General features: G+C 65.1%; 49 protein-coding genes and 2 tRNA genes (1 of these 51 running past the window's edge). 36 read left to right on the forward strand and 15 right to left on the reverse strand.

The genetic code is table 11. From position 1 onward, the window contains the following. The first annotated feature begins 161 nt into the window (after window positions 1–161). Entirely contained in the window at window positions 162–1,133 is a 972-nt protein-coding gene (locus BHE01S_RS05140; RefSeq protein WP_042261342.1) for a hypothetical protein, read from the forward strand. 91 nt (window positions 1,134–1,224) lie between these two features. Next, a complete protein-coding gene (locus tag BHE01S_RS05145; protein WP_042261344.1) occupies window positions 1,225–1,686 on the forward strand; it encodes a DUF2214 family protein in 462 nt (153 codons plus the stop codon). 247 nt (window positions 1,687–1,933) lie between these two features. On the opposite strand, the gene BHE01S_RS05150 is transcribed toward BHE01S_RS05145, so the two are convergent. The 4 genes from BHE01S_RS05150 to BHE01S_RS05165 all read right to left on the reverse strand — a co-directional run bounded on the left by BHE01S_RS05150 (window position 1,934) and on the right by BHE01S_RS05165 (window position 4,201). Further along, a tRNA-Val gene (locus BHE01S_RS05150) sits at window positions 1,934–2,008 on the reverse strand. Window positions 2,009–2,056: 48 nt separating this feature from the next. Beyond that, window positions 2,057–2,803, reverse strand: a complete 747-nt coding sequence (dnaQ, locus tag BHE01S_RS05155) for a DNA polymerase III subunit epsilon (RefSeq protein WP_042261346.1) — start codon at window positions 2,801–2,803, stop codon at window positions 2,057–2,059. 58 nt (window positions 2,804–2,861) lie between these two features. Continuing rightward, window positions 2,862–3,311 carry a ribonuclease HI gene (gene rnhA / locus BHE01S_RS05160; protein ID WP_042261347.1) on the reverse strand — a complete coding sequence of 150 codons (450 nt, stop codon included), beginning with the start codon at window positions 3,309–3,311 and terminating at the stop codon, window positions 2,862–2,864. Then, entirely contained in the window at window positions 3,308–4,201 is an 894-nt protein-coding gene (locus tag BHE01S_RS05165) for a class I SAM-dependent methyltransferase (protein ID WP_042261349.1), read from the reverse strand. Before BHE01S_RS05165 ends, rnhA begins: the two co-directional genes overlap by 4 nt. Window positions 4,202–4,221: 20 nt before the next feature. Here BHE01S_RS05165 and gloB point away from each other — a divergent pair, with 20 nt between their 5' ends. The 6 genes from gloB (at window position 4,222) to BHE01S_RS05195 (ending at window position 13,200) form a co-directional block, all read left to right on the forward strand. Further along, a complete protein-coding gene (gene gloB, locus BHE01S_RS05170; protein ID WP_042261351.1) occupies window positions 4,222–5,058 on the forward strand; it encodes a hydroxyacylglutathione hydrolase in 837 nt (278 codons plus the stop codon). A 154-nt stretch (window positions 5,059–5,212) separates the two neighbouring features. After that, window positions 5,213–6,856 carry a transglycosylase SLT domain-containing protein gene (locus tag BHE01S_RS05175; protein WP_042261353.1) on the forward strand — a complete coding sequence of 548 codons (1,644 nt, stop codon included), beginning with the start codon at window positions 5,213–5,215 and terminating at the stop codon, window positions 6,854–6,856. 573 nt (window positions 6,857–7,429) lie between these two features. Then, window positions 7,430–8,569 (forward strand): glutamine-hydrolyzing carbamoyl-phosphate synthase small subunit, encoded by a 1,140-nt coding sequence (gene carA, locus BHE01S_RS05180; RefSeq protein WP_042261355.1) that lies wholly within the window; start codon window positions 7,430–7,432, stop codon window positions 8,567–8,569. A 132-nt stretch (window positions 8,570–8,701) separates the two neighbouring features. Continuing rightward, window positions 8,702–11,956 carry a carbamoyl-phosphate synthase large subunit gene (carB, locus tag BHE01S_RS05185; protein WP_042261357.1) on the forward strand — a complete coding sequence of 1,085 codons (3,255 nt, stop codon included), beginning with the start codon at window positions 8,702–8,704 and terminating at the stop codon, window positions 11,954–11,956. A 218-nt stretch (window positions 11,957–12,174) separates the two neighbouring features. After that, entirely contained in the window at window positions 12,175–12,651 is a 477-nt protein-coding gene (gene greA, locus BHE01S_RS05190; RefSeq protein WP_042261359.1) for a transcription elongation factor GreA, read from the forward strand. Between the two features lie 87 nt (window positions 12,652–12,738). Next, window positions 12,739–13,200, forward strand: coding sequence for a DUF4149 domain-containing protein (locus BHE01S_RS05195; RefSeq protein ID WP_042261484.1), 462 nt, complete (start codon window positions 12,739–12,741; stop codon window positions 13,198–13,200). A gap of 56 nt (window positions 13,201–13,256) precedes the next feature. Here BHE01S_RS05195 and BHE01S_RS05200 read toward each other — a convergent pair whose 3' ends face one another. Continuing rightward, on the reverse strand, window positions 13,257–13,802 hold the full coding sequence (locus tag BHE01S_RS05200) for a YhbY family RNA-binding protein (RefSeq protein ID WP_042261361.1): 546 nt from the start codon (window positions 13,800–13,802) through the stop codon (window positions 13,257–13,259). Window positions 13,803–14,075: 273 nt separating this feature from the next. Between BHE01S_RS05200 and BHE01S_RS05205 the strand changes: the two genes are divergently transcribed. The 11 genes from BHE01S_RS05205 to phoR all read left to right on the forward strand — a co-directional run bounded on the left by BHE01S_RS05205 (window position 14,076) and on the right by phoR (window position 26,611). Further along, window positions 14,076–14,738 (forward strand): RlmE family RNA methyltransferase, encoded by a 663-nt coding sequence (locus BHE01S_RS05205; RefSeq protein ID WP_042261363.1) that lies wholly within the window; start codon window positions 14,076–14,078, stop codon window positions 14,736–14,738. Window positions 14,739–14,930: 192 nt separating this feature from the next. Next, complete coding sequence (gene ftsH, locus BHE01S_RS05210; RefSeq protein ID WP_042261365.1) at window positions 14,931–16,817, forward strand: ATP-dependent zinc metalloprotease FtsH; 1,887 nt, start codon at window positions 14,931–14,933, stop codon at window positions 16,815–16,817. Window positions 16,818–16,936: 119 nt separating this feature from the next. Then, window positions 16,937–17,842: a dihydropteroate synthase gene (gene folP / locus BHE01S_RS05215; RefSeq protein ID WP_157025151.1), complete on the forward strand. Its 906-nt coding sequence runs from the start codon at window positions 16,937–16,939 to the stop codon at window positions 17,840–17,842. A 101-nt stretch (window positions 17,843–17,943) separates the two neighbouring features. After that, complete coding sequence (gene glmM, locus BHE01S_RS05220; RefSeq protein ID WP_042261367.1) at window positions 17,944–19,296, forward strand: phosphoglucosamine mutase; 1,353 nt, start codon at window positions 17,944–17,946, stop codon at window positions 19,294–19,296. Between the two features lie 413 nt (window positions 19,297–19,709). Next, window positions 19,710–20,741, forward strand: coding sequence for a phosphate ABC transporter substrate-binding protein PstS (gene pstS, locus BHE01S_RS05225; protein ID WP_042261369.1), 1,032 nt, complete (start codon window positions 19,710–19,712; stop codon window positions 20,739–20,741). A 222-nt stretch (window positions 20,742–20,963) separates the two neighbouring features. After that, complete coding sequence (gene pstC / locus BHE01S_RS05230) at window positions 20,964–21,950, forward strand: phosphate ABC transporter permease PstC (protein ID WP_042261488.1); 987 nt, start codon at window positions 20,964–20,966, stop codon at window positions 21,948–21,950. Beyond that, window positions 21,947–22,843: a phosphate ABC transporter permease PstA gene (pstA, locus tag BHE01S_RS05235; RefSeq protein WP_042261371.1), complete on the forward strand. Its 897-nt coding sequence runs from the start codon at window positions 21,947–21,949 to the stop codon at window positions 22,841–22,843. The genes pstC and pstA overlap by 4 nt, the downstream gene beginning before the upstream one ends. Before the next feature lie 20 nt (window positions 22,844–22,863). After that, window positions 22,864–23,718: a phosphate ABC transporter ATP-binding protein PstB gene (pstB, locus tag BHE01S_RS05240; RefSeq protein ID WP_407669467.1), complete on the forward strand. Its 855-nt coding sequence runs from the start codon at window positions 22,864–22,866 to the stop codon at window positions 23,716–23,718. Between the two features lie 19 nt (window positions 23,719–23,737). After that, window positions 23,738–24,442: a phosphate signaling complex protein PhoU gene (phoU, locus tag BHE01S_RS05245; protein ID WP_042261374.1), complete on the forward strand. Its 705-nt coding sequence runs from the start codon at window positions 23,738–23,740 to the stop codon at window positions 24,440–24,442. Window positions 24,443–24,472: 30 nt separating this feature from the next. Beyond that, on the forward strand, window positions 24,473–25,174 hold the full coding sequence (gene phoB / locus BHE01S_RS05250) for a phosphate regulon transcriptional regulator PhoB (RefSeq protein ID WP_042261377.1): 702 nt from the start codon (window positions 24,473–24,475) through the stop codon (window positions 25,172–25,174). Between the two features lie 123 nt (window positions 25,175–25,297). After that, a complete protein-coding gene (phoR, locus tag BHE01S_RS05255; RefSeq protein WP_042261379.1) occupies window positions 25,298–26,611 on the forward strand; it encodes a phosphate regulon sensor histidine kinase PhoR in 1,314 nt (437 codons plus the stop codon). Between the two features lie 87 nt (window positions 26,612–26,698). Here phoR and ppk1 read toward each other — a convergent pair whose 3' ends face one another. Continuing rightward, window positions 26,699–28,762: a polyphosphate kinase 1 gene (gene ppk1 / locus BHE01S_RS05260; RefSeq protein WP_042261489.1), complete on the reverse strand. Its 2,064-nt coding sequence runs from the start codon at window positions 28,760–28,762 to the stop codon at window positions 26,699–26,701. A 214-nt stretch (window positions 28,763–28,976) separates the two neighbouring features. On the opposite strand from ppk1, the gene ppx reads away from it, so the two are divergent. Further along, a complete protein-coding gene (gene ppx, locus BHE01S_RS05265) occupies window positions 28,977–30,578 on the forward strand; it encodes an exopolyphosphatase (RefSeq protein WP_042261381.1) in 1,602 nt (533 codons plus the stop codon). Between the two features lie 104 nt (window positions 30,579–30,682). Here ppx and BHE01S_RS05270 read toward each other — a convergent pair whose 3' ends face one another. Both BHE01S_RS05270 and sixA read right to left on the reverse strand, forming a co-directional pair. Further along, window positions 30,683–31,501, reverse strand: coding sequence for a GNAT family N-acetyltransferase (locus BHE01S_RS05270; protein ID WP_042261382.1), 819 nt, complete (start codon window positions 31,499–31,501; stop codon window positions 30,683–30,685). A 252-nt stretch (window positions 31,502–31,753) separates the two neighbouring features. After that, window positions 31,754–32,218 (reverse strand): phosphohistidine phosphatase SixA, encoded by a 465-nt coding sequence (gene sixA / locus BHE01S_RS05275; RefSeq protein WP_042261492.1) that lies wholly within the window; start codon window positions 32,216–32,218, stop codon window positions 31,754–31,756. Window positions 32,219–32,381: 163 nt separating this feature from the next. Here sixA and BHE01S_RS05280 point away from each other — a divergent pair. The 5 genes from BHE01S_RS05280 (at window position 32,382) to BHE01S_RS05300 (ending at window position 40,447) form a co-directional block, all read left to right on the forward strand. Next, window positions 32,382–32,458 (forward strand) — tRNA-Pro (locus BHE01S_RS05280). A 160-nt stretch (window positions 32,459–32,618) separates the two neighbouring features. After that, complete coding sequence (locus tag BHE01S_RS05285; RefSeq protein ID WP_042261385.1) at window positions 32,619–34,268, forward strand: NAD(P)/FAD-dependent oxidoreductase; 1,650 nt, start codon at window positions 32,619–32,621, stop codon at window positions 34,266–34,268. A 291-nt stretch (window positions 34,269–34,559) separates the two neighbouring features. After that, on the forward strand, window positions 34,560–35,417 hold the full coding sequence (gene imuA / locus BHE01S_RS05290) for a translesion DNA synthesis-associated protein ImuA (protein ID WP_052405718.1): 858 nt from the start codon (window positions 34,560–34,562) through the stop codon (window positions 35,415–35,417). Then, window positions 35,326–36,930, forward strand: coding sequence for a Y-family DNA polymerase (locus BHE01S_RS05295; RefSeq protein ID WP_042261387.1), 1,605 nt, complete (start codon window positions 35,326–35,328; stop codon window positions 36,928–36,930). The genes imuA and BHE01S_RS05295 overlap by 92 nt, the downstream gene beginning before the upstream one ends. 34 nt (window positions 36,931–36,964) lie before the next feature. After that, window positions 36,965–40,447 carry an error-prone DNA polymerase gene (locus tag BHE01S_RS05300; RefSeq protein WP_042261389.1) on the forward strand — a complete coding sequence of 1,161 codons (3,483 nt, stop codon included), beginning with the start codon at window positions 36,965–36,967 and terminating at the stop codon, window positions 40,445–40,447. Window positions 40,448–40,476: 29 nt separating this feature from the next. On the opposite strand, the gene BHE01S_RS05305 is transcribed toward BHE01S_RS05300, so the two are convergent. Further along, complete coding sequence (locus tag BHE01S_RS05305; protein WP_042261391.1) at window positions 40,477–41,400, reverse strand: dTDP-4-dehydrorhamnose reductase family protein; 924 nt, start codon at window positions 41,398–41,400, stop codon at window positions 40,477–40,479. 11 nt (window positions 41,401–41,411) lie between these two features. Beyond that, complete coding sequence (locus BHE01S_RS05310) at window positions 41,412–41,618, reverse strand: heavy-metal-associated domain-containing protein (protein WP_042261392.1); 207 nt, start codon at window positions 41,616–41,618, stop codon at window positions 41,412–41,414. Between the two features lie 163 nt (window positions 41,619–41,781). On the opposite strand from BHE01S_RS05310, the gene cueR reads away from it, so the two are divergent. The 3 genes from cueR to BHE01S_RS37605 all read left to right on the forward strand — a co-directional run bounded on the left by cueR (window position 41,782) and on the right by BHE01S_RS37605 (window position 43,220). Beyond that, window positions 41,782–42,207, forward strand: coding sequence for a Cu(I)-responsive transcriptional regulator (cueR, locus tag BHE01S_RS05315; RefSeq protein WP_042261393.1), 426 nt, complete (start codon window positions 41,782–41,784; stop codon window positions 42,205–42,207). Window positions 42,208–42,504: 297 nt separating this feature from the next. Next, window positions 42,505–42,654, forward strand: coding sequence for a DUF3563 family protein (locus BHE01S_RS36490; RefSeq protein WP_083245111.1), 150 nt, complete (start codon window positions 42,505–42,507; stop codon window positions 42,652–42,654). 182 nt (window positions 42,655–42,836) lie between these two features. Then, on the forward strand, window positions 42,837–43,220 hold the full coding sequence (locus tag BHE01S_RS37605; protein WP_042261496.1) for a hypothetical protein: 384 nt from the start codon (window positions 42,837–42,839) through the stop codon (window positions 43,218–43,220). Between the two features lie 29 nt (window positions 43,221–43,249). On the opposite strand, the gene BHE01S_RS05325 is transcribed toward BHE01S_RS37605, so the two are convergent. Together BHE01S_RS05325 and BHE01S_RS05330 are read right to left on the reverse strand one after the other, a co-directional pair. Next, complete coding sequence (locus BHE01S_RS05325; RefSeq protein ID WP_042261394.1) at window positions 43,250–44,095, reverse strand: 23S rRNA (adenine(2030)-N(6))-methyltransferase RlmJ; 846 nt, start codon at window positions 44,093–44,095, stop codon at window positions 43,250–43,252. 223 nt (window positions 44,096–44,318) lie between these two features. Continuing rightward, a complete protein-coding gene (locus tag BHE01S_RS05330; protein WP_042261498.1) occupies window positions 44,319–45,290 on the reverse strand; it encodes a potassium channel beta subunit family protein in 972 nt (323 codons plus the stop codon). A gap of 271 nt (window positions 45,291–45,561) precedes the next feature. Between BHE01S_RS05330 and BHE01S_RS05335 the strand changes: the two genes are divergently transcribed. Both BHE01S_RS05335 and BHE01S_RS05340 read left to right on the forward strand, forming a co-directional pair. After that, a complete protein-coding gene (locus BHE01S_RS05335) occupies window positions 45,562–46,365 on the forward strand; it encodes a 3-hydroxybutyrate dehydrogenase (RefSeq protein WP_042261395.1) in 804 nt (267 codons plus the stop codon). Window positions 46,366–46,394: 29 nt separating this feature from the next. After that, on the forward strand, window positions 46,395–47,648 hold the full coding sequence (locus tag BHE01S_RS05340) for a DUF3734 domain-containing protein (RefSeq protein ID WP_042261396.1): 1,254 nt from the start codon (window positions 46,395–46,397) through the stop codon (window positions 47,646–47,648). A 128-nt stretch (window positions 47,649–47,776) separates the two neighbouring features. Here BHE01S_RS05340 and BHE01S_RS05345 read toward each other — a convergent pair whose 3' ends face one another. Then, window positions 47,777–48,976, reverse strand: coding sequence for an amino acid aminotransferase (locus BHE01S_RS05345; protein WP_042261398.1), 1,200 nt, complete (start codon window positions 48,974–48,976; stop codon window positions 47,777–47,779). Window positions 48,977–49,320: 344 nt separating this feature from the next. Here BHE01S_RS05345 and uvrB point away from each other — a divergent pair, with 344 nt between their 5' ends. The 6 genes from uvrB to BHE01S_RS05375 all read left to right on the forward strand — a co-directional run bounded on the left by uvrB (window position 49,321) and on the right by BHE01S_RS05375 (window position 55,598). Further along, window positions 49,321–51,402 carry an excinuclease ABC subunit UvrB gene (gene uvrB, locus BHE01S_RS05350; RefSeq protein ID WP_042261400.1) on the forward strand — a complete coding sequence of 694 codons (2,082 nt, stop codon included), beginning with the start codon at window positions 49,321–49,323 and terminating at the stop codon, window positions 51,400–51,402. A 319-nt stretch (window positions 51,403–51,721) separates the two neighbouring features. Next, window positions 51,722–52,270: an iron transporter gene (locus BHE01S_RS05355; protein ID WP_042261401.1), complete on the forward strand. Its 549-nt coding sequence runs from the start codon at window positions 51,722–51,724 to the stop codon at window positions 52,268–52,270. A gap of 93 nt (window positions 52,271–52,363) precedes the next feature. Continuing rightward, window positions 52,364–52,717 carry a cupredoxin domain-containing protein gene (locus BHE01S_RS05360; protein ID WP_042261500.1) on the forward strand — a complete coding sequence of 118 codons (354 nt, stop codon included), beginning with the start codon at window positions 52,364–52,366 and terminating at the stop codon, window positions 52,715–52,717. Window positions 52,718–52,778: 61 nt separating this feature from the next. Then, a complete protein-coding gene (locus BHE01S_RS05365; protein ID WP_042261403.1) occupies window positions 52,779–53,624 on the forward strand; it encodes an FTR1 family iron permease in 846 nt (281 codons plus the stop codon). Beyond that, window positions 53,621–55,048 (forward strand): 4Fe-4S binding protein, encoded by a 1,428-nt coding sequence (locus BHE01S_RS05370; protein ID WP_042261404.1) that lies wholly within the window; start codon window positions 53,621–53,623, stop codon window positions 55,046–55,048. The genes BHE01S_RS05365 and BHE01S_RS05370 overlap by 4 nt, the downstream gene beginning before the upstream one ends. Before the next feature lie 142 nt (window positions 55,049–55,190). Further along, window positions 55,191–55,598, forward strand: a complete 408-nt coding sequence (locus BHE01S_RS05375; RefSeq protein ID WP_042261406.1) for a GlcG/HbpS family heme-binding protein — start codon at window positions 55,191–55,193, stop codon at window positions 55,596–55,598. A gap of 277 nt (window positions 55,599–55,875) precedes the next feature. On the opposite strand, the gene hemP is transcribed toward BHE01S_RS05375, so the two are convergent. Together hemP and BHE01S_RS05385 are read right to left on the reverse strand one after the other, a co-directional pair. Continuing rightward, window positions 55,876–56,142: a hemin uptake protein HemP gene (gene hemP / locus BHE01S_RS05380; RefSeq protein WP_042261407.1), complete on the reverse strand. Its 267-nt coding sequence runs from the start codon at window positions 56,140–56,142 to the stop codon at window positions 55,876–55,878. Between the two features lie 169 nt (window positions 56,143–56,311). After that, window positions 56,312–56,393 carry the 3' portion of an SRPBCC family protein gene (locus BHE01S_RS05385; protein WP_042261409.1) on the reverse strand. Its footprint extends 404 nt past the window's final position, so the window shows 82 of its 486 coding nt (coding positions 405–486); its start codon lies off the right edge, out of view; its stop codon occupies window positions 56,312–56,314.

Consider the following 56,393-nt stretch of genomic DNA (forward strand, 5'->3'; position numbering starts at 1 on the left):
TTTGCATGGGACCCGAGTAAGACGCTAAAGCGTCAACTCTGGTCGACAGCTTTGCATGGGACCCGAGTAAGACGCTAAAGCGTCAACTCTGGTCGACAGCTTTGCATGGGACCCGAGTAAGACGCTAAAGCGTCAACTCTGGTCGACAGAGGAGAATAGCCTTGGCCAGAACCCGACCGACGCCCACGGCCACCGTACCCGGTGCCGGGACGCTTTTCGCGCTGCGCGCGATCGGGCTCGTGATCCTCGCGCGCTGGCTGCACTCGATGGCGCAAATGAACTTCGTCGCCGCGCTCGAAGGCATGGCGTCGTCGCCGGCGGCGAGCCTGAATCTCGTCTTCCTGTTTCTGCTGATCGTGCTGCCCGGCGCAAGGGCCCGCGTCGAGCGGCCGTTTCACCCGCTGCCGCAGTGGCTGCGCCAGGCACTGCGCTTTTTCGGCGTGCTCGGTTTCTTGTTCGCGATCGGCTCGATCGGCGTGTTCGTGTGGACCGCCGGCTGGCGGCGCACCTTCCACGCCGTGGCCGACACCAACGGTTGGCTCGTCGCCGCGCCCGCGCTCTATGCGGCCGTGGTCTGGATTTGCCGGCCACGCGCGCTCTGGCGCAGCAACTTCGCGGCGCGGCGCTTCGCGATCGGGCGCTTCGCCGTTTCGATCGATGCCACGACGCGCACAACGGTCGTCTGGCAGGAAAGCCGCAAGGTCGGCCAGTACGATGCCCGCGAGTTGTCAGTGCGCTGGCTCACCGGTGCGCTGCAGGGCGAGGCCGTCGCCTCCGGACCCGCGCTCTTGCCCGCGCCGGCGCAGCCCGGCCACCCTGCGCCGGCGGCTGGCGTTGCCGAACCGGTAGCCGCTATGGATTGCGAGCGTTCTGCGGATTCCAGTGCAGCGTCGGGGGCAGAGCAGTCTGCGGCCACGCCCGAGCCGGACGCGCCCGCCACGCAGCGGCCGGCATCTGCGCCCTTTACCGCGGCGCCTGCGGGCAAACCCGCGCGCCGCGCCAAGATCGAATTGCTGTGGGATTCGCCGGCTGCGGCGGGCCACAACCGTCAAGCTGTGTTTCGCGTGGGTCTCGCTTCCGAAGGCGACCGCACGGCTGCACGCGCTCTCGACGCCGCGCTCAAGCAGGTCTGACGACCTGCGGTCTGGCCGCATTGCGCCACGTCCGCGCTCGAGCCGCTTTACCATTGCTTGCCGTTCCTGTCGTCCACTGGAAGGAGTCGCAATGCTGATACGCTGGTTGCTCGCCGCCGTTCATCTGCTCGCCTTCGGCTTCGCGCTCGCTTCTATCCTGCGGCGCACGCGCGGCCTGCGCCGCTGCACGTCCACCGAAGACCTGCCGATGATCTTTAGCGCCGACAACGGCTGGGGCGGCTCCGCGGTCGTCCTGATCGTCACGGGTGCAATGCGTGCATTCGGCGGCTTCGAGAAGGGCGCTCAGTATTACCTCCATGAACCGCTCTTTCTCGTGAAGATGGGCGCGCTCGTGCTGATCCTTCTGCTCGAAATCGCACCCATGATGGCGCTGCTGCGCTGGCGCCTCGCCGTGCGGCGCGGCGACGTGCCGGATCTCACCGGTGCGCCGAAATACGCACGCATCGGCAGATGGCAGACGCTCTTGCTCGTCGTGATGGTGTTCGCGGCCACGGGCATGGCGCGTGGCATCGGCCTTGATGCCGGCGAGTAGGGCGTGCGGGGGGCGAGTCAGGTCGTAAGACAGGAGGCCCGCGCAACAGCGAGTTTTTCCGGTATGGCCAACGCATTGATTCGCTTTACTGAAGATTCTCCGTTTGTGCCGCGCATGCGTTTTGAGCGCAACGCAGGACGCGACCGGGTATTTAGCGCAAAGGCGAAGCCCAAAGCAAAAGGCCTCGTTGCTTTCGCAACGAGGCCTTTTATTCTTCGGTGTTTGTCGTTACCAACACCAGGAATTCTGGTGGGTAGTACTGGGATCGAACCAGTGACCCCTGCCGTGTGAAGGCAGTGCTCTACCGCTGAGCTAACCACCCGAAGAGATTGAGATTATGCAGGGTGTTTCCGATCCTGTAAAGTCCTTTTTAAGCATTTTGCGCATCGGCCGAACGGGTTTCCACGGGAGCTGGCTCGGTGCGCCAAACAGACGTCCCTTTGATCGCCTTGTCGAGACCGTCGAGCACCGCGTTGTGTTCCGCTATTTCTTCCTCGTTCGCCATGATCACCGGGAGATCGATCGACTCGAGCTGGATGCGCGGTGCGGCGGCCGCGCCGGGCGCGGCGTGCTCGCCCAGCATGTCGATGACGAGGCTTTCCTGGCCGCGCGTCATCGCCAGGTAGACCTCCGCGAGCAGTTCCGAGTCGAGCAGCGCGCCGTGCAGCGTACGGTGCGCGTTGCTGATGCCGAAACGATCGCACAGGGCGTCGAGCGAGTTGCGCTTGCCTGGGAAGATCTGCTTGGCCTGCACGAGCGTGTCGATCACCTCGCCGCAGTGCTCCTTGAACGCCGGCTTGCCGAGCAGCGCGAGTTCGGCGTCGAGAAAGCCGATGTCGAACGGCGCGTTGTGGATGATGATGTCCGCGTCCCGAATGAAGTCGAGGATCTCGTCGGCGACTTCGGCGAACTTCGGCTTGTCGGAGAGGAACTCGGTCGTGAGGCCGTGCACGGCGAGTGCGCCCGGGTCGCTGTCACGCTCCGGATTCACGTAGAAGTGCAGGTTGTTGCCCGTGAGCCGGCGGTTCACCAGCTCGACGCAGCCGATTTCGATGATGCGGTCGCCCGTGCGGGCGTTCAGGCCGGTGGTTTCGGTATCGAGAATGATCTGGCGCATGTCTTGTAAAGCGTGAAAGCGTGAGGCGGCCGCGCGCGGCGGTCTCAGAACGCGGGTCTCAGAGTTCGGCGAGCGTGGCGACGCCGCGGTTCGCGAGCGCGTCGGCGCGCTCGTTCTCCGGATGGCCGGCGTGACCCTTCACCCAGCGCCACTCGATCTCGTGCTGGGCGACGAGCGCGTCCAGTCGCTTCCAGAGGTCGTCGTTCTTGACCGGTGTTTTGGCGGCCGTCATCCAGTTCTTCTTCTTCCAGCCGTGAATCCACTCGCTGATGCCTTTTTGCACGTATTGCGAGTCGGTGTGCACGATCACCTTGCACGGGCGCTTGAGCGCGTCGAGTGCGGCGATCACCGCCATCAGTTCCATGCGGTTGTTGGTCGTGCCGGCCTCGCCGCCGAACAGTTCCTTTTCCTGCGCGCCAAAGCGCAGCAGCGCGCCCCAGCCGCCGGGGCCCGGGTTGCCCTTGCAGGCGCCGTCCGTGAAGATTTCGACGAAATCGGGTGTGCTCATGAGTCCTTGTTGCGTGTTGGGGAAGGGGTGGTAGCCGCGGGCTTCAGGCTTGCGGCCAGCACCGGCTTCTTGACCTTCAGTGGGCCGACGAGGCGCATGCCGCGCACGCGCTTGATCGCCGTCACCATATAGATAGCGCCGAAAATCGGCCACCAGCGGTCGCCGGCGGCTTCCATGAAGCCGTAGCGGCCGAGCCACTGGTCCGTCGCGAGCGGCGGACGATAACAGCCGAAGCGCCCGCGTTCAAGCTCGAAGCCAAGCAGCTTGATCCAGTCTTTCAGACGCGTGAAGGCGATCAGGTCCTGGCGCGCGGGCAGGAACGGATGGCCGGTCAGCTTGCCGACCGACTGGCGCGCGCCCCACAGCGAAAGCGAGTTGAACCCGACGATCAGCAGTTGTCCTTCGGGCATCAGCACGCGTTCGGCTTCGCGCAGCAGACGGTGCGGATCGCTCGTGAATTCGAGCGTGTGCGGCATCACGATGAGGTCGACGCTCTGCGCCTCGAACGGCAGATCGAGATAGTCGCACCAGACGGTGCTGCGGCCCGCGGGCGCGTGAAGCAACGAACTGCCGCCCTCTGCCGGGGGGCGGCCTGGTGTTGCGCCGCCCGTGCCGGGCGATGCTTGCCCGCCGTTCGGCTGCGCATGGGCCGACGCACCGGGTACGGAGTAGGGGGCGCTTGCCGCACTGGCGGCGTCGAGCACGAGCCCGCGGCACGACATGCGGTTCTCGCGCAGGGCGTCGAGCTGAGGCAGGCCGAGCTGCAGCGCATGGTAGCCGAATATGTTCGATACCACGCGGTCGAGCTGCTCCTGCTCCCAGCCGAGCACATACCTGCCAGCGGGCGAGGCGGTCCAGGCGGGCCAGTCTATAATCAATCGGTCAGACATGTCGAAGAATACGTCGCCCCATGAAGAGTCCGCTTGAGTACGCGCGTTCGAACGATGCGTGCGCCTACGAGTACGTACCGGTTCCGGCTTTTGAAGACAATTACATCTGGGTCGTTTCGGACGGCCAGAATGCCGTTGCCGTCGATCCGGGCGACGCCGCTCCGGTTCGCGCGTACCTCGCGAAGCGCGGCTGGCGGCTCGTCGCTATTTTACTCACCCATCACCACAACGACCACGTCGGCGGCGTGGCGGACCTGCTCGCCGACGCTCGCGTGCCTGTCTACGGCCCGGCCGGCGAGGCGCTCGGCCCGCTCGATGCGTTCGTCACGCGCGTGAAGGGCGGCGATGCCGTCCATCTGGATGCGCCGGCGCTCGACTTGACGGTGATCGACGTGCCGGGCCACACGCGTGGCCACATTGCCTATTTCCAGGCAGCGGACGCAGCCGGCACGCCGCACGTGTTCTGCGGCGACACGCTGTTCGCCTGCGGCTGCGGACGCCTCTTCGAGGGCACGCCCGCACAGATGCTCGATTCGCTTGACGCGCTCGCGGCGCTGCCCGGCAATACCCATGTGCACTGCGCACACGAATACACGCTGTCGAACATTCGCTTCGCGCTCGCCTGCGATCCCGCGAACGCCGATCTGCGCGACTGGAGCCGGGCAGCGGCGGCGCTGCGCGAGCGCGGCGTGCCGACGCTGCCCACGACGATCGCGCACGAGCGCGCCGTCAATCCTTTCCTGCGCGCGGGCGATGCGGCGGTGCAGGCCGCGCTCACCGAGGCGCTGCACGAACCGGTGCCGGACCGGCTGGCGGCTTTCGCAATGATGCGTGAATGGAAGAATCGGTTCCGCTGACCCAGCAAAGTCAGGGGGCATGCTCAACCCAATCGTATGGAATCACGCCCAAGCTGCGGATTTCATGGCTTTTTTTCCATTAATTCCGATTGACGGAAACCGCCACGTTCCGTACTATCGGCTGCAAATTCCAGCCATGCGGATGTAGATTTTCATGCGATTCATAATCAGTGCGCTGCTGGTCCTCATGCTCGCCGCCTGTGCGAGCGGGGGGCCGTCTGCGACTTCTCAGGCAACAACCAACGCCCAGGCCAACGCCGACCTCATTCGTAAGACCTCCGCAGCAAAGGAAACCATTAACGTCGATCAAGGCTCGGTCGATCAGCTCACGAGCCCCGACGCCGACCTCTGGGCGCGCATTCGCCGCGGCTTCCAGATGCCCGACCTGCAGAGCGACCTCGTCGACATGAACGCCAACTGGTACGCGCAGCGGCCGGACTACGTCGCGCGCATGACCGAGCGTTCGCAGAAGTATCTCTATCACATCGTCGAAGAGCTCGAGGCGCGTCACATGCCTACCGAACTCGCGCTGCTGCCGTTCATCGAGTCCGCCTATAACCCGCAGGCGCTGTCGGTCGCGAAGGCCGCCGGCATGTGGCAGTTCGTGCCGGGCACGGGCCGCACTTACAACCTCAAGCAGAACATGTGGCAGGACGAGCGCCGCGACGTGCTGGCCTCGACGAGCGCCGCGCTCGACTATCTCTCGCGTCTGCACGACATGTTCGGCGACTGGTATCTCGCGCTGGCCGCTTACAACTGGGGCGAGGGCAACGTGCAGCGCGCGATCGCGCGCAACGAGGCGGCGGGACTGCCGACCGACTACCAGAGCCTGCGCATGCCCAGCGAAACACGTAATTACGTGCCGAAGCTGCAGGCAGTCAAGAATATCGTGATGAACCCGCAGCAGTACGGGCTCACGCTGCCGTCCATTCCGAACCACCCGTATTTCGTGACGGTGACGACCTCGCACGACATCGACGTGGACGTCGCCGCCAAGCTTGCGAACATGACGACCGACGAGTTCCGCTCGCTCAACCCGTCGTTCAAGAAGCCCGTGATTCTCGGCGCGACCGACCCGCAAATCCTGCTGCCGTTCGACAACGCGAGCGCGTTCGAGCGCAACCTGAAGGCCTATTCCGGCCAGCTTTCGTCCTGGACCGTCTACACGACCGACTCGCGCGCCACGCCGGCGGCGATCGCGCAGAAGATCGGCGTGGACGCCGACACGCTGATGTCGGTGAACAAGATTCCGGCGGGCATGCGCCTGAAGGCGGGCTCGACGCTCGTGGTGCCGCGCACCGACGACGGCGACGACGAGGACATCAGTGCCGACGTGGCGGAAAGCGCGGTGCTGGCCATGGAACCGGACGTGCCCGACACGCGCAAGATGCTGATCCGCATCCGCCGCAAGCAGTCGATGGAAGCGGTGGCGAGCCGCTATGGCGTGTCGCTCGGCCAGCTGAAGGGATGGAACAAGACCCGTCGCGATTACGTTGCGCCGGGCCAGGTGCTGGTGTTGCACGTGCCGGTCAACAAGGCGATGCCGAGCGAGCCGGGACCGGAGCGTCTGGCAACGAACGTTTCTGGCGGTGGCGTGCAGCGAATCGGCACCCGCGTTGCAGACACCGGGGCGAAGTCGCGATACGATAAGAAGCACGGTCGCGCGCGCACCGAGGTTGTCAAGGTTTCCGAGCCTGTCAAGGCCAGGACGGTCAGCGCTGCGCCCAGCAAGGCGTCGAAGGGTGCGGCGAGCCGCCCGAAGGCCGAAACCCACACGCAGAAGCACCATACAAAATAGCGGCTGGCGAAGGGTGCTCAAACATGCGTTGCGGGGGCAGCGCATGGTATTTCGCTCCGATCACTTTTCCGTTTTTGTTGTGTTTGACGCCGTCACCCGGCCAGGTGGCGGCGTTTTCATTGGCGGAGCCAAAAAAATAAAGGGCATGATTGTGGGCGGCGCTTGCCGCCGGGCCCTCGCCCGCTATAGTGGAAAGGGCCGCGCACCGGGCTGCGAGCACGCGCTCCGTGGCCAGCGTCCTCCTGAAATTTGAAGGAAAGGTGACTTTCGCGCTATAATTTCAAGGTTTGAGCTTATCAACCCGCACCCTAGCGCCTACCTCCTCCCATCCGTTCATCCGCCGCCCGCGCTTCATCGTCAACTGGCCGGCTGCCGCCCGATCCTGCGTCACCAACGCGCGCTCGTGGCCCGGCGCCCCAACGGTTGACCGCTGATGAGGTTGCTTAGCGAGCGAGCCGCGCGCGCATCCTGATCCTCACGGAAAAGGCTGCCGACGCCGCAGCCGCTCCCAGGTCGCAAGATCGCAACGTCGGATAACAGGTCGGCACAGGGTGCTCCCCCAAGGAGTCTCCCGTGTTGCCGTCATTCTCTCCCGCTCTGCTCGCGCTCGCCGACGGCACGGTCTTTCGTGGTTACTCGATCGGCGCGCCGGGTCATACGATCGGTGAAGTCGTGTTCAACACGGCCATCACCGGTTATCAGGAAATCCTGACCGACCCGAGCTACGCTCGCCAGATCGTCACCCTCACGTATCCGCATATCGGCAACGTCGGCGTCAACGCCGAAGACGTCGAAGCCACGAAAGTCCATGCCGCCGGTCTGATCATCCGCGACCTGCCCGTGCTCGCCTCGAACTTCCGCATGGAGCGCACGCTCGGCCAGTATCTGAAGGACGAGGGCGTGGTCGCCATCGCCGGCATCGACACGCGCAAGCTCACGCGTATCCTGCGCGACAAGGGCGCGCAGAACGGCGCGATCCTCGCAGGCTCCGACGACGCAGCGTCGGCCGTCGAACTCGCGCGCTCGTTCCCGGGCCTCGCGGGCATGGACCTCGCCAAGGTCGTCTCGACCGGCAAGCCGTACACGTGGAACACCACGGAATGGCGTCTGGGCGAAGGCTACCGCACGCAGTCGGCGCCGAAGTACAAGGTCGTGGCGTTCGACTACGGCGTGAAGCAGAACATCCTGCGCATGCTGGCCGAGCGCGGCTGCGACGTCACGGTCCTGCCCGCGCAGTCGACGGCTGAAGACGCGCTCGCGCTGAACCCCGACGGCGTGTTCCTCTCGAACGGCCCCGGCGATCCGGAGCCCTGCGATTACGCGATCAAGGCGACGCAAACTTTCATCGAGCGCGGCATTCCGACGTTCGGCATCTGCCTCGGTCACCAGATCATGGGCCTCGCCGTGGGCGCGAAGACGCTGAAGATGAAGACGGGCCACCACGGCGCGAACCATCCGGTCAAGGATCTGGCCGACGGCCGCGTCGTCATCACGTCGCAGAACCACGGCTTCGCGGTGGACGCCGCCACGCTGCCCGCGAACGCGCGCGTCACGCACGTTTCGCTCTTCGACGGCACGCTACAAGGCTTCGAGTTGACCGACAAGCCCGCGTTCTGCTTTCAGGGGCACCCGGAAGCGTCGCCGGGTCCGCACGACATCGGCTATCTGTTCGACCGCTTCACGGCGCTGATGGACAAGACGAAGGCGGCGTAAGCGCCGCGACGCGCGCAAGAGCAGAGCAGGGTGCGCAGCGAGCCGGATTGAAGCACGGCCCACGCGCGCACCCGGGCGGCAGGCAGTCAGCCGCCAGACGTAAAAGACACAGGAATATTTAGCGAGAGCGTTATGCCCAAGCGGACAGACATCAAGAGCATTCTCATTATCGGCGCCGGTCCGATCATCATCGGCCAGGCCTGCGAGTTCGACTATTCGGGCGCGCAGGCATGCAAGGCGCTGCGTGAAGAAGGCTACAAGGTCATCCTCGTCAACAGCAATCCGGCGACGATCATGACCGACCCGAACACGGCCGACGTCACCTACATCGAGCCGATCACGTGGGAAGTGGTGGAGCGCATCATCGAGAAGGAGCGCCCCGACGCGATCCTGCCGACGATGGGCGGCCAGACCGCGCTGAACTGCGCGCTCGACCTGCACCATCACGGCGTGCTGAAGAAGTACAACGTCGAACTGATCGGCGCTTCGCCGGAAGCCATCGACAAGGCCGAAGACCGCCAGAAGTTCAAGGACGCGATGACGAGGATCGGACTCGGTTCGGCGAAGTCCGGCGTCGCGCACTCGATGGAAGAGGCGCTCAAGGTGCAAGGCGAGATCGCCGAAGCCACCGGCACCGGCGGCTACCCGGTCGTGATCCGTCCGTCGTTCACGCTGGGCGGCTCGGGCGGCGGCATCGCCTATAACCGCGAAGAGTTCGAAGAGATCTGCAAGCGCGGCCTCGACCTCTCGCCCACGCGCGAGCTGCTGATCGAAGAATCGCTGCTCGGCTGGAAGGAATACGAGATGGAAGTGGTCCGCGACAAGGCGGACAACTGCATCATCGTTTGCTCGATCGAAAACCTCGACCCGATGGGCATTCACACCGGCGACTCGATCACGGTCGCGCCGGCGCAAACGCTCACCGACAAGGAATACCAGATCCTGCGCGACGCATCGCTCGCGGTGCTGCGCGAGATCGGCGTGGATACGGGCGGCTCGAACGTCCAGTTCTCGATCGACCCGCGCACGGGCCGCATGATCGTGATCGAAATGAACCCGCGCGTGTCGCGTTCGTCGGCGCTGGCCTCGAAGGCCACGGGCTTCCCGATCGCCAAGGTCGCCGCGAAGCTGGCCGTGGGCTACACGCTCGACGAACTCAGGAACGAAATCACCGGCGGCCAGACGCCGGCTTCGTTCGAGCCGACCATCGACTACGTCGTCACGAAGATTCCGCGTTTTGCGTTCGAGAAGTTCCGCGAAGCCGACCCGCGCCTCACCACGCAGATGAAGTCGGTGGGCGAAGTCATGGCGATCGGCCGCACGTTCCAGGAGTCGTTCCAGAAGGCGCTGCGCGGCCTCGAAGTCGGCGTGGACGGTCTGGACGAAAAGACCACGAGCCGCGACGAGGTCATCCGCGAGATCGGCGAAGCCGGTCCGGACCGCATCTGGTACGTGGGCGACGCGTTCCGCGTGGGCATGACGCGCGAAGAGATCTTCGAAGAAACCGCCATCGACCCGTGGTTCCTCGCGCAGATCGAAGAGATCATCGCGAAGGAAGCTGCCGTCAGGGGCCGCACGCTCGCAAGCCTCTCGAAGGACGAGCTGCGCTACCTCAAGCAGAGCGGTTTCTCGGATCGCCGTCTCGCGAAGCTGCTCGGCAGCAACGCGACCGACGTGCGCAAGCGCCGTATCGAGCTGAACGTGCGCCCGGTCTACAAGCGCGTGGACACCTGCGCGGCCGAATTCGCCACGAAAACCGCCTACATGTACTCGACCTATGAGGAAGAGTGCGAGGCCAACCCGACGACCAACAAGAAGATCATGGTGCTGGGCGGCGGCCCGAACCGGATCGGCCAGGGCATCGAGTTCGACTACTGCTGCGTGCATGCCGCGCTCGCCATGCGCGAGGACGGCTACGAAACGATCATGGTCAACTGCAACCCCGAGACCGTTTCGACCGACTACGACACGTCCGACCGCCTGTACTTCGAGCCGCTCACGCTCGAAGACGTGCTCGAAGTCGTGGATCTGGAAAAGCCGGTCGGCGTGATCGTGCAGTACGGCGGCCAGACGCCGCTGAAGCTCGCGCTCGACCTCGAGGCGAACGGCGTGCCCATCGTCGGCACGTCGCCGGACATGATCGACGCCGCCGAAGACCGCGAGCGCTTCCAGAAGCTGCTGCAGGACCTGAACCTGCGCCAGCCGCCGAACCGCACGGCGCGCGCCGAAGACGAAGCGCTCAAGCTCGCCGACGAAATCGGCTATCCGCTCGTCGTGCGTCCGTCGTACGTGCTGGGCGGCCGCGCCATGGAAATCGTCCACGAGCCGCGCGACCTCGAGCGCTACATGCGCGAGGCCGTGAAGGTCTCGAACGACTCGCCGGTACTGCTCGACCGCTTCCTGAACGACGCGATCGAGTGCGACGTGGACTGCATCTCCGACGGCACGGAAGTGTTCATCGGCGGCGTGATGGAACACATCGAGCAAGCGGGCGTGCACTCGGGCGACTCCGCCTGCTCGCTGCCGCCGTACTCGCTGTCGCAGGAAACGGTCGCCGAACTCAAGCGTCAAACGGCCGCGATGGCCAAGGCGCTGAACGTGGTCGGCCTGATGAACGTGCAGTTCGCGATCCAGCAGGTGCCGCAGGACGATGGCTCGAAGAAGGACATCATCTACGTGCTGGAAGTGAACCCGCGCGCTTCGCGTACCGTGCCGTATGTCTCGAAGGCGACCAGCCTGCCGCTCGCGAAGATCGCGGCGCGCGCGATGGTCGGCCAGAAGCTGGCGCAGCAGGGCGTGACGAAGGAAGTCGTGCCGCCTTACTTCAGCGTGAAGGAAGCGGTGTTCCCGTTCATCAAGTTCCCGACCGTCGACCCGGTGCTCGGGCCCGAGATGCGCTCCACCGGCGAAGTGATGGGCGTGGGCAAGACCTTCGGCGAAGCGCTCTTCAAGTCGCAGCTCGCAGCGGGTTCGCGCCTGCCGGAGTCGGGCACCGTCTTCATCACGGTGATGGACGCCGACAAGCCCAAGGCCGTGGAAGTCGCGCGCATGCTGCACGAACTCGGCTACGGACTCGTCGCCACGCGCGGCACGGCTGCCGCGATCGAGGCGGCCGGCGTGCCGGTGAAGGTCGTGAACAAGGTGAAGGATGGTCGTCCGCACATCGTCGACATGATCAAGAATGGCGAGATTTCGCTCGTCTTCACGACTGTCGACGAAACCCGCTCGGCGATCGCCGATTCGCGTTCGATCCGCATGAGCGCGCAGGCCAACAAGGTCACGTACTACACGACGATGTCGGGAGCCCGCGCGGCCGTCGAGGGGCTGCGCTACCTGAAGAACCTGGAAGTCTATGATTTACAAGGCCTCCATGCTCGCCTAAACTAAGGCTTCGATTGTCTGTCCAACGTTCGACGAGGCAGGCTAAAAAAGCTGAATGTGCCGCGGTTAAGCGGCGTCCCAACAGGGTTTTCAGGCTGCGCCAGACCGCGCGGCCGCCCTCGCGGGATGCACTTAACCGCGGAATTTTTTTATGGCCGCAACGTGCGCGACGAGCGTGCGTGGCGCGGTTTTCTTTAGGCCCTCGTGGGCCGTACGAGTTGTTTATGAGCACGATTCCCTTGACCAAGCGCGGTGCAGACCAACTCCGCGGCGAGTTGCAGCGCCTGAAATCCGTCGAGCGCCCGGCGGTCATCAATTCGATCGCGGAAGCGCGTGCGCAGGGCGATCTGTCGGAAAACGCGGAATACGACGCCGCCAAGGAAAAGCAGGGCTTCATCGAAGGCCGCATCGCCGAGATCGAGTCGAAGCTGGCGGCCGCGCAGATCATCGACCCGGCCACGCTCGAAGCGGACGGCCGCGTGGTGTTCGGCTCGACCGTGGATCTCGAAGACCTCGATTCGGGCAAGACCGTGACCTACCAGATCGTCGGCGACGACGAGGCCGACCTCGAGCACGGCCTGATCTCGGTCAGTTCGCCCATCGCGCGCGCACTGATCGGCAAGTCCGAAGGCGATGTCGCCGAAGTGCAGGCCCCCGGCGGCGTGCGCGAGTACGAGGTCATCGAGGTTCGCTACGTCTGAGGGCGCATCGACGTGAGTACCGCAAGCCACGTGGGTTCCGCCACGCCCGTTTCACTCGTTCCGCACCGGCTCTTCGGGCTGCTGGCCATGCTGTGGGTCGGCAGCCAGCTGACCATCGGCTATGCGGTCGCGCCCATGCTGTTCTCGTCGCTCGAAAGGGTGGTGGCCGGCGAGCTCGCCGCGCAGCTCTTTCGCCTCGAAGGCCTGATCGGCGTGGTGTGCGGCGTGCTGCTGCTCGGGCTCTCGAGCGTGCTCGCGCGCCGCGGCGCGCTCGGCTATCGCCGGCTGCGCTGGATTCTGGCCGCCATGCTGCTGTGCGTGCTGATCGGCTATTTCGCGCTGCAGCCGTTCATGAATGCGTTGCGCGTTCAAGCGATGAGCGCGGGCATGGATGTGGCCAGTTCGCCGTATGCGAGCCGCTTCGGCTTGCTGCACGGCGTGTCGAGCCTGTTCTATCTCGTGCAGAGCCTGCTGGGCGCGTGGCTCGTCTGGCTGTTGCCTTCGGCACGCGGCACGCTGGCGCAGCGCGTGGAAACCGCTGCGCGCTGAACATGGCCTGAAGCCGGTTCAGGCGAAAAAAAGCGCGGCTCGAAGGCCGCGCTTTTTCACTTCGAACCCTGGTGGGCCCGCTTGGAACTGGTCTGGCGCTTCTTGGCGCGCTTGATGTTGCCGCCTTGCGTGACGCGCTCGTTGCCCTTGACCGTCACCTTTTGCGCCTTCGGCTTGCGCATGGGGTTGTCGCTGGCCTTGACGACCTTGACGATGCGCGGCGCCGCGCCACGCTTGCCCGCCTCACGCGCGCTCGGTACGTCGGCGGCCGGGCGCGACACGGTGCCGCGGGCGCCGGCGCGCGCGGTCGTGGCCTTCGCGCGGGCTTCCTCGGGCTTGTAGATGACGAGCAGCTTGCCGATATGCTGGATCGGGGCGGCGCCGAGGCGATCGCAGATATCTTCGTAGATCGCGAGGCGCTCCTCGCGCTCGTCGCCGAACACGCGCACCTTGATGAGCTGGTGCGCGGCAAGGTGAACCTTGATTTCCTTGAGGACGGCGTCGGTCAGTCCCTCGGCGCCGATGAGCACGACCGGTTTGAGCGCGTGAGCCTGGGAGCGCAGCTCGGAGCGCTGTTCGGCGGAAAGAGTGAGGGCGGGCATGGGATGTGGCAGACTCGACTAAAATGACGGCGCCGCGCGGGTCGGCAGGCATGCATTGACAACCTGGGCAGACGTAAATGCGCTCCGCGAAGAGCGGAGCGCCAGCGGGCAAAGCGCGTCGGAACAACGGAAAACCGTGGGGAACGGCAGGGCGCGGGCAAAAAACGCCGGCGGAGCAACGAACATCCGGCCAGGCGGGCCGCGACGGCCGCACGAATAAAACGCGTATTATCCGCTAAAAGCGCGGAATCACGCAGCAAGAGTTCATCTTTAATGGCAAAAAATCGCTTCAACCAGTCGTGGCTGCACGACCATATCAACGATCCGTACGTGAAAATGGCGCAGCGGGAGGGCTATCGTGCCCGCGCTGCCTACAAGCTCAAGGAAATCGACGAGCAGGACAAGCTGATCCGTCCCGGCATGGTGATCGTGGACCTGGGCGCCGCGCCCGGCAGCTGGAGCCAGTACGCCCGCAACAAGCTCGCGCAGGGCACGAAGCGCGACGACCAGCGGCCTGGCGGTATCGACGGCACGATCATCGCGCTCGACATCCTGCCGATGGAACCCATCTCCGACGTGCAGTTCCTGCAGGGCGACTTCCGCGAGGACGACGTGCTCGCGCAACTGGAAGAATGTGTGGGCGGCCGCCCGGTCGACCTTGTAATTTCGGACATGGCACCCAATCTCTCGGGGGTCGCGTCGGCCGACGCGGCGCGCATCGAGCACGTGTGCGACCTCGCGCTCGAGTTTTCGCAGAATCACCTGAAACCCGATGGGGCCCTTTTAGTTAAATGCTTCCACGGCAGCGGCTACAGTCAGATCGTCGAGAAGTTCAAGCAGCAGTTCAAGGTCGTGGCGGCGCGCAAACCGAAGGCTTCGCGCGATAAATCGTCCGAAACGTTTATTTTGGGTAGACATCTGAAGCGTCCCCGTTAAACGGGGCATGATTGCCGTGCAAAAGGCGCAATCTGGTCGCAAAATGACCCCGAGAGGCGGTCAGGACAAGGCGCTCGGGCTATTCCTGCGGTAGCGAAACGTTATGGCAGGGGTCCGTGTACTGGATTAGAATGCTTTGGTGGTGTCGCAAGGCAAATGTAGGCGCCCATCTATGAGTGAAGGAGTGGTGCTTTGAACAACAACATGTTTTCGAAGGCAGCGGTGTGGCTGGTAATCGCACTGGTGCTGTTTACGGTGTTCAAGCAGTTCGACAAGCCCCGTGTCCAGGAAGGCGTTTCGTACTCGCAGTTCATGGACGACGCGAAGGCCGGCAAGGTCAAGAGTGTCGTGGTGCAGGGGCGGAATCTCACGGTCACTCCGGCTGACGGCCAGAAATACCAGATCGTCTCTCCAGGCGACATCTGGATGGTTGGCGACCTGATGAAATACGGCGTGCAGGTGAGCGGCAAGGCCGATGAAGAACCAAATGCGCTCGTTTCGGCGTTGTATTACCTTGGGCCGACGATACTGATCATCGTGTTCTGGTTCTACATGATGAGACAGATGCAGGGGGGCGGCAAAGGCGGGGCGTTCTCCTTCGGTAAATCGCGCGCCCGCCTGATCGACGAGAACAACAACGCGGTCAACTTCTCCGACGTCGCCGGCTGCGACGAAGCGAAGGAAGAAGTGTCCGAACTCGTCGACTTCCTGCGCGATCCGCAAAAATTCCAGAAGCTGGGTGGACGCATTCCGCGCGGCGTGCTGCTCGTCGGCCCTCCGGGTACGGGTAAGACGCTGCTTGCGCGCGCCATCGCCGGAGAAGCGAAGGTGCCGTTCTTCAGCATCTCGGGTTCGGATTTCGTCGAAATGTTCGTCGGCGTGGGCGCGGCCCGTGTGCGCGACATGTTCGAGCAGGCCAAGAAGCATGCGCCGTGTATCGTGTTCATCGACGAAATCGACGCGGTCGGCCGCCATCGTGGCGCCGGCATGGGCGGTGGCAACGACGAGCGCGAGCAGACGCTGAACCAGATGCTGGTCGAGATGGACGGCTTCGAGGCGAACTCGGGCGTCATCGTGATCGCGGCAACCAACCGTTCGGACGTGCTCGACAAGGCGCTGCTGCGTCCGGGCCGTTTCGACCGCCAGGTCTACGTGGGCCTGCCGGACATCCGCGGCCGCGAACAGATCATGAAGGTGCACCTGCGCAAGGTGCCGATCGCGAACGACGTGGATGCAGCGGTGATCGCACGCGGCACGCCGGGCTTCTCGGGCGCCGACCTCGCGAATCTCGTGAACGAGGCCGCGCTCTTCGCGGCGCGCCGCGGCAAGCGCATTGTCGAGATGCAGGACTTCGAAGACGCGAAGGACAAGATCTTCATGGGTCCGGAGCGCAAGTCGGCGGTGATCCGCGAAGAAGCGAAGCGCGCCACGGCGTACCACGAGTCGGGTCACGCGGTGATCGCGAAGCTGCTGCCGAAGGCGGACCCGGTGCACAAGGTCACGATCATTCCGCGCGGTCGCGCGCTGGGCGTCACGTGGCAGCTGCCCGAGCACGACAACGAAACGTACTCGAAGGACTATCTGCTGGATCGTCTGGCCATCCTGTTCGGCGGCCGTGTGGCGGAAGAACTGTTCATGAACCTGATCAGCACCGGCGCCTCGGACGACTTCAACAAGGCCACACAAACGGCCCGCGCCATGGTGACGCGCTTTGGCATGACGGACGCGCTCGGACCGATGGTCTACGCCGACGACGACAGCGACGGCGGCCCGTTCGGCAAGGGCTTCACCCGCGCGATCTCGGAAGCGACGCAGCAGAAGGTCGACGCGGAAATCCGCCACGTGCTCGACGAGCAGTACAACCTCGCCAAGCGCCTGCTCGACGAGAACCGCGACAAGGTCGAAGCCATGACCGCGGCACTCATGGAGTGGGAAACGATCGACGCCGACCAGATCAACGACATCATGGCCGGCCGTCCGCCGCGCTCGCCGAAGAGCACGCCGTCGCCGGGCGACGCGTCGTCGGGCGGCAGCACGGGCACGGAGGTCAAGCCCGGTAGCGCCACCGCACCGGCGTGATCCTTATCGAGTAAAGTTGCGGGCCGGTGTGATGTTCACATCGGCCCGTTTTGCATTTCTCGCGTGCCGCTGTGCCGCCGCATCTCGTTACACATCTGACGTTTTCTGACGTGCCCAACATCTCTTCGCAAGGTAGTCTCCCACCTGAGCCGCTCGCGTGCGGCCGTTTCACGCTGACGTTCGAGCGTCCGCTCGTCATGGGAATCCTCAACGCCACGCCCGACTCGTTTTCCGACGGCGGCCGCTATCTCGCTTTCGGCGACGCTTTGCGCCGCGCCGAGCAGATGATGCTCGACGGCGCCGATATCATCGACATTGGCGGTGAATCGACGCGCCCGGGCGCGCCGCCCGTGCCGCTCGACGAGGAACTCGAACGCGTGATTCCGCTCGTGGAAAAGCTCAAGGGCGCGAACGTGCCGCTGTCGATCGACACGTACAAGCCCGAAGTCATGCGCGCGGCGCTTGCAGCAGGCGCCGATATGATCAACGACATCTGGGGTTTGCGCATGCCCGGCGCGATCGAGGCCGTGCGCGAGAGCGACTGCGGGCTGTGCGTGATGCACATGCTCGGCGAGCCGCAGACGATGCAAGTGGGCGAGCCGGACTACGTGGACGTCGTGCGCGAAGTGCGGGAGTTTCTCGCCCGGCGTTGCGCCGAACTCGAAGCGGCGAGCGTGGCGAAGGCGCGCATCAGTGTGGATCCGGGCTTCGGCTTCGGCAAGTCGATGGTCGAGCACAATTACGCGCTGCTCGCGCACCTGCGCGAGACGGCGCCTAAGGTTGCCGCAGGTGTCGCGCCGTATCCGATCCTGGCCGGCATGTCGCGCAAGTCGATGCTCGGCGCGATCGTGAACCGGCCCGCGCCCGAGCGCGTGGCGGCGAGCGTGGCGGCGGCCGTGTGCGCGGCGGAGCGCGGCGCGGCGATCATTCGCGTGCACGATGTTGCGCCCACCGTGGACGCGCTCAGGATCTGGGCGGCGATGCGCGACGCGATGTCCGCCGGGACGTCGGATACACAAGGCTGAGCGATTGCCCGGCAGGCCGCGCACGGGCGCGAAGTTGCGCCGCAGCGGATGCGGGTGGCCACAATACAGGACAAAGCAGCACCAAACCGAGGGGTAGGAAGATGGGACGTCGTTATTTCGGAACTGATGGGGTGCGTGGCAAGGTCGGCGAGGCGCCGATCACGCCCGATTTCGTGCTTCGGCTAGGCTACGCCGCGGGCAAGGTGCTCGCGGGCTCGGCGGCGGCATCCGGGCCGCGCCCGTCCGTGCTGATCGGCAAGGACACGCGTATTTCGGGCTATATGCTTGAAGCTTCGCTGGAAGCGGGGCTGTCCGCTGCGGGCATCGACGTGATGCTGGCGGGTCCGATGACGACGCCTGGCATCGCCTATCTCACACGCGCGCTGCGGCTTGCCGCGGGCGTCGTGATCAGCGCGTCGCACAATCCCTACTACGACAACGGCATCAAGTTCTTCTCCGCCGACGGTAACAAGCTCCCCGACGAGGTGGAGACGCAGATCGAGGAGCAGCTCGAGCAGCCGCTCGCCTGCGCGCCCTCCGAGCAGCTTGGCCGTGCCCGCCGCCTGCACGACGCGGGTGGGCGCTACATCGAGTTCTGCAAGAGCACGTTCCCGCAGGCGTTCAACCTGCGCGGCCTGAAGCTCGTGATCGATTGCGCCAACGGTGCGGCTTATGACATCGCGCCGCACGTGTTCCACGAACTGGGCGCGGACGTGATTCCGATCGGGGTGTCGCCGAACGGCTTCAATATCAACGACGGCGTCGGCGCGACCGCGCCCGACGCGCTCGTGCGCGCCGTGCGCGCGAATCACGCGGACCTTGGCATCGCGCTCGACGGCGACGCCGACCGTCTCCAGATCGTCGATGCGCAGGGCCGCCTCTACAACGGCGACGAACTGCTCTACGTACTCGTGAAGGACCGCATCGCGACCGACGGCAAAGTGGAAGGCGCGGTGGGCACGCTCATGACCAATCTCGCGGTGGAGCAGGCGCTCGAAGGCCTCGGCGTGCAACTGGTGCGCGCGAACGTGGGCGACCGCTACGTACTGGAGCAACTGCGCGAGCGCGGCTGGCAGCTCGGCGCGGAAGGCTCGGGCCACATTCTGTCGCTCGACCGTCACACAACCGGCGACGGCATCGTCTCGGCGCTCCTCGTGCTCGCCGCGATGAAGCGCAGCGGCAAGACGATCGCGCAGCTGCTCGACGGCGTGAAACTGTTTCCGCAGAAGCTCATCAACGTGCGCATCGCGCAGGGCGCCGACTGGAAGGGCGACGCCGGGATCCAGCAGTCGATCGCTGCCGCCGAAGCGGAATTGAAGGGCAAGGGCCGCGTGCTGATCCGCGCTTCGGGTACGGAGCCGGTGCTGCGCGTGATGGTCGAGGCCCGCGAGGAGCGCGACACGATGCACTACGCCGAGGCGATCGCCAGCGTGGTCAAGCGTTCGATCGCGTGATCGCCGGCTATTGAGTTGCGCGACCGAGTGACGCCGGCGCCGAACCGATGAGCACGACTCGCAACCTGCCGCCGTGCCCATCTTTTTTTGCGATCTTTTCGGCGTCACGACGGAAGCAGGCAAACGTTTAAAACAATTGCATAGCGGTTTGCAAACCATTTTTGAGGGATACCTCGAATTTTTTCATCGGACCCCCTGTGGCCTCCAAACGCCCGCCGTGCCGGCTTTTCAGCCGCCACAACGCGTGCAGGCCATGCCGCAGCCTTGCCTCGCAGATCGCCCAAAACGCATAGCCACGCGCCTTTCAGCCAGTAATCGAACTGTCACGTTCGCTTCATGAATCGTCACGGTACTGTCACAGAGACCCCCTAAGCTTCGCGGTGTCGTTCATCCGCTCACACACTGGAGGTCTCATGAAATTGATGCAAACCGCGCTCGCTGGCGTTGCTGGCGCGCTCTTCGCGATCGCAGCGCAGGCTGCTGACATCACCGGCGCGGGCAGCACCTTCGCAGCACCGATCTATACGAAATGGGCGGACGCCTACCAGAAGTCGGGCGGCGGCAAGGTCAACTACCAGGGCATCGGCTCGTCGGGCGGCATCAAGCAGATCCAGGCCAAGACTGTCGACTTCGCGGGCTCCGACGCTCCGCTGAAGGACGAAGAGCTGGCCAAGGACGGCCTGTTCCAGTTCCCGACGGTGGTCGGCGGCGTCGTGCCGGCGATCAACGTGCCGGGTATCAAGGCCGGCGAAATCACGCTGTCGGGCCCGGTGCTCGGCGACATCTACCTGGGCAAGATCAAGAAGTGGAACGATCCGGCCATCGCCGCGCTGAACCCGAAGGTCAAGCTGCCTGACCTCGACATCGCCGTGGTCCGCCGCGCCGACGGTTCGGGCACCAGCTTCATCTGGACGAACTACCTCTCGAAGGTCAGCCCCGAGTGGAAGAGCAAGGTCGGCGAAGGCACGACCGTGAACTGGCCGACGGGTACGGGCGGCAAGGGCAACGACGGCGTCGCCGCCTTCGTGCAGCGTCTGCCGGGCGCGATCGGCTACGTCGAGTGGGCGTACGCCAAGCAAAATCACATGGTCTACACTGCCATGAAGAACGAGTCGGGCGCGGTGGTTCAGCCGGACACCGAAACGTTCAAGGCCGCCGCCGCCGGCGCGGACTGGAAGAAGTCGTTCTACCAGATCCTCACGAACGAGCCGGGCAAGGACGCATGGCCGGTCGTCGGCGCGACCTTCGTGCTGCTGCACACGGCACAGGACAAGCCGGACCAGGGCAAGGAAACGCTCAAGTTCTTCGACTGGGCCTTCAAGAACGGTACGCCGGCTGCTGACAGCCTCGATTACATCTCGCTGCCGCAATCGGTCGTGAGCGAAATCAAGTCGCAGTGGAAGGAGAAGGTCAAGGACGCGAGCGGCAAGCCGATCGCCGAGTAAGCAACGCACGCCAGGAAAGCCCGGCAAGCGTAAAAAAGGCCGCCGCGTGACGCGCGCGGCCTGTTCGCTTGTGGCTTGCCTGAGTTCGCGCTGCCCATGATGTGCCGCCCGCCCTCCGGCTCAGCCGTCAGTATTAACGGCCGGAAGTCGGGCGATCTGCAGCCCCGCGGCTGCATCAACGTCGTGAGCCCCGTGCTCGCGGCAACTGGAACCCAGGTCACCATGTCCGACGTCCCGCTCGTGTCGAACCCGCCCGGCAACGCCGTGCAGCAAAAAGCGCCCAGCCCGGCAGGGGACATCATTTTCGGCGGCCTCGCGCGCCTCGCCGCCATCGTCACGCTATTGCTGCTCGGCGGCATCATCGTGTCGCTGATCATCGCCTCGCTGCCGACGATCCAGAAATTCGGTCTCGCATTCCTCTGGACTGCCGAGTGGGATCCTCCCAGCGAACAGTTCGGCGCGCTCGTGCCCATCTACGGCACGATCGCCACCTCGATCATCGCGCTCGTCATTGCCGTGCCCGTGAGCTTCGGCATCGCGCTCTTCCTCACCGAGCTTTCGCCCGCGTGGCTGCGCCGGCCGCTCGGCATCGCCATCGAACTGCTCGCCGCGATCCCGTCGATCGTCTACGGCATGTGGGGGCTGCTCGTGTTCGCGCCGATCTTCGCACAGTGGTTCGAAAAACCGCTCGGCTCGCTCCTGGGGGGCATGCCGATCGTCGGCGCGCTGTTCCAGGGCGCGCCTATCGGCATCGGCATTTTGTGCGCCGGGGTGATTCTCGCGATCATGATCATTCCGTATATCGCCTCGGTCATGCGCGACGTGTTCGAAGTCACGCCCGTGCTGCTCAAGGAGTCGGCCTACGGCATCGGCTGCACGACCTGGGAAGTGATGTGGAAGATCGTGCTGCCGTTCACCAAGACCGGCGTGATCGGCGGCGTCATGCTGGGTCTCGGCCGCGCGCTCGGCGAGACGATGGCCGTCACGTTCGTGATCGGCAATACGAATCTGCTCGACAACGTGTCGCTCTTTTCGCCGGGCAACAGCATCACCTCGGCGCTCGCCAACGAGTTTGCGGAAGCGGGCCCGGGCCTGCACACGGCCGCGCTGATGGAACTCGGCCTGATCCTCTTCGTGATTACGTTCATCGTGCTTTCGATCTCGAAGCTCATGCTGCTGCGCCTTGAAAAATCGGAGGGTGCGCGATGAGCGAACCGATGATGAAAATTCCGGGTGCGATTTACGGCCCCGAACTGGATCGCATGCGCGACAAGCTGCAGCGCCGCCGCCGCGTGACCAACGCGATCGCGCTCACGCTCTCGCTCGCCGCCATGGCGTTCGGCATTCTGTGGCTCGTGTGGATTCTCTACACGACGATTTCGCTCGGCATCGGCGGTCTTTCGGTGGATCTGTTCACGCAATCCACGCCGCCGCCGAACACCGATGGCGGCGGTCTTGCGAACGCCATCGTCGGCAGCTTGCTGCTCGTGGCGATCGCAACGTTCGTCGGCACGCCGATCGGCATCCTCGCGGGCATCTACCTCGCGGAATACGGCCAGAAGGGGTGGCTCGCGGGCGTCACGCGCTTCATCAACGACATTCTGCTGTCGGCGCCTTCGATCGTCGTGGGTCTGTTCGTCTACGCGCTCGTGGTCGCGAAGATGGGGCACTTCAGCGGCTGGGCCGGCGCGATTGCGCTCGCCTTGCTGCAGATCCCGATCGTGATCCGCACGACCGAGAACATGCTCAAGCTCGTGCCGAACGCGCTGCGCGAAGCGGCTTTCGCACTCGGCACGCCGAAGTGGAAGATGGTGCTCTCCATCACGCTCAAGGCGTCGATCGCGGGCATCGTGACGGGCGTGCTGCTCGCCATCGCCCGTATTGCCGGTGAAACCGCGCCGCTGCTGTTCACCGCGCTGTCGAACCAGTTCTTCAGCGCCGACATGAATCAACCGATCGCGAACCTGCCGGTCACGATCTTCAAGTTTGCGATGAGCCCGTTTGCGCAGTGGCAGTCGCTTGCGTGGGCGGGCGTTTTCCTGATCACGCTGGGCGTGCTGGGTCTGAATATCCTCGCGCGCACGGTCTTTTCGAAGAAATAAGGGCGGAGTTCCCGATGAACATGGCTGAGAGTCACCTCAACACCGCTGCGCACGGCAATGCGCCCTCCGCTGGGTTTGAACCTGCGGAACCCGCCCAGAATGCGCGCCTGCCGGCGCTGGGCAAACCGAAGATCGACGTGAAGGACCTGAACTTCTTCTACGGCAAGTATCACGCGCTGAAGAACATCAACCTGCAGATTCCCGAAGGCAAGGTGACGGCGTTCATCGGCCCGTCGGGCTGCGGCAAGTCCACGCTCCTGCGCACCTTCAACAAGATGTTCGCGCTCTATCCGGAGCAGCGCGCCGAAGGCGAGATCGTGATGGACGGCGAGAACCTGCTCACGACCAAGCGTGACATCTCGCTCCTGCGCGCGCGCATCGGCATGGTGTTCCAGAAGCCGACCCCGTTCCCGATGTCGATTTACGACAACATCGCGTTCGGCGTGAAGATGTTCGAGAAGCTCTCGCGCCCGGAAATGGATGACCGCGTGGAATGGGCGCTCACCAAGGCCGCGCTCTGGAACGAAGTGAAGGACAAGCTCGGCCAGAGCGGCTACGGCCTCTCGGGCGGCCAGCAGCAGCGCCTGTGCATCGCGCGCGGCATTGCGATCCGCCCCGAAGTGCTGCTGCTCGACGAGCCGTGCTCGGCGCTCGACCCGATTTCGACGGGCCGCATCGAAGAGCTGATCGCGGAACTCAAGAGCGACTACACGGTGGTGATCGTCACCCATAACATGCAGCAGGCCGCGCGTTGCTCGGACTACACTGCGTATATGTACCTTGGTGAGCTGATCGAATTCGGCGATACCGAAAAGATCTTCATCAAGCCGGTCCGCAAGGAAACGGAAGACTACATCACCGGCCGCTTCGGCTAATCGGAGCAGGGAGCAAATCATGTCCGACAAACACTTGTCCAGCCAGTTCGACGCCGATTTGAACCTCATTTCGTCGAAGGTGCTCGAAATGGGCGGCCTCGTCGAATCGCAGATCATCACGGCAATGCAGGCGCTCAACGACTTCGACGGCGAAGCCGCCGAGCGCGTGATCGTCGCCGAAGACCGCCTCAACACGATGGAAGTCGAGATCGACGAGGAGTGCAGCAACATCATCGCGCGCCGCCAGCCGGCCGCGCGCGACCTGCGCCTCGTGCTCGCCATTTCGAAGACCATCACGAACCTCGAGCGCGCCGGCGACGAAGCCGAGAAGATCGCCAAGCGCACCAAGCGCCTGATGGAAGACGGCGCTTCGCGCGCGGTCAACATCGCCGAGATCAAGGTCTCGGGCGAAATGGCCGTGTCGATCCTGCGCCGCGCGCTCGACGCGTTTGCGCGCCTCGACACCGTGGCCGCCGCGCAAATCGTGCGCGACGACAAGGCGATCGACGAGGAATTCCGCGCGTTCGTGCGCAAGCTCGTGACCTACATGATGGAAGATCCGCGCACGATCTCCGTGGGCCTCGACTATCTGTTCATCGCCAAGGCGATCGAGCGGATCGGCGACCACGCGAAGAACATCGCGGAATTCATCATCTACATCGTGAAGGGCACCGACGTGCGCCACAAGTCGCGCGACGCCCTCGAACGCGAAGCACTCAGCTAATTCAACAGGTAACAAGGTCAAGAGGTGCCGATGCCTAGCAGCATTCTCGTCATCGAAGATGAGCCCGCCATTTCCGAGCTGATTTCGGTGAACCTGCAACACGCAGGCCACTGCCCGATCCGCGCCTACAACGCGGAACAGGCGCAGAACCTGATCAGCGACGTGCTGCCCGATCTCATCCTGCTCGACTGGATGTTGCCGGGCAAGTCGGGTGTGAACTTCGCGCGCGATCTGCGCAACAACGAACGCACGAAGCACATTCCGATCATCATGCTGACCGCGCGCGGCGACGAGCAGGACAAGGTGCTCGGCCTCGAAATCGGCGCTGACGACTATGTGACGAAGCCGTTTTCGCCCAAGGAGCTGATGGCGCGCATCAAGGCGGTGCTGCGCCGCCGCGCGCCGCAGCTCACGGAAGACGTGGTGGCGATCAACGGCCTGAAGCTCGATCCCGCCACGCACCGCGTGGCGGCCGCCGCCGAAGGTTCGGAAATCAAGCTCGACCTCGGCCCGACCGAGTTCCGCCTGCTGCACTTCTTCATGACGCATCCGGAGCGCGTGCACAGCCGCACGCAACTGCTCGACCAGGTGTGGGGCGATCACGTGTTCGTGGAAGAGCGCACGGTGGACGTGCATATCAAGCGTCTGCGCGCCGCGCTCAAGCCGGCAGGGTGCGATGCTATGATCGAAACGGTGCGCGGCAGCGGCTACCGTCTCGCCAAGAGCGCCTGAGCTGGAACCATGGCCGCGCCGCAGGGTGAGTCACCGGGCGGCGCGACTGCTTTGCCGCCGCCCGGTATTCAACCAGATGTCGCGTGCCCGCATCCGACCGTATTTATCTTCGATCGCAGGAACATGAACATCATCTGGGCGCGCTCCCTCGTATCGATCGTGTTGCTCGCGCTCATTTGCGCGGGCGTTGGCGCGATTTTCGGCGTCAAGGTCGCGCTGGGCGTCGCCGTGCTGGCGCTGCTCGCGCAAATGCTCTTTAGCACGTTTCACAAGCAGCGTCTGTGGCGCCTGCTCGACGCGCCGGTCTACGGCGAAGTGCCGAGCGCTCCCGGCATCTGGGGCGAAATCTACTACCGTCTGCACAAGCTCGCGAAGCGCTGGCATGCTCAGGTGCGCCAGGTGGAGCAGCAGCACTCGCGCTTCATCCAGGCGATCCAGGCCTCGCCCAACGGCGTCGCCATGCTCGACGACCACGACCAGATCGAGTGGTGCAACGCGATTTCGGAAGTGCATTTCGGCCTCGACGCCAGGCGCGACCTGCGCCAGCACATCACGCATCTCGTGCGTCAGCCCGACTTCGTGCGCTACCTCAATTCGCACGATTACAAGGACATGCTGATCATGCGCGGCATGGGCGCGAAGCGTCAGAACGTGATCTCGGTGCAGGTGTTTCCGTACGGCGAGAATCGCAAGCTCATCCTTTCGCAGGACATCACGGAACTCGAGCGCACCGACGCCATGCGGCGCGATTTCGTGGCCAACGTCTCGCACGAGCTGAAAACGCCGATCACGGTGCTCTCGGGTTTCCTCGAGACGATGCGCGAACTGCCGCTTGGCGAGGCCGAGCGCAACCGCTACCTCGAGCTCATGGAGCAACAGGCCTCGCGCATGCGCCACATCGTCACCGACCTGCTCGTGCTCGCCAAGCTCGAAGGCGAGGGGCGCCAGCCCGGCGACCATATGGTCGATATGCGCGCCGTGCTCGGGCACGTGCGCGAGGACGCCGAGAGCCTCTCGGGCGGGCATCACCGCATCACGGCCGATTTCGACGATGGACTGAGCGTCACCGGTTCCGAAACCGAGATCATGAGCGCGCTCGGCAATCTCGCGACCAACGCCGTGCGTTACACGCCGGACGGCGGCACCGTGCATCTGTCCTGGCGCGCGGAACAGGGCAGCGCGGTGTTTTCCGTTACCGACAGCGGCCTTGGCATTCCTGCCGCCGATATTCCGCGCCTGACTGAGCGCTTCTATCGCGTGGATCGCAGCCGCTCGCGCGACACGGGCGGCACGGGACTGGGTCTCGCGATCGTCAAGCACGTGCTGCAGCGTCACGACGCGGCGCTCGAAGTGAAGAGCGAGGAAGGGCGGGGCAGCACGTTCACGGTGCGCTTTCCGGCCGCGCGCACGACGAGACGGCAGCCGGCGCCGGTGTAACGAGGCGCCGCCCGCCGCAATCGAAAAAGAAAAGCCGCTTCGTCGAAGCGGCTTTTTTGCGCCCAGCGTGACCGCTGCGTCAAGGCGTTACGGACAGAACTTCGCCAGCAAGCTCAACTGCGCATTACGCATGGCCTTGCCCGCGCGGCGGCGGCGATAGTGGCCGTCGCTTTGCATGAGCCACGCCGATTGATTGTCGCCGAGGAAGGCGGAAAGCCCTTCGGCGATCACGCGGCGTTTGAGCCTGCGGTCGTGAATCGGGAACGCCACTTCGACGCGGCGGAACAGGTTGCGATCCATCCAGTCCGCGCTCGACAGGTAGACGTCTTCCTTGCCGCCCGCGTAGAAGTAATAGATGCGGTGGTGCTCGAGGAAGCGCCCGACGATCGAGCGCACCGTGATGTTCTCGGACAGCCCGGGCACGCCCGGCTGCAACGAGCACACGCCGCGGATGATCAGATCGATCTTCACGCCGGCCTGCGATGCTTCGTACAACTCGTCGATCACAGTCGGCTCGAGCAGCGCGTTCATCTTCGCAACGATGCGCGCCTTCTTGCCCGCGCGCGCGGCGTCGGCTTCGTTGCGGATCGCCTCGATCATCTTCGGATGCAGCGTGAACGGCGACTGCCACAGGTCGTGCAGCTGCAGCTCGCCGCCGATGCCCGTGAGCTGCTGGAAGACGTGGTGCACGTCCTCGCACATCTTCGGCTCCGAGGTCATGAGGCCGAAGTCGGTATAGAGGCGCGCGGTGCGCGGATGGTAGTTGCCCGTGCCCAGGTGCACGTAGCGGCGCAGCACCATGCGCCCGTTCACGGGCACGCGGCGCACGATCAGCATCATCTTGGCGTGGCACTTGTGGCCCACCACGCCGTACACCACGTGGGCGCCCACGGCTTCGAGCTGCGCGGCCCAGTTGATGTTGGTCTCTTCGTCGAAGCGCGCGAGCAGCTCCACCACCACCGTCACTTCCTTACCGTTGCGCGCGGCCTGCATGAGCGCGTCCATGAGCGGCGAGTCGGTGCCGGTGCGGTAGATCGTCTGCTTGATCGCGACCACGTTCGGATCGTTCGCGGCCTGCAACAGCAGTTCGAGCACGGGCTGGAAGCTCTCGTACGGATGATGCAGGAGCACGTCGCCCTGATCGATCACGTCGAACATGTTGCTGTTCGCGGCGATGCGCCGCGGAATGGCGGGCACGTGCGGCACGAACTTGAGGTCGGGGCGATCGACCATCTCGGGCAGCTGCATGAGCCGCACGAGATTCACGGGGCCGTCGACGAAATAGCAGTCCTTTTCGTTGAGGCCGCTTTCGTCGAGCAGGCGCCTCACGAGATGCGGGGGCGTTTCCGCCGACACTTCGAGCCGCACCGCATTGCCCAGGTGCCGCGCGGGCAGTTCGCCCTGCAGCGCGACGCGCAGGTTGGTGATTTCGTCTTCGTCGACGAAGAGTTCACTGTTGCGCGTAATACGGAACTGGTTGCAGCTGCGCACGACGAGGCTCGGGAACAGCTCGCCCACGAAACGCTGCAGCAGCGAGCCGAGCAGCACTAAGCCGTGCTGGAAGCCGGAAAGCTCCTGCGGCATGCGCACGAGGCGCGGCAGCGCGCGCGGCGCCTGCACGATCCCCATGACGGCCTGGCGTCCGAAGGCGTCCTTGCCTTCGAGTTCGACCACGAAGTTCAGGCTCTTGTTGAGCACGCGCGGGAACGGGTGCGCGGGATCGAGCCCGATGGGCGTGAGAACGGGCAGGAGTTCGTCGAAGAAGTATTTGCGCGCCCATGCGGTTTGCGCTTCGTTCCAGGCGTCGGTGCCGTGGAAATAGATGCCTTCCTGTTCGAGCGCGGGCAGCACGGTGTCGTGCAGCATGCGGTACTGGCGATGCACGAGACGCTGCGCGCGCTCGACCACGAGGTCGTACACGTGCTGCAGCGACATGCCGTCGGGCGAGAGCGCGCCCGGGTTGTCGCGCATCTGCTCCTGAAGCCCGGCCATGCGCACTTCGAAGAATTCGTCGAGGTTGCTGCTGGTGATGCAGATGAAGCGCAGGCGCTCCAGCAAGGGAACAACGGGATCGGACGCCTGTGCGAGCACGCGCTCATTGAATCCCAGAATGCCCAGTTCGCGATTAAGTAGGGGATAGCGGATGGACATCGGCAATGAAAACGGAATGTCGGGAATGGATTCGAACGGACGCTCGGAAATTCTCACAGTAATATGACTTTATTGTGACATTCGAAGTGTCATAAATTTTACGCCGCATTTTCACGAAATCGACAAGTCGCATTGCCACCATGCATGCTGGGTAGAAGTACCCATAGTCATGACCAATGCGAGGAGCGACATGGTGAAGTCGGCTACGCTTAAAATGACGCATTTGGACAGCGCGGCGGCGGCGCAACAAGCCCGCATGGCCGCGCGTTCGTCTCTGTATGCACGCATGGAGCCTGCCCCCTCGATGGTCACCAACCCCCAACTGCTTGCTTCCGTCGATCTCGGTTCGAACAGCTTTCGTCTGATTGTAGGCCGTGTCGAGGAAACCGGTGCCGGCAGCCAGATCTACCCGGTCGACGCGCTGCGCGAACCGGTACGCCTCGCGGCCGGCCTCTCGAAGGACAAACTGCTCGACCGCGCCTCGCAGGTGCGTGGGTGGGACGCGCTCAGGCGCTTCGGCGAACGGCTGCGCGACTTCCATCCCGACCAGGTGCGTGCGGTGGCGACCAATACGCTGCGGGTCGCCAAGAACGCACGAGAGTTCCTCACCGAAGCGGAAGCTGCGCTCGGCTTCCCGATCGAAGTGATTGCAGGGCGCGAAGAAGCGCGCCTCATCTATGCGGGCGCCGCACACTCGGTGCCGGCGAGCGCGGGCAAGCGCTTCGTGGTGGACATCGGCGGCGGCTCGACCGAGTTCATCATCGGCGCGCACTATACGCCGATCCGCATGGAAAGCCTCTATATTGGCTGCGTGAGCCATAGCCGCCAGTTCTTCCCCTCGGGCAATGTCGACGAGTACACCATGCGCCAGGCCGAACTGGCGGCCACGCGCGAAATCCAGATCATTTCCGCCGACTATCGCGAGACCGGCTGGGACCAGGCGATCGGCTCGTCGGGCACGGCGCGCGCGCTCGCGGAACTCGTCGAGGCGAACGGCTTCAACGATCCAGGCATCACGCACGGCATTTCGCGCGGTGGCCTCGAGCGCCTGAAGCGTGCGCTCATCAAGGCCGAGAACGTCAACCGGCTCAAGCTCGTCGCGCTCAAGCCCGACCGCATCCCGGTGCTGGCGGGCGGTCTCTCGATCATGATCGCGGTGTTCGATGAACTCGGCATCGACTATGTCGATACCACGGACGGCGCGCTGCGTCTGGGCGTCCTCTACGACTTGCTGGGCCGTTCGCAGCACGAGGACATGCGCACGGTCACCGTGGAGGGCTTCATGCGCCGCTACGGCGTGGATCGCGCACAGGCGGGACGCATTGGCGAGCTGGCCGTGAAGTTCTACGATCAGTTCGAGGAGCCCGACGAGGAGCGCCGCGACGAGAACCGCATGTTTCTCACGTGGGCGGCGTCGCTGCACGAAATCGGGCTTTCCATCTCGCACAGCGCGTACCACAAGCATTCGGCCTACATCGCCAGCAACGCGGACATGCCCGGCTTCTCGCGCACGGACCAGGCGCGCCTCGCCGCGCTCGTGCTCGGCCACGTGGGCAAGCTCGGCAAGCTCTCGCAAACGCGCGATGTGGAATGGCCGCTGCTGTTCTGTCTGCGCCTTGCCGCGCTGCTGACGCGCCGCCGCGCCGATGTCGGCCTGCCGCACATCAGGGTCGAGGAAGAGGGCAACGGCTACGAAGTGCTGCTGCCCAATGCCTGGGTCCAGAACAATCCGCTCACCGATTACAACCTCGTTCAGGAAGCGGCGGAATGGGGCAAGATCGGCATTCCCTATCGCGTGGTTTATACGGACGAGTGAGCGCGGCGCGTCTTGCCAATGAAAAAGCCCGGCTCGTTGAGCCGGGCTTTTTGGGGTCTGCTGACCTCGCCCGCGGAATGTGCCCACCGAAGGGGGATGAGACCTTAACGCGCGATGGCTTCGCCGAGGAAGTGGCGTGCGTAACGTTCGTTGATTTCCGAGAGGCGGAAGAGGGTGAGGAAGTCGGCAGTGTTGAAGTCCGGGTCCCAAGCGGGCGCGCCGCAGATCTTCGCGCCAAGGCGCAGGTAGCCCTTGACGAGCGGCGGCGGCACGGCGGGCGTGCCGGTGCGCAGTTCCTCGACGGGCAGCGGCGTGTGCGGGAACGCGCGGTATTCGGGCGCGGTCAGCGCGTTCGCGTCGAGCGCGCAGTACAGGTTCGCCGCGTAGTGGCCGCCGTCAGCCATGGCGACGCTCGCGCAGCCGAGCATCGTCTCGTAGCCGTTGTGCTGCATGTAACCGCCCAGACCGCCCCACAGCGACATGATGACGGAGCCGCTGCGGTAGTCGGGATGCACGCACGAGCGGCCCACCTCGACCATTTTCGGACGCAGATGCGCGAGACGCGAGACATCGAATTCGCTTTCGGCATAGAGGCGCCCGATGCGTGCCGCCTGGTGCGGCGGCAGCACGCGGTAGGTACCGACGACCTTGAGCGTGTCGAGGTCGCGCACGAGCAGGTGGTCGCAGTAGGCGTCGAAGGCGTCGACGTCGAGGCCGGCGGGGCCGCTCAGGCGTGCGCCCATCTCTTCGGCGAAAACGCGGTAGCGCAGGCGCTGGGCCTCGCGCAGTTCCTCCTCGGTGCGAGCCCAGGCCACCTGCAGGCGATGCTGCGCGGTGACCGTTTCTTCGGCACGCGGCAAGCGTCGGTTCGACTCGAACAACGTCGAGGCGAACGGCAGGGTGGGCGTCGGCAGATCTCGCATGGGGCGTCCTGGTCGGAAGTAAGAGAACTTTTCCGGCAATGTAGTAATACGCGGTTACGTTTCCATGAAAACGCGATGACGATTCGATGACGTGGTGTAAGGCAGACGGACGAGATGGCCGAAAGAGCCGGGGCGGCGGGCGCGTTTGAAGCGCGCTTGAACCGCGTTTGAACCGTTGTTGCAGGGGGCCGCGTACAGGCGGCCCGGTGAGGCAGGCTCAGGCGGTCTGGACGACTACGAGATCAGACGAGATCAGACGAGATCGGGCGTGATGGCCGCGTGCAAAACGGCCTGGTCGCTGCCGTTGCGCTCGCGGCTCGCGAGCCAGAGCACGCCGGCCTTCTTCACGGCCCAGCTACGCGAATCGGCGTCGCCCGAGAGCAGCCGCGCCGCGACTTCGCCGAGCGTGGGCTGATGGCCGACCACGACGACCGTGGACGCGAGGCCCTCGGGCCAGCCTACGGCAGTGAGCACCTGCTCGACGCTCGCAGCGGGCGCGAGTTCCCGGACGACGCGATATTGATCGGTAAGCGCCTCGGCGGTCTGGATGGTGCGTGCGGCGGGGCTGGCGAGGATCATGGCGTCGTCGGGCAGGCGCGCGCGCAGCCACCGCGCGACGTTCTGCGCCTGCTTGCGCCCGCGCGTGGTGAGCGGGCGGGCGAGGTCGGTGGCGGCAATGTCTTCGGCTTCGGCGTGGCGCCAGAGGATGAGGTGCATGGCGTCTCCTTTTTTGGCGGTATCGGGTGCGCGGGCGGCGTGTCCTGCCATGGTGCACGCCTGGCTGGTGTGCGGCAAGCACGTGATGCGGATCTCTATTCGTCGCTCGGGTCCGCTCCGATTTGACGGCGCAGCATCAGTGCCGATACAATCTCGGATTCGTCGGAGCGTAGCGCAGCCTGGTAGCGCATCTGATTTGGGATCAGAGGGTCGTAGGTTCGAATCCTATCGCTCCGACCAGCCATACCGAGGGGTTACACGCCATTGGCCTGTAGCCCCTTTTCTTTTTCTTCCGCATCGCTTGCGTTTCATCGTACGGCTTGCGTTCCATTTGAAAAGCCGCCGAGCTTATAAAATACGGATCGGCCACCATTCCCGTGGCGATCGCACCCTGGCAGCCATGTTACGTTTATCCGAAGTCAAACTCCCCCTCGACCACGCCGAAAGCGATCTCGAAGACGCGATTCGGGGACGCCTCGCGGATCTCGGCGTAGGGGCGCACGCGCTTGTGCGTTACACCGTATTCCGCCGTGCGCACGACGCACGCAAGCGCTCGGATATCAAGCTGACCTATATCGTCGACGTCGAGGTCAAGGACGAAGCGGCCGCGCTCAAGCGGATCGCCGGCAAGCCGCATTGCGGGGTGACGCCGGACATGACCTACCGCTTTGTCGCGAAGGCGCCCGAGCACTCGACGCGTCTGCGTCCGGTGGTGATCGGCATGGGGCCGTGCGGCCTGTTCGCGGGACTGATTCTCGCGCAGATGGGTTTTCGTCCGATCATCCTCGAACGCGGCAAGGCCGTGCGCGAGCGCACCAAGGACACCTTCGGGCTGTGGCGCAAGTCCGTGCTCAACCCCGAATCCAACGTGCAGTTCGGCGAAGGCGGGGCTGGGACGTTTTCCGACGGCAAGCTATACAGCCAGATCAAGGATCCGCACCACTACGGCCGCAAGGTGCTCGAGGAGTTCGTCAAGGCAGGCGCGCCGGAAGACATCCTGTATCTGAGCCGCCCGCACATCGGCACGTTCCGGCTCGTCAGCATGGTGGAAAAGATGCGCGCCACCATCCACGAGCTGGGCGGTGAAGTGCGCTTCGAAACCCGTGTCGAAGACATTGAAATCGAACAGGGCAAGGTGCGCGCGCTCAAGCTTTCGAACGGCGAGACGCTGCCGTGCGACCACGTCGTGCTGGCTGTCGGCCATAGCGCCCGCGACACGTTCCAGATGCTGCACGACCGCGGCGTGTTCATGGAAGCCAAGCCGTTTTCGCTGGGTTTTCGCATCGAGCATCCGCAGGGAGTGATCGATCGCAGCCGCTTCGGCAAGTTTGCGGGCCACAAGCAACTCGGCGCGGCCGACTACAAGGTGGTGCATCATGCCAGCAATGGACGCGCGGTCTATAGCTTCTGCATGTGCCCGGGCGGTACGGTGGTCGCGGCGACCTCCGAGCCCGGCCGCGTGGTCACCAACGGGATGAGCCAGTATTCGCGGGCCGAGCGCAACGCGAATGCGGGCATCGTCGTCGGCATCACGCCGGAGGACTATCCGGGCGGACCGCTCGCGGGCATCGCGTTCCAGCGCAAGTGGGAAGAGCGGGCGTTCGAACTCGGCGGCGGCAATTATCAGGCGCCCGGTCAACTGGTCGGCGACTTTATCGCCGGCCGACCGTCGACGTCGCTCGGCTCCGTGGTGCCGTCTTACAAGCCGGGTGTGCACCCGACCGATCTCGGCACCGCGCTGCCCGACTACGTGATCGAAGCGATCCGTGAAGCCCTTCCCCAGATCGACAGGAAGATCGCAGGCTTCGCGATGCACGATGCCGTGCTCACTGGCGTGGAGACGCGTACGTCGTCACCGCTGCGGATTCGTCGCAAGGACGATTACCAGAGCGTGAACGTCGAAGGTCTGTATCCCGCCGGCGAAGGCGCCGGGTATGCCGGCGGCATCTATTCGGCGGCCATCGACGGCATCGAAGTGGCGCAAGCCGTGGCGCTCAGTCTGACGTCGGCGCATGTGTCCTCGCGTGCATCCTCGCGTGCATCCCGATAGTAGCCCGCTGCGCGCCGTTTTTATCGCATGACACCCGCAGCAGGCCGGCGGTGAGCTTCAAGCGGCGTTTGCCCCGGACGTCAGCATGACGTCTGGCGGCCGATCCATTGCGCAAGAGCATGGATCCGCATTTTGCAGTGGATCGCAAAGTGCCCTTCCCCAATTTCCGCCTCCTCCAATCTCTCAAAATACTGTATAAATATACAGGTGGAGGCGCGCCGCCTCCTTCCTGCCGATGCCCCATTTCTTGCCGGGCAGGGTGAAGCGTTCCCATCAACCAGGCCACGAACCATGGCAGCAGCAGCCCAGATCACTGCGCAGACCACCGCGCAACTTGCCGCGCATTTGCCCCCCCGGCTGCAAAGCCGTGTGTGGCAAGGCGATCAGCTCGCGCGCGCCAGCGAGCGCACGGTGCCGAGCGGCCACGCTACGCTCGACGCCCAGCTCCCCGGCGCCGGCTGGCCCTCCGGCAGCCTGACCGAACTGCTCGTCGAGCGGGGCGGCGTGGGCGAGATGCGGCTCGTCGCGCCAGCCCTGCGCGCGCTCACCGCGCAGGCGGGCCGGCACGTGCTGCTCGTCGCGCCGCCGTGGCGCCCGTACGCCTGCGCGCTCAAGGCATGGGGGGTCGCGCTCGAGCGTGTGATCTGGGTGCGCGCGGCCGAAGACGAAGCCGCCTGGGTGGCCGAGCAGGCGCTCAAGCAGGAAGGCATGGGCGCCGTGCTGCTCTGGCAGACGAAGGCGCGCGCCGACGCCGTGCGCCGTCTGCAGGTCGCCGCGCAGGATTCGCAGGCGCTCGCGTTTCTCGTGCGGCCGCTCGCCGCGCGCAACCAGTCGTCGCCGGCGCCGCTGCGCATGACCTGCTCGCCGGTGCCGCCGCCCGACGACGCGAACCTGAACCGCCGGCAATGGATGCAGCTCGCCGCGCTCTGCGTCGATATCTTCAAGCGCCGCGGGCCGCCGCCCGCCCAGCCACTCGTCATTACATTGCCGCTGCAGGACGCGGTGCTGCCCCAGCCGGACGCAGCCTCCGTCGTCATGCCGTGGCCCGGGGTCAATCATGCTGTGGATCGCCGTCACCTTGCCGTTGTTGCCGCTGGAGGCCGTCAGACCTCTGATGCTGCCGGCGCCGTCAACGCCGCGCCTGCCTGAAAGCGCCGATACCGATACCGATGCCGCCAGCGCGCCGCGCTGCTACGCGCTCGCCGACCACACGCGCATCCTGATCGCCGATCTCGACGCGCTGCGCCTGGGCGTCGAGCCCGGCAACACGCGCTCGCATGCGCTGGCGCTCGCGCCGGGGCTCGTGCTGCTCGAAGCCGATCCGGCGCGCGAGACCCGCGCGTTCGAGGCGCTTGCTCTCGCGTTGCTCGCCTATACGCCCAAGGTGTCGTTCGCGCAGTCGCATACGCTGTTGCTCGAAGTCGGCTCGGGCTTGCGTCTTTTCGGCGGCGTGCGTGCGCTGCTCGCAAAGGTGGCGGCGACGGTGGCCGGCTGCGGGCACCTCGCGCGCATCGCGTGCGCGCCCACGGCGTGGGGCGCGTGGACGCTCGCGCAGGCGCGCGTCACGCGTTCGTCGCGCCGCTGGCGCGTGCTCAAGGAAACGACGCTCGCGCGCATGCTTGATTCACTGCCGGTCACGCTCGCGCCGTTCGCCGCGCAGCACGACCACGCGCTCACGCAGATCGGCTGCGCGACGCTCGGCGATCTGCGGCGGCTGCCGCGCGACGGCATCGTGCGGCGCTTCGGCGACGGCGTGCTCGGCTGGCTCGCGCAGGCGCGCGGCGAAGCGCCCGATCCGCGCGTCTGGTTTGCCGCGCCGCCGTCGTTTCACGCGTCGCTCGAATTGCAGGCGCGCGTGGAGAGCGCCGAGGCGCTGCTCTTTGCCGCGCGCCGGCTCGTGATGCAGCTGGCCGGCTGGCTGGCTGCGCAGCATGCGGCGTTGAGCGGCTTCGAGCTGCGTCTGGAGCACGAGCTGGCTTCGCGTCACGCGCCACGCACGTCTAGTCTGGCGATCGCCTGGGCGTCGCCTTCGCGTGACGCCGAGCATCTGCTGTGGCTGCTGCGCGAGCGCCTGAATCAGACCGAACTCGCCGCGCCCGTGATCGGCCTTGCGCTCGTCGCCTCGCAGGTGAGCGAATACGCGGCGCCCAGCGACACGCTCTTTCCGATGGCCGAGGCCGCCGAGGCCTCGCTCGGGCAGCTCTTCGAACGCATCGGCGCGCGGCTTGGCGAGCAGAACGTGCTGCAGCTTTTCGTCGAGGACGATCACCGGCCCGAACTGGCGATGTCGGCGCGGCCTTACCGCGAGAGCGGCGCAAAGCGTGCGCGCAAGCCGCGCAAGGCCGGCAAGCCGCAGCAGGAAGCCGGCGCGAGCGCGCCCGTGCAAAGCGCCTTCGACCTGCCCGAGGTGCCGCTGCCAACCCAGCCGCGTCCGGCGTGGCTGCTCGAAAAGCCGCTCAAGCTCGCGACGCGCGGCGATCGGCCCGTTTATCGACGGCCGCTGAAGACGCTCACGCGCACCGAGCGCATCGAGTCCGGCTGGTGGGACGGCGAGGGCGTCGGGCGCGACTACTACGTCGCCGCCGACGATCAGGGCCGCATGTTCTGGCTGTATCGCGAGCGCATTGGCGGGCAGTGGTATCTGCAAGGGCTTTTCGGCTAGCGCTTATTCGTCGTTCTTTCGGATTTCAGGAATCATGTCGATCAGCGGGACCGGCGCATCGTCGCCCCCACAGTTGCCGGCGCAGTTGGCCGCACAGCTGCCTGACTACGCCGAACTGCACTGCCTGACCAATTTCACCTTCCTGCGCGGCGCGTCGCGCCCGGGCGAGATGGTCGAGCAGGCGATCGGCCACGGCTACCGTGCGCTTGCGATCACCGACGAATGCTCGTTCGCGGGCGTCGTACGCGCCTGGAGCGCGCTCAACGAATACGACGAGGCGCGCAAAAAAGCGTATGACGAAGCCGTGCGCGCGGCCCGCGAACGCGGCGCCCCTGCCGGCGCCGCGGCTTTGGGCCCGTTCGAGCCGTCGCTGCATCTGCTGATCGGCAGCGAGCTGAATCTCGTCGACGAACATGGCGCACCGTTCTGCACGATCGTTGCGCTCGCAATGACCCGCGAAGGCTACGGCAATCTTTGCGAGCTGATCACGCTGGCGCGCTCGCGGGCGGCAAAGGGCAGCTATCGCGTGCATCCCGCCGATTTCACCGAACCCGAGACGGATTTCGAACATCTGAAGCACTTGCGCGAGTGCGTGCTGCTGCTCGTGCCTCAGCGCACGGCCACGCTCGCGCAAACGCTGCGCGCCGCGCACTGGCTCGCGGGCTTCGCGGCCGAGCGCGCCTGGCTCGCGCTCGAACTCTGGCAAACCGGCGGCGACGACACGCAGATCGAAGCGCTACGCCACGTCTCGCAGGAGAGCGGCCTGCCGCTCGTCGCGGCGGGCGGCGTGCTGATGCACGCGCGTTCGCGCAAGCCGTTGCAGGACACGTTGAGCGCGATTCGCATCGGCAAGCCGCTCGCGTCGTGCGGGCGCGCGCTGGAGGCGAATGCGGAGCGGCATCTGCGCTCGCGTGTGCGGCTCGGCGCGATTTATCCGCGCGAGGCGCTCGACGCGACGCTCGACGTCGCGCGCCGCTGCACGTTTTCGCTCGGCGAGCTGGCCTACGAATATCCCGAGGAACTGGTGCCGCCCGGCGAGACGCCCCAGTCGTGGCTGCGCAAGCTCGTGATGAAGGGCGTGCTGGAGCGCTGGCCCGACGGCCTGAACGACAAGCGCCGCGAGCAGATCGAACAGGAACTCAAACTCATCGACGAGCTGAAATACGAGAAGTACTTCCTCACGGTGCACGACATCGTCCGCTTCGCGCGCGAGCGCAAGATCCTGTGCCAGGGGCGCGGCTCGGCGGCGAACTCGGTGGTCTGCTATTGCCTGAAGATCACGGAGATCGATCCCGTGCGCATGAACATGCTCGTGGCGCGTTTTCTCTCCCGCGCGCGCAACGAGCCGCCCGACATCGACGTCGACTTCGAGCATCAGCGTCGCGAAGAAGTCATTCAGTACATCTACCGCAAGTACGGCACGCGCCGCGCCGCGCTGGCCGCGACGCTCATCACCTATCGCTCGCGCAGCGCGTTGCGCGATGTCGGCAAGGCGCTCGGCCTCGACAGTGCGCTCGTCGAAAAGCTCTCGGGCGCGCATCAGTGGTGGGACGGTCCCGATTCGATCGCGCGCCATCTGGAGGAGGCGGGCTTTTCGCCCGACTCGCACGTTACGCAGCAGCTCATCCGTCTCACGCGCGAGCTGCGCGGTTTTCCGCGTCATCTCTCGCAGCACGTGGGCGGTTTCGTGATCGCGCGCGACAAGCTCTCGCGGCTCGTGCCGATCGAAAACGCAGCGATGCAGGACCGCTACGTGATCGAGTGGGACAAGGACGATATCGACGCGCTGCGGCTGTTGAAAGTGGACGTGCTCGCGCTCGGCATGCTCTCGGCGATCCGCCGCTCGCTCGAATTCGTCGCGCAAAGGCGCGGGCTGCCCGAGATGCGCGTGCAGGACATTCCGCTCGAGGACCCGGCGGTGTATCGCATGTGCGCGAGAGCCGATACGGTCGGCGTGTTCCAGATCGAGTCGCGCGCGCAGCAGAGCATGTTGCCGCGTTTGCGGCCGCGCACGTACTACGATCTCGTGATCCAGGTGGCGATCGTGCGGCCGGGGCCGATCCAGGGCGACATGGTGCATCCGTACCTCAAGCGCCGGCACGGCGACGAGGCGGTGGAGTATGCGAAGGAAGAATTGCGCCCAGTGCTCGAACGCACACTCGGCGTGCCGATCTTTCAGGAGCAGGTGATGCATCTCGCGATGGTCGCCGCGGACTACACCGGCGAGGAAGCCGACAAGCTGCGCCGCGCGATGGCCGCATGGCGGCGCGATGGAGATCTGCGGCCGTATCAGGCCGATCTCACGAAGCGCATGCTCAAGAAGGACTACTCGCTGGAATTCGCCGAGCGCATCTGCAAGCAGATCGAGGGTTTCGGCGACTACGGCTTTCCGGAAAGCCATGCGGCGAGTTTCGCGCTGCTCGTCTACACGAGTTCGTGGCTCAAGCGTTACGAGCCTGCCGCATTTCTCGCAGGACTGCTGAATAGTCAGCCGCTCGGTTTCTATTCGCCTTCCCAGCTCGTGCAGGACGCGAAGCGTCACGGCGTGCAGGTGCGCGCGCCCGATATCGCGTTGAGCGACTGGGCGTCGGTGCTGGAGCGGCGCGGCGCACCCGGCGAGCGGCTCGATGACGAGGCGGTTCGCGCGCGCAACGCCGAGGGGCTGCGTTATCGCGCGCTGCTGCGCGCGGCCGCGTTGACGCGCAGGGGCACGCTCAAGCGCTGCGGCCGGCGGCACAGGTTCATGGACGGCACGAAGCGCGTCGTGCGCTCGCGCATTGCGCTTGCGCCGCAGCGCTATGGACGCGGCGGGCCGGCTGTGCGTCTCGGCTTCAGTCTCATCAAGGGATTTTCCGAAGACGCCGCGCGGCGTGTGATCGAGGCGCGCGAGCGCGCGCCGTTCACCGACGTCGACGATCTCGCGCGCCGCGCGGCGCTCACGCGGCGCGAACTGGAGGCGCTGGCGGCGTCGAACGCGCTCGCGAGCCTCGCGGGCCACCGGCGCGAGGCGTGGTGGGCCGTGACCGCGCAGCACGCGGTGCCTGCGCTTTTGCGTGATGCGCCCGTTGCCGAGGCGCCGCTTGCGTTGCCGCGCGCTTCCGAAGGCGCGGAAATCGTCGCCGATTACGCGAGCCTGCGGCTCACGCTCAATCGCCATCCGCTCGAACTGCTGCGCCACGGCCTCGCGAAGCAGCGCTTTCGCACGGCGGAGCAACTGGCGCATTGCCGGCACGGCATGCTCGCGCGCGTGTGCGGGATCGTGACGGTGCGGCAGCGGCCCGGTACGGCGAACGGCACGATCTTCGTCTCGCTCGAGGACGAGACCGGCAGCGTCAACGTGATCGTGCACGCGTCGCTCGTCGAATCGCAGCGCAAGGAGCTGCTAGGGTCTTCGCTGCTGGCGGTGGCGGGCGTGGTGCAGCGCGAGGGCGAGGTCGTGCACCTCGTGGCGCACCGGCTGGAGGACCACAGCCGGCTGCTCGGGCGGCTCGCGACAGAGAGCCGCAATTTTCACTGAATGTTCGCCGGAGAGCGGCCGGCTCGCCGCTATGCGCTGCGCTGCGCGCCGTCTCGCATGAAAGCGTCGAGCACGGCGCGAATCGCCACGTCGAACGGCGTGCGGCGGCCCATCCTCAGCGTTTCGAGGCGGCTCGAATCGAGATGACAGTCGCGCGGGCGCGGCGTGGCGTCGGTCGGCGTCGGCTGTGCGAGCAGATGCGCCTCTACGCCCAGTGCCTGTGCGATCCGCTGGGCGATGTCGTACTTCGTCATCGGCTCGTCGCCTGACCACTGCGCGACCCCGCAAACGGGCTCGCCGTCTGCGCAGCGCAGCAACAGTTCGCGGATCACGAATGCCACGTCGAGCGTGAAAGTAGGGTAGCGCGTGGCCCACGCGTCCATCGGCGCGGCCTGCGCCCCGGGCTCTCCCGAAGCGATGATCGCTGGCACGAGGCTCGTCACCGCGGATTCGTGCCAGCCGACGATCGGCCCATACAGCAAGGGCAGGCGCAGCACGAGGGCGTTGTCGCTGGTTTCGAGCAGCGCCCGCTCGCCTTCGAGCTTGCTGTGGCCGTAAGCGTTGAGCGGATTCGGCGTGTCGCCGATGCGGTAGGGCGGCTGCGTGCCGTCGAAGACGTAATCGGTGGAAATCGAGAGCACCCATGCGCCGCGCTGCCGCGCCGCCGCGGCGACGCGGCGCACCGCATCGACGTTGAGTGCGCGCGCCGCCGCCGGGTCGTGTTCGCACACGTCGGGGCGGCGCTCGGCGGCGGCCAGCACGATCGCGTCGGGCGCCTCGCGCTCGACGAAGGCGTTCACGGCTTGCGTGTCGCGCACATCGAGCACGGCCTGCTGCGGGCTGCCGTGGCGGAACGCGGTCGGCACGACCTGCCATGGGGTTTCTGCTGCGAGTTCACGCACCACGGCGCGCCCGAGCAGGCCCGACGCGCCGATTACGGCAACCTTGAACATGGCGCGGCCTGTCAGACGCTGGCCGTGCCGACCACGGTGTAGCCGGCTTCGTCGATCGCCGACTTCAGGACTTCGGCGCTCTGGCTCGATTCGACCTTCACGCGGCCGGCGGCCAGATCGATCTCGACCTGGGCCTGCGCGTCGTGTTCGTGGATCGCGCGCGTGACGGCGCCTACGCAGTGCTGGCAGCTCATGCCTTCGACGTTGAACTGAATCATCGTGTGTTCCTTTTTTCAGAGATTGAGGCTTGTGACTACTCGATATGAGGCCGCCGGCGGATTATGCCAGCGGGGACTCGTTGTCGCGCTGGACCTTCCCATAATGGGAAGGTGTACCATCGAACGACTGATCAAACGATCGACCAGACAGCGGGAGAACGGCGTGAACATTGGTGAAGCGGCACGTGAATCGGGCGTGACGGCAAAAATGATTCGGTACTACGAAAGCGTCGGGCTGCTGGCGCCCAAAGGGCGCACGGAGTCCGGCTACCGTGTTTATGGCGCCCAGGAGGTGCATTCGCTGCGCTTCATCCGTCAGGCGCGCCGGCTTGGCTTTCTGGTGGACGACATCCGGCGCCTGCTGGCGCTCTGGCACGACCGCTCCCGCGCGAGCGCCGAGGTCAAGTCGATCGCGCTCGAGCATGTCGCCGAACTCGACCAGCGCATCGCCGAACTGTCCCGGATGCGCGACACGCTCGCCCACCTGGCCTCGCACTGCCAGGGCAACGACCGGCCCGACTGCCCGATCATCGAGCGGCTTGCCGAGGCCGCCACGGCAGACTGCCACGAACCCGGTCACGCGCACTGAACGCAGGTGCAACCGCGGCGGGCAAATTGACGCAACCGCATTGGGTATCTGCATCATATCGGTGCAAATTGGCATGCTCGTCGCCGAGTGCCTGCCAAGTCGCTGGAAAATGTGTCGATAAAACATGATGTTGCCGATTCGTGTTCCGAGATCATTCCAGAATGGAATGCACAGTATTCGGGCAATTCACTAGCAAAGTTCGGTGCAATCGCTACAATACGGGTTATCCCTGATGAGGGTTATCCCTGATGCGAATCCACCGGGGATCGCCGAACCGAATCCTTGGAGCACACCATCATGTTTGCATTCCTTCTTGAAAAGCTGAGCAACTGGTTTGAAACTGCTGAACGTCGCCGCCGCGAAGCGTATCTCGCATCGTCGGCCGATATCGTGCAACTCGAGCAGCGCCTTCGTTCGATCGAAACGAACGGCTACAACTCGCTCTAAGCCAGTTTCAGCCGGGTTCAGTCCGGTTGGAGCAGCACGACTCAAGCCCCGCATTGGCGGGGCTTTGTCATTTCTGCACCGCCGATGGAACCGAGTCTGAGCCTTCCCACCGGGGTAAGGTAAAGTCTTTTTTGCGACAAGCCGTCATAGCAATGGTGTCGTTTTCTCTCCGGGGGCCGTTCATGGTGCAAGACCGCATTTCCCACCGCACGTCCGTGTTGCCTCGCCGCGCGTTGCGTCGCTCTTCTCTTGCGCGTGCGGGCCTGATCGTCGTCGTCATGGCCTGCGCCAGCGCCGGCGTGCATGCCGGGCAGCCGCTCATTCTGGATACGCAAAGAGGGATCAGCGACGGCCAATCGGGGATGGTGCTGCAAAACGCGCCGCTCTCGCACGAACCCATGGTTCAGGCGGCGCAACCGGCGGGTCTCGCGCCGGATTCGTCGCAGCCTTACGTCGTCGCACCCTACGTGGAAGTACGGCCGGGCGGTGGGCGGCCGACACCGCCGCCGCGCCCCCCCCATCGCCCGACGCCGCCGCTTCCCCAGCCGCTGCCGTCCGGGCAGTGACGCCGCTCTTGCGAAGTTGAGTGCGCGGCTCAGTCGCCGCGCGACTCGATCCTGAATTGCGCGCCGGCGTCCTGACCGAGCGTTTTCACGAGCCACGGCAGCGCCTCTTTCATCGCCGCTTCGAGCGTGTAGGGCGGGTTCAGGATGAACATGCCGCTGCCGTAGAGGCCGAAGCCGTCTTCGGGCGGGTTGCTCACCGAAAGCGAGAGGTGCAGCCAGTTCTTGTTCTGCAGGCGCTTGAGTTGTTCCGGAAAGCGCTGCGATTCGGGCCGCGTGACCTGCGGATACCAGACCGCATAGGTGCCGTTCGCGAACCGCTTGAGACTCTCCTCGACGCACGCAATCGTGCGCGCGTAGTCGCGCTTGTCCTCGAAAGACGGGTCGATCAGCACGAGCGCCCGGCGCGGTGGCGGGGGCAGGAGCGCCTTGATGCCGTCGAAGCCGTCGCCTGCGTAGATCATCACGCGGCGGCCTGCGTCGTGGAAGCGGTGGCGCAGCACGTCGATTTCGGTGCTGTGCAATTCGAAGAGCCGCATGCGGTCCTGTTCGCGCATGAGGCGCCACGCGAGATAGGGGGAGCCGGGGTAGAAACGCAGTTCGCCGTCGGGGTTCAGCGCCGCCACTTCATCGACGTAGTCCGCCAGCACCGCGGGCAAGTCATTGCGGCCCCACAGCTTGCCGATGCCCGTGTCGAACTCGGCGTTCTTCGTCGCGTAGCCTTCGCGCAATGCATAGGCGCCGGCGCCCGCGTGGGTGTCGATGTACCAGTACGCCTTGTCCTTCTTGCCGAGGTAATGCAGCAGTTGCACGACGACGGCGTGTTTCAGGACATCGGCATGATTGCCGGCGTGGAAGGCGTGACGGTAGCTCAGCATGATGGACGGGACACGAGGTCCGGTGAAAACGGGAAAGACGGCAGCGGCGGCACGATGACGGCGCCGCCCGCGAGGCCGCGTATTGTACGCCACCGCAATACGTGATCCGCAGTACGCCGCCGCAGTGAGCCGCCGCAGTGAGCCGCCCGGCCGGTTACGCCCGCGCGCGTGAGCCCGCTCCGCGGTTTCGGGCGCGCCGCGCCTTCCGGGCATGCGCTCTACGTCAGTCGTAAGCGTCGCCGACGATCGCCTCGATCTGCGCCTTGATGTCCGGCGTGATCTTTTCCGCCACGTCGCGCGCCTTCATGTTTTCGCCGATCTGCTCGATGCGCGAGGCGCCGGTGATGACCGTGCTTACGCGCGGATTCTTCAGGATCCACGCGAGCGCCAGTTGCCCCACCGAACAGTCGAGTTGTTTCGCGAACTCGGCGAGCTTGCCGACAATCGCGTTCTTGTCGGGGTCGGTGACGTTCTTGCGCAGCCAGTCGTAGCCCTGCAGTTCCGCGCGGCTGCCCGACGGCACGCCGCCGCGGTATTTGCCGGTGAGCAGGCCCGAGGCGAGCGGGCTCCAGGTGGTGAGGCCGAGGCCGATGTCCTCATAGAGCCGACGGTATTCGTCTTCCACTCGCGTGCGGTGGAACAGGTTGTACTGCGGCTGCTCCATGACCGGCTTGTGCAGGTGATGGCGCTCCGCGATTTCCCACGCCGCGCGGATTTCGTCGGCGCTCCACTCCGAGGTGCCCCAGTAGAGCGCCTTGCCGCGCGTGATCATGTCGCTCATCGCCCAGACGGTTTCCTCGACCGGCGTGTTCGGGTCGGGGCGATGGCAGAACACGAGATCGACGTAATCGAGCTGCAGCCGCTCGAGCGAGCCGTCGATGGCGTTCATGAGGTACTTGCGGTTGAGCGTGTGGTACTGATTGGGCGCTTCGTTCAAGCCCCAGTAGAACTTGGTCGAGACCACATAGCTCACGCGGGGCCACGCGAGTTCCTTGAGCGCCTGGCCCATGAGCGCTTCCGACTTGCCGCCGGCGTAGGCCTCGGCGTTGTCGAAGAAGTTGATGCCCGCGTCGCGCGCCGCTGCGAGCGATTCGCGCGCGAGCCTGGCGTCGACCTGGTTGCCGTAGGTAACCCACGAGCCGATGGACAGTTCGCTTACCTGCAGGCCTGAGCGGCCCAGTCGCCGATAGTTCATGAACGCCTCCTTGTGAGCCGCTAAAGCTAGCACGACTTGGCCATTGCTGCTGAACGGGCTTGCGGTGGCCGGCTTCACGCGTCGCGCCTTGCAGTGCGGCGAAAATTTCGTTTGCCTGTCGTGCTCGATGCTTCGACGCGGCGCCTTCATGCACAATAGCCTGGTTGGCCGCGACGCAACATCCGGCCGGATGGCATAAGCCATTCGTCAGGTTTGACGGCGCGCGCTCCGAGGTTTCATCCTGTCCCGTTCACTCACCTGGAGGTGCCCGATGTCGTCTCTCTCCCTGAACACGAAGCTCGATGGCAAGGTCGCAGTCGTCACCGGCGCGGCCAGCGGCATTGGCAAGCAGATCGCCCTCACGCTCGCGCAAGCGGGCGCCGCGGTCGCCATCGCCGACCTGAACCAGAGCGGCGCGGACGCCGTGGCCGAAGAGATCAAGGGCGCAGGCGGCAAGGCCATCGGCGTCGCCATGGACGTCACCAGCGAAGAGGCCGTGAATCGGGGCATCGACCGCGTCGCGGCCGAGCTCGGCCCGGTCGACATCCTCATCTCGAACGCCGGCATCCAGATCGTGAACCCGATCGAGAACTACGCGTTCTCCGACTGGAAGAAGATGCAGGCCATCCACGTGGACGGCGCGTTCCTCACCACCAAGGCGGTGCTCAAGCACATGTACAAGGACGACCGCGGCGGCGTCGTGATCTACATGGGTTCGGTGCACTCGCACGAGGCGTCGCCGCTGAAGTCGGCCTATGTCGCGGCCAAGCACGCGCTGCTCGGCCTCGCGCGCGTGCTCGCCAAGGAAGGCGGCAAGCATAACGTGCGCTCGCATGTGGTGTGTCCGGGCTTCGTGCGCACGCCGCTCGTGGAAAAGCAGATTCCCGAGCAGGCAAAGGAACTCGGTATCTCCGAGGAAGAAGTGGTCAAGCGCGTGATGCTGGGCGGCACAGTGGACGGCATTTTCACGACCGTCGAGGACGTCGCGCAAACCGTGCTGTTCCTCTCGGCATTCCCGAGCGCTGCATTCACGGGCCAGTCCTTCGTGGTGAGCCACGGCTGGTTCATGCAATAACGCGGGCATCGGGCGGAGGAGGCGCAGCAATGGCGCAACGCAAGAAGGGGCAAGTCCAGTCGAGCGTGGTCGACGACGAGGTTGGCGCGCATATCGGTCACGCATCGCAGCCGCGTGTTTCGCAGTGCGGCGCGCAGGCCAAAGAGTGGGAAACCATCGCGCTCACGCTGCAGGGGGGCGGTGCGCTCGGCGCGTATCAGGCGGGCGTGTACGAAGGTCTCGTCGAGGCCGGCATCGCGCCCAACTGGATCGCGGGTATCTCGATCGGCGCGCTCAATACCGCCATCATCGCGGGCAATGCGCCCGAACATCGCGTGGCGCGGCTGCGCGAGTTCTGGGAGACGATCTGCCAGCCGGCCTTCAGCTTTCCGTTGCCGCCCTTCGTCGAGCATGCGCTTTTCAACGCGAACGCCGCCGTGCGCAAGACCTTCACGGCGATGCAGGCGGCAGGTGCGATCGTGGAAGGGCAGAAGGGCTTTTTCGTGCCGCGTTTTCCGCCGCCGCTGCCCAACGGATCGGGTTCACCCGAAACGGCCAGCTACTACGACACGAAGCCGCTCAAGGCCACGCTGGAACGCTTGTGCGACTTCGAGCGCATCAACTCGGGTGAAACGCGCGTGTCGGTGGGCGCGGTCAATGTGGGCAGCGGCAACTTCGTCTACTTCGACAACAAGACCACGACCTTGCGTCCCGAGCATTTCATCGCCTCGGGCGCGCTGCCGCCGGGCTTCGCTGCGGTGGAGATCGACGGCGAGTACTACTGGGACGGCGGCCTGATGTCGAACACGCCGCTCTATGAGGTGATCCAGACCACGCCGCGGCGCGACACGCTCACGTTCCAGGTCGATCTCTGGAGCGCGCGCGGGCCGGTGCCCGACAACCTCATCGACGTGCAGGGGCGCGTGAAGGACATCCAGTATTCGAGCCGCACGCGCCTCGTGACCGATATCCTGCAGCGCTCGCAGCGTTACCGGCATGTGCTGCGCGAGGTGCTCGATCGCGTTGCGCCCGAGCATCGCAATGACCCGTGGGTCGCGCTGGCGGACGAGCTTTCGTGCTCCAGGAAGTACAACGTGATCCACCTCATCTACCGGCAGAAGGAATACGAGGGGCACTTCAAGGACTACCAGTTCGGCCTTTCGACCATGCACGAGCATTGGGCCAGCGGCTTGCAGGACATCCGCGCCTCGCTCGCACAGCCGGGCTGGCTCGACAAGCCGGAGAACGACTCGGGCTTCGTCACGCACGATATTCATCGTGATTCGCGAGGCCACGGCGGCTGACGCTTTGCGGCGAGTTTTCCGCTGCGTTCGCCAAAGCAAAGAAAAAGGCGTCCGTTCTTTCGAACGGGCGCCTTGCTTGTTGCGCCGGCAAGCCGCTTCGCAGCGGCCTGTCTTGCTGGCGAACGACCTTACTTGAGCACCTGGGCGATCGCGCTCGCCACGACGTCGAGGTTGCGCGTGTTCAGCGCGGCCACGCAGATGCGGCCCGTGCTGACGGCATAGATGCCGAACTCTTCGCGCAGACGGTCGACTTGTGCAGCCGTCAGGCCCGAGTACGAGAACATCCCTCGCTGCACGTTGATGAAGTTGAAGTCGCGGTCCACGCCCGCGGCCGTGAGGCGCTCGACGAGGCCCGTGCGCATCGCGCGGATGCGGTTGCGCATTTCGCCGAGTTCCGCTTCCCACATGGCGCGCAGATCGGCCGAGCCGAGCACGGCTGCAACCACCGAGCCGCCGTGCGTCGGCGGATTCGAGTAGTTCGTGCGGATCACGCGCTTGAGCTGCGAGAGCACGCGCGCCGACTCTTCCTTGCTGGCGGTGAGGATCGACAGCGCGCCCACGCGCTCGCCGTACAGCGAGAACGACTTCGAGAACGACGACGAAACGAACACGTTGAGTTCCGAAGCGGCAAAGAGGCGCACGACTTCGCCGTCTTCCGCGATGCCGTCGCCGAAGCCTTGATAGGCGATGTCCAGGAACGGCACGAGGCTGCGCGCCTTCACGACTTCGATGACCTGCTTCCACTGGTCGATCGTGAGGTCCACGCCGGTCGGGTTGTGGCAGCACGCATGCAGCACGACGATGGTGCCGGCGGCGTAGCCGTTCAGTGCGGAGAGCATGCCTTCGAAGTTCACGCCGTTGGTCTGCGCGTCGTAGTACGGATACGCGACGACTTCAAAGCCCGCGCTTTCGAACAGGGCGCGATGGTTTTCCCAGCTCGGGTCGCTGATCGCGACCTTGGCGTTCGGGTTCACGCGCTTGAGGAAGTCGGCGCCGATCTTGAGCGCGCCCGTGCCGCCCAGCGCCTGCGCCGTGACGACGCGGCCTGCGGCGATCAGCGGCGAGTCGTTGCCGAGCAGCAGCTTTTGCACCGCGGCGTCATAGGCGGCAAGACCTTCGATCGGCAGGTAGCCGCGCGGCAGACCGGCTTCCACGCGGGCCTTTTCTGCCTCGCGCACGGCGCGCAGCAGCGGAATCTTGCCTTCTTCGTTCGTGTACACGCCCACGCCGAGATTCACCTTGGTCGCGCGCGCATCGGCGTTATAGGCTTCGTTCAGACCCAGGATCGGGTCGCGGGGGGCGAGTTCGACAGCGGAAAAGAGGGACATGATCGTTCGGCAAAAGTGAAGGAAGATCGGTTGGGCCACATGCTGCACCGGCCACGGAACTCGCTATTGTAACGAATCCTCAAGCGGGATTTCCGCGGATTTGCCATTCTGCGCGCTGTTTTCATGGCGATTTCCGGCACGATTGGCTGATTTCTGGCGCGTCGTTGCGCAGCGTTCACCGGCAGCCGGCCGTCGCCTGGGCGCGCAGCCCTTGCAGCGCCGGCCACCGCACCCCATCTGTCATCCAGACCCTCAGGTTCATCCAGACCCACCCAGGCTCGCCCCTCGGCAAGATGCGGCGAGACGCTAGAATAGTTGTTTGCTCCGCGCACAGGATGCCCCCCATGTCCGACCACACCGTCGCCGACGCGAGCGCGCTCGACGAGTCGAAATTCATCCAGTACGAAGGCTCGCCGTTCCAGCTCTACCAGCCGTACCCGCCTGCCGGCGACCAGCCTACGGCTATCGAAACGCTCGTGGAAGGCGTGGAGGACGGACTCTCGTTCCAGACGCTGCTCGGCGTGACGGGCTCGGGCAAGACCTACACGATGGCGAACACCATCGCGCGCCTGGGCCGCCCGGCCATCGTGTTCGCGCCGAACAAGACGCTCGCCGCGCAGCTTTATGCCGAATTCCGCGAGTTCTTTCCGCGCAATGCCGTCGAGTACTTCGTCTCGTACTACGACTACTACCAGCCGGAAGCCTATGTGCCGCAGCGCGATCTCTTCATCGAGAAGGATTCGTCGATCAACGAGCACATCGAGCAGATGCGGCTTTCGGCCACCAAGAGCCTGATGGAGCGGCGCGACGTGGTGATCGTCGCGACGGTTTCGGCGATCTACGGTATCGGCAATCCGTCCGAGTACCATCAGATGATTCTCACGCTGCGCCACGGCGACCGCCTCGGCCAGCGCGACGTCATCGCGCGTCTGATCGCCATGCAATACACGCGCAACGAGCAGGACTTCCAGCGCGGCACCTTCCGCGTGCGCGGCGACACCATCGACATCTTCCCGGCCGAGCACGCCGAAATGGCCGTGCGCGTGGAACTGTTCGACGACGAGGTGGAAACGCTGCAGCTCTTCGATCCGCTCACGGGCCGCGTGCGCCAGAAGATTCCGCGCTTCACGGTCTATCCGTCGTCGCACTACGTCACGCCGCGCGAGACCGTGCTGCGGGCCGTCGAAACCATCAAGTCGGAACTGCGCGAGCGCCTCGAGTTCTTCCACGCGCAAGGCAAGCTCGTGGAGGCGCAGCGCCTCGAGCAGCGCACGCGCTTCGATCTGGAAATGCTTCAGGAGCTGGGTTTCTGCAAGGGCATCGAGAACTACTCGCGGCATTTTTCGGGCGCGCTGCCCGGCGAGCCGCCGCCCACCCTCGTGGATTACCTGCCGACCGACGCCATGATGTTTCTCGACGAGTCGCACGTGCTGATCGGCCAGTTCAACGGCATGTACAACGGCGACCGCGCGCGCAAGGAAAATCTCGTCGATTACGGCTTCCGGCTGCCTTCGGCGCTCGACAACCGGCCGCTCAAGTTCAACGAGTTCGAGCGCAAGATGCGCCAGGTCGTGTTCGTCTCGGCCACACCGGCCGATTACGAAAAGAAGGTGACGGGCCAGATCGCCGAGCAGGTCGTGCGGCCCACGGGTCTCGTCGACCCGGTGATCGAAGTGCGGCCCGCATCGACGCAGGTCGATGACGTGCTCGGCGAGATCAATGAGCGCGTCGCCGCGGGCGAGCGCGTGCTGGTGACCACGCTGACCAAGCGCATGGCCGAGCAGCTCACCGAGTTTCTCGCCGACCACGGCGTGAAGGTGCGCTATCTGCACAGCGACATCGACACGGTCGAGCGCGTGGAGATCATCCGCGACCTGCGTCTGGGCACGTTCGACGTGCTCGTGGGCATCAATCTGCTGCGCGAGGGCCTCGACATTCCCGAGGTCTCGCTCGTGGCGATTCTCGACGCCGACAAGGAAGGCTTCCTGCGTGCCGAGCGCTCGCTCATCCAGACGATCGGCCGCGCCGCGCGCAATGTGAACGGCAAGGCGATCCTCTACGGCGACCGCATCACCGACTCGATGCGCCGTGCCATCGACGAAACCGAGCGCCGCCGCGCCAAGCAGATGCACTTCAACGAGGAGCATGGCATTGTGCCGCGCGGCGTCGTGAAGCGCATCAAGGACATCATCGACGGCGTCTACAACGTCGATGAAGCCCGCGCCGAGCTGCGCGAGGAGCAGGAGCGCGCGAAGTTCGAGGACATGTCCGAGAAGCAGATCGCGAAGGAAATCAAGAAGCTCGAAAAGCAGATGATGGACTACGCGAAAAACCTCGAATTCGAGAAGGCCGCGCAGGCGCGCGACCAGCTCGCCGTGCTGCGCCAGCGCGTGTTCGGGGCGAACGTGGGCGACCATCCGATCTGACACGCTTCGAGCAGGCTGTCCGTTCGCGCGGCCAGGGCGGCGTGGCCGCCGCTCTGCGCCTGCTCTGACTCCAGCATTCCTTCGATTGCCTTTCCGGTCCTGGTCGCCTCCGAAACCGTGCCGTAAGCAACCCTAAGCCCGTGTTAACCAGGCGCTGCTAAAACCCTGTTCCGCTGAGGCTTTTCATGGTGCCGAAATTGTCCCTCGTCTGCATCGGTGTTAAACTTCGCAATTATTGAGAATTGTTCGCATTAACTTTCTTATGTGCATGCGGCAGGCTCAGTGGGAAGTCACCCTCATAAAAAAACCAGGAGTTTCGATGCGGATTCACACTCTCTTGCGCGGCGCGGCTGTCATCGCGGCCGCCACGGCGGCCTTTGCCGCCAATGCAGCCGAATACCCGATTGGCAAGCAGGTCATCCAGGGCGGCATGGAAATCGGCGCGGTCTATCTGCAGCCGATCACGATGGAGCCCGAAGGCATGATGCGCAAGGCATCGGATTCCGACATTCACCTCGAATCGGATATCCACGCGGTCAAGAACAACCCGACGGGCTTCGCCGAAGGCGACTGGATGCCGTATCTGCAGGTTCACTACGAACTCACGAAGCCGGGTTCGAGCTATGTACAAAAGGGCGACCTGATGCCGATGGTCGCGAACGACGGCCCGCACTACGGCGACAACGTCAAGCTGGCCGGTCCCGGCAAGTATCACCTCAAGCTGATCGTGGAAGCGCCGATGCAGACGGGCCACATGGCGTTCGGCCGTCACGTCGACAAGGAAACGGGCGTGGGTCCGTGGTTCAAGCCGATCACGCTGGAATACGATTTTCCGTTCGCGGGCATCGGCAAGAAGGGCGGCTACTAAGCCGTCGCCAGGTCGTCACCCGGCAGCTCGGGCGGCGGCGCGCATCTCGTGCAGCGCCGCCGCATGAATGGCAGCAAGGAGCAGGTAAAACCCATGACTGGAATGCGGAAGTTTGCGGCGCTCGCGCTCAGCGCGTCTTTTGCGGTGTCGCTGGCGGGCGTGGCCACGACGGCACACGCCGAAGATTTGCCCACGTTCAAGCTCGAAATGACCGACGGCAAGCTCAACCCCGCGCGTATCGAAGTGCCGGCGGGCAAGCGCATCAAGATCGAGGTGCGCAATACGGGTAAGGGCGCGGCGGAGTTCGAGAGCGTTCAGCTGCGCAAGGAGAAGGTGCTGGCGCCGGGCGCGGACTCGTTCGTCGTGATCGCGCCGCTCGATCCGGGCGAGTACAAGTTTTTCGACGATTTCCATCAGCAGGCGCAGGGCGTGATCGTCGCCAAATGAGCGTCGCCAAATGAGCGTTGCGAAGTCAGGCCGCTGGCGTGCCGGCAGCAGGAGGTGTTGAATGGGTCAGGTGATGTTCATCGTATGGCGGGAGAGCGTCGAGGCGCTGCTCGTCGTCGGGATTCTTTATGCGTGGCTGAAAAACGGCGACGCGGATGCGCGGCGCGGCGTGCCGTACCTGTGGGGCGGCGTGGCGCTCGGCATTCTTGCCGCCATCGGCCTCGGCGCGGCGCTGGTCGGCTTTACGGAAGTGCTGTCGGGCGATGCGCAGGACTACTTCCAGACCGGCATGGTGCTGGTGGCGTGCGTGCTGATCGTGCAGATGGTGCTGTGGATGAAGCAGCATGGCCGCACGCTCAAGCGCGAGATGGAAGCGTCGCTGGAAAAGAGCACGCGCGATGCAAACTGGTGGGGCGTGACGATTCTCGTCGCGCTTGCCATTGCGCGCGAGGGCAGCGAGACGGTGATCTTTCTCTACGGGCTCGGCTTCGGCCAGTCGGGCCATGTGGACGCGAGCCAGTACTTCGCGGTGCTGATCGGCCTCGCGCTTGCGTTTCTCACGTTCTATCTCCTGCAGCTGGGCGGCAAGATCTTCTCGTGGCGGCACTTCTTCCGCATCACCGAGATCATGCTGCTGTTCCTCGGCGCGGGCCTGTTCCAGACCGGCGTGGACAAGCTGATCGACAAGGAAATCCTGCCGACCCTCGTCGACCAGGTGTGGAACTCCTCGGCGATCCTCGACGACTCGAGCACCTTCGGCTCGCTCGTCGCCACGCTCACGGGCTACCGCGCGCATCCGGCGCTCATGAACCTGATCGCCTACGCCGTGTACTGGCTCGTGGTGTGGTTCCTCGTGCGGCGCGCCACCGGCCGCGCGGGCGCGGTTGCGAAGAGGAAGGCAGCATGAGTTGTACGTCCGCTCGCCCGACGCAGGCAAACGGGCGCCCTGGCAAGCTCGCCCAGGCGGGCCAGTGGATGCAACGTCACGGCGCGGCGATCCGCGCCGTGCAGTGGGTCGTGGTCGCTGTCTACGCGTTCCTGATTCTCGTGCCGGCGGCGATGCCGCTGCCCGGCGACACGGCACACCTGTGGAACAACCTCACGCTCGCGGCGCAGTTCGTGTTCTGGGGCATCTGGTGGCCGTTCGTGCTGCTCTCGATGGTGATGCTCGGCCGCGTGTGGTGCGGCGTGCTGTGCCCCGAAGGCGCGCTCACCGAGTTCGCCAGCAAGTTCGGCCGCGGCCGTGCCATCCCGCACTGGATGCGCTGGGGCGGCTGGCCTTTCGTGGCTTTCGGCCTCACCACGATCTACGGACAGATGGTGAGCGTCTACCAGTATCCCAAGGCGGTGCTGCTGGTGCTGGGCGGATCGACGCTCGGCGCGATGGTGATCGGCTTTCTGTACGGGCGCGAAAAGCGCGTCTGGTGCAAATATCTCTGCCCCGTGAACGGCGTTTTCGCACTTTTGGCGCGTCTCGCGCCGTTTCGCTACAAGGTCGACGAAGACGCCTGGCGCAACTCCTATACACACGGCGAGCACGGCGGGCATCGCGTGATTCCCGTGAACTGCGCGCCGCTCGTGCCGCTGCGCAACATGAAGGGTGCGGCGCAGTGCCACATGTGCGGCCGCTGCAGCGGCCACCGCGACGCCATCGCGCTCTCGTGGCGCTCGCCGGCGGAAGAAGTGGTCGAACTCGGCGACAGCCAGGCCAACCCGTGGGACACCGCGCTGATTCTCTACGGCCTGCTCGGCGTGGCGATCGGTGCGTTCCACTGGACGGGCTCGCCGTGGTTCATCGGCATCAAGCAGTGGCTCGCGGGCTGGCTCATCGACCGCGACATCACCTGGCCGCTCGACACCAACGCGCCGTGGTTCCTGCTCACGCATTACCCGGCGCAGAACGACGTGTTCTCGTGGCTCGACGGCGCGATGATCGTGGGCTATATCGTCGCGACGGCGCTCGTCTACGGCACGGCGCTGCTCGCCATCCTCGCGGGCTCGACCGCCGTGCTCGGGCGCTTCGAAATGCGGCGCCTGCATCACTTCGCGCAGTCGCTGATCCCGCTGGCGGGGGCGGGCGTGTTCCTCGGCCTTTCGGCCACGACGCTCTCGCTGCTGCGCGCGGAGCACGTGCCGCTCGACTGGGCCGCCGAAGTGCGCATTGCGATTCTCGTCGTCACGAACGTCTGGAGCGCCTGGCTCGCGTGGCGCGTGACGGGGCGCTACAGCTCGCGGTTCTGGCAGCGCGCGCTTGCGCTCGCGGGCTTCGCGCTCGCGCTCGCCGTGGTGGACAGCGCGTGGTGGCTGATGTTCTGGGGCTGGGTGCGCTGAGCATGCTTCGACGTTTCTTCATCTGCCGCTGATATACGCGACATACGCGGGATCAGCGCGTCGCGGCACGAGTCTGGGTGTTACTCTCAAAACCGGGTTGGCTATTTCGCCATACCCGGTTTTTGACTTTTCGGAGAGAGGTATGCGAACGCGAGCAGTACTGACCGATGAAGACGTGATCCGGGTAGCCGACGCAGCCGTCGCGCACGCCCGCTCGAATGAATGGCACGTGACGATCGCCATCGTCGACGATGGCGGCCATCTGCTGTATTTGCGTCGCCTCGACGGCGCCGCGCCCGTCAGCGCGGAGATTGCCGTGGCCAAGGCCCGCACCGCGTCGCTGGGCCGCCGGGAGAGCAAGGTGTACGAGGAAGTGATCAAGCAGGGCCGCACGGCGTTCCTGAGTGCGCCGCTCACCGGCATGCTGGAAGGCGGCGTACCCGTGAGCGTGAACGGCGATGTGATTGGCGCGGTAGGGGTCTCGGGCGTGAAATCCGACCAGGATGCCGCCGTCGCGCGCGCGGGCATAGCGGCGCTCGGGGTGGAGTAAGCCCATCCATCGTCGCGCCTCGCGACGCCAGAAAAAACAAAAGCCGCGGACGGATGCCGCGGCGCTTGTCTTAAGGCGGCTCACGCTTCGCGCGCCGCCCCGATGAGGTATGAGAACAAAAAAGTGGCCTGGCTTGCTGCGACGGCTGGCTTGAAGCTTGAAGGATGTCTGCACGAAGGGGTCTAGATCTCGCGTGCAAGCCGTCGTTGCTGGCTAATGCCCCAACGCCTCCCGGTGGAGGCGGTCCCCACAATACCCGGTTGAAAACGGTTGAAACCTATTTTGTCAGGATCAGCTTGCCGAGCCGGGTGGCCCGCAACTGATATGTTTCGCCGTTGTGGATGATGCTCACGTGGCTGCGGCCTCGCAGGAGCGCCGCGCTGTCCAGTTTCCTCTCGTCGCTTGCCGTGGCGGGTGCCGGCTCGGCGCTCTTGCGCGGCTTGGGCGATGCAACAGCGGCGGCAGGCTTCGGCCGCGCGCCGGTCAGTGCCGCGCTGCCGTTTCGGTGCAAGCTCAGCGTGGAGGTGCGGTTCAGTTCAGTCATGAACGTAGCGTCGTTGTCTCGATTCGATGGATGAATTCTAAATGATAATCGTTACTATTTTCAACTACGAGATATTCATCAAAATCGAATGCCGATAGCCTGAATCGAAGCGGCTGCAGCGTGAATCGGCGCTTGCCGTCCCGCGCAGGGCGGGGCAAGCGCCGGGAGGTCAGTGCAGCGCGTTTGGCGCGCTGCCGTCGCCCTGCACGAACTGGCGGATGAGACGCACGGTGTCGATGTCCGACTCGCGA

Source organism: Paraburkholderia heleia NBRC 101817 (assembly GCF_000739775.1).
Classification (GTDB): Bacteria; Pseudomonadota; Gammaproteobacteria; order Burkholderiales; family Burkholderiaceae; genus Paraburkholderia; species Paraburkholderia heleia.

What these genes read in the sequence shown, in the direction of transcription:
- BHE01S_RS05375 (WP_042261406.1), top strand. Translation starts at nt 55,191, where the DNA reads ATGCGAACGCGAGCAGTACTGACCGATGAAGACGTGATCCGGGTAGCC.
- ppx (WP_042261381.1), top strand. Translation starts at nt 28,977, where the DNA reads ATGACGCATTTGGACAGCGCGGCGGCGGCGCAACAAGCCCGCATGGCC.
- BHE01S_RS05370 (WP_042261404.1), top strand. Translation starts at nt 53,621, where the DNA reads ATGAGTTGTACGTCCGCTCGCCCGACGCAGGCAAACGGGCGCCCTGGC.
- BHE01S_RS05295 (WP_042261387.1), top strand. Translation starts at nt 35,326, where the DNA reads ATGCTGTGGATCGCCGTCACCTTGCCGTTGTTGCCGCTGGAGGCCGTC.
- rnhA (WP_042261347.1), bottom strand. Translation starts at nt 3,311, where the DNA reads ATGAGCACACCCGATTTCGTCGAAATCTTCACGGACGGCGCCTGCAAG.
- BHE01S_RS36490 (WP_083245111.1), top strand. Translation starts at nt 42,505, where the DNA reads ATGTTTGCATTCCTTCTTGAAAAGCTGAGCAACTGGTTTGAAACTGCT.
- BHE01S_RS05330 (WP_042261498.1), bottom strand. Translation starts at nt 45,290, where the DNA reads ATGAACTATCGGCGACTGGGCCGCTCAGGCCTGCAGGTAAGCGAACTG.
- pstA (WP_042261371.1), top strand. Translation starts at nt 21,947, where the DNA reads ATGAGCGAACCGATGATGAAAATTCCGGGTGCGATTTACGGCCCCGAA.
- greA (WP_042261359.1), top strand. Translation starts at nt 12,175, where the DNA reads ATGAGCACGATTCCCTTGACCAAGCGCGGTGCAGACCAACTCCGCGGC.
- BHE01S_RS05270 (WP_042261382.1), bottom strand. Translation starts at nt 31,501, where the DNA reads ATGCGAGATCTGCCGACGCCCACCCTGCCGTTCGCCTCGACGTTGTTC.
- pstC (WP_042261488.1), top strand. Translation starts at nt 20,964, where the DNA reads ATGTCCGACGTCCCGCTCGTGTCGAACCCGCCCGGCAACGCCGTGCAG.
- hemP (WP_042261407.1), bottom strand. Translation starts at nt 56,142, where the DNA reads ATGACTGAACTGAACCGCACCTCCACGCTGAGCTTGCACCGAAACGGC.
- BHE01S_RS05345 (WP_042261398.1), bottom strand. Translation starts at nt 48,976, where the DNA reads ATGTCCCTCTTTTCCGCTGTCGAACTCGCCCCCCGCGACCCGATCCTG.
- BHE01S_RS05340 (WP_042261396.1), top strand. Translation starts at nt 46,395, where the DNA reads ATGGCGCAACGCAAGAAGGGGCAAGTCCAGTCGAGCGTGGTCGACGAC.
- BHE01S_RS05355 (WP_042261401.1), top strand. Translation starts at nt 51,722, where the DNA reads ATGCGGATTCACACTCTCTTGCGCGGCGCGGCTGTCATCGCGGCCGCC.
- BHE01S_RS05310 (WP_042261392.1), bottom strand. Translation starts at nt 41,618, where the DNA reads ATGATTCAGTTCAACGTCGAAGGCATGAGCTGCCAGCACTGCGTAGGC.
- imuA (WP_052405718.1), top strand. Translation starts at nt 34,560, where the DNA reads ATGGCAGCAGCAGCCCAGATCACTGCGCAGACCACCGCGCAACTTGCC.
- BHE01S_RS37605 (WP_042261496.1), top strand. Translation starts at nt 42,837, where the DNA reads ATGGTGCAAGACCGCATTTCCCACCGCACGTCCGTGTTGCCTCGCCGC.
- gloB (WP_042261351.1), top strand. Translation starts at nt 4,222, where the DNA reads ATGAAGAGTCCGCTTGAGTACGCGCGTTCGAACGATGCGTGCGCCTAC.
- pstS (WP_042261369.1), top strand. Translation starts at nt 19,710, where the DNA reads ATGAAATTGATGCAAACCGCGCTCGCTGGCGTTGCTGGCGCGCTCTTC.
- phoR (WP_042261379.1), top strand. Translation starts at nt 25,298, where the DNA reads ATGAACATCATCTGGGCGCGCTCCCTCGTATCGATCGTGTTGCTCGCG.
- pstB (WP_407669467.1), top strand. Translation starts at nt 22,864, where the DNA reads ATGGCTGAGAGTCACCTCAACACCGCTGCGCACGGCAATGCGCCCTCC.
- phoB (WP_042261377.1), top strand. Translation starts at nt 24,473, where the DNA reads ATGCCTAGCAGCATTCTCGTCATCGAAGATGAGCCCGCCATTTCCGAG.
- BHE01S_RS05300 (WP_042261389.1), top strand. Translation starts at nt 36,965, where the DNA reads ATGTCGATCAGCGGGACCGGCGCATCGTCGCCCCCACAGTTGCCGGCG.
- BHE01S_RS05335 (WP_042261395.1), top strand. Translation starts at nt 45,562, where the DNA reads ATGTCGTCTCTCTCCCTGAACACGAAGCTCGATGGCAAGGTCGCAGTC.
- BHE01S_RS05165 (WP_042261349.1), bottom strand. Translation starts at nt 4,201, where the DNA reads ATGTCTGACCGATTGATTATAGACTGGCCCGCCTGGACCGCCTCGCCC.
- dnaQ (WP_042261346.1), bottom strand. Translation starts at nt 2,803, where the DNA reads ATGCGCCAGATCATTCTCGATACCGAAACCACCGGCCTGAACGCCCGC.
- BHE01S_RS05175 (WP_042261353.1), top strand. Translation starts at nt 5,213, where the DNA reads ATGCGATTCATAATCAGTGCGCTGCTGGTCCTCATGCTCGCCGCCTGT.
- BHE01S_RS05285 (WP_042261385.1), top strand. Translation starts at nt 32,619, where the DNA reads ATGTTACGTTTATCCGAAGTCAAACTCCCCCTCGACCACGCCGAAAGC.
- BHE01S_RS05360 (WP_042261500.1), top strand. Translation starts at nt 52,364, where the DNA reads ATGACTGGAATGCGGAAGTTTGCGGCGCTCGCGCTCAGCGCGTCTTTT.
- glmM (WP_042261367.1), top strand. Translation starts at nt 17,944, where the DNA reads ATGGGACGTCGTTATTTCGGAACTGATGGGGTGCGTGGCAAGGTCGGC.
- carB (WP_042261357.1), top strand. Translation starts at nt 8,702, where the DNA reads ATGCCCAAGCGGACAGACATCAAGAGCATTCTCATTATCGGCGCCGGT.
- uvrB (WP_042261400.1), top strand. Translation starts at nt 49,321, where the DNA reads ATGTCCGACCACACCGTCGCCGACGCGAGCGCGCTCGACGAGTCGAAA.
- phoU (WP_042261374.1), top strand. Translation starts at nt 23,738, where the DNA reads ATGTCCGACAAACACTTGTCCAGCCAGTTCGACGCCGATTTGAACCTC.
- BHE01S_RS05365 (WP_042261403.1), top strand. Translation starts at nt 52,779, where the DNA reads ATGGGTCAGGTGATGTTCATCGTATGGCGGGAGAGCGTCGAGGCGCTG.
- BHE01S_RS05305 (WP_042261391.1), bottom strand. Translation starts at nt 41,400, where the DNA reads ATGTTCAAGGTTGCCGTAATCGGCGCGTCGGGCCTGCTCGGGCGCGCC.
- sixA (WP_042261492.1), bottom strand. Translation starts at nt 32,218, where the DNA reads ATGCACCTCATCCTCTGGCGCCACGCCGAAGCCGAAGACATTGCCGCC.
- BHE01S_RS05200 (WP_042261361.1), bottom strand. Translation starts at nt 13,802, where the DNA reads ATGCCCGCCCTCACTCTTTCCGCCGAACAGCGCTCCGAGCTGCGCTCC.
- BHE01S_RS05195 (WP_042261484.1), top strand. Translation starts at nt 12,739, where the DNA reads ATGCTGTGGGTCGGCAGCCAGCTGACCATCGGCTATGCGGTCGCGCCC.
- BHE01S_RS05205 (WP_042261363.1), top strand. Translation starts at nt 14,076, where the DNA reads ATGGCAAAAAATCGCTTCAACCAGTCGTGGCTGCACGACCATATCAAC.
- BHE01S_RS05145 (WP_042261344.1), top strand. Translation starts at nt 1,225, where the DNA reads ATGCTGATACGCTGGTTGCTCGCCGCCGTTCATCTGCTCGCCTTCGGC.
- BHE01S_RS05325 (WP_042261394.1), bottom strand. Translation starts at nt 44,095, where the DNA reads ATGCTGAGCTACCGTCACGCCTTCCACGCCGGCAATCATGCCGATGTC.
- ppk1 (WP_042261489.1), bottom strand. Translation starts at nt 28,762, where the DNA reads ATGTCCATCCGCTATCCCCTACTTAATCGCGAACTGGGCATTCTGGGA.